General features: G+C 64.1%; 57 protein-coding genes, 1 tRNA gene, 1 pseudogene and 1 riboswitch (1 of these 60 running past the window's edge). Of the genes and pseudogenes, 50 read left to right on the top strand and 9 right to left on the bottom strand.

Annotated elements, in window-relative coordinates; genetic code table 11:
• The first annotated feature begins 216 nt into the window (after positions 1-216).
• Positions 217-303 (top strand) — tRNA-Leu (locus FCU40_RS06145).
• Positions 304-510: 207 nt separating this feature from the next.
• On the top strand, positions 511-909 hold the full coding sequence (locus FCU40_RS06150) for a helix-turn-helix domain-containing protein (protein ID WP_004624330.1): 399 nt from the start codon (positions 511-513) through the stop codon (positions 907-909).
• 9 nt (positions 910-918) lie between these two features.
• Here FCU40_RS06150 and FCU40_RS06155 read toward each other — a convergent pair whose 3' ends face one another.
• Positions 919-1686 carry a competence/damage-inducible protein A gene (locus tag FCU40_RS06155; protein WP_168073689.1) on the bottom strand — a complete coding sequence of 256 codons (768 nt, stop codon included), beginning with the start codon at positions 1684-1686 and terminating at the stop codon, positions 919-921.
• A 53-nt stretch (positions 1687-1739) separates the two neighbouring features.
• Here FCU40_RS06155 and sfsA point away from each other — a divergent pair, with 53 nt between their 5' ends.
• The 6 genes from sfsA to FCU40_RS06185 all read left to right on the top strand — a co-directional run bounded on the left by sfsA (position 1740) and on the right by FCU40_RS06185 (position 6463).
• Complete coding sequence (sfsA, locus tag FCU40_RS06160; protein WP_168073691.1) at positions 1740-2456, top strand: DNA/RNA nuclease SfsA; 717 nt, start codon at positions 1740-1742, stop codon at positions 2454-2456.
• 55 nt (positions 2457-2511) lie between these two features.
• Positions 2512-2844, top strand: a complete 333-nt coding sequence (locus FCU40_RS06165) for a hypothetical protein (protein ID WP_168073693.1) — start codon at positions 2512-2514, stop codon at positions 2842-2844.
• Between the two features lie 85 nt (positions 2845-2929).
• Positions 2930-3316, top strand: coding sequence for a hypothetical protein (locus tag FCU40_RS06170; RefSeq protein ID WP_004624322.1), 387 nt, complete (start codon positions 2930-2932; stop codon positions 3314-3316).
• Between the two features lie 118 nt (positions 3317-3434).
• Positions 3435-4265 (top strand): type I methionyl aminopeptidase, encoded by an 831-nt coding sequence (gene map / locus FCU40_RS06175; RefSeq protein WP_168073695.1) that lies wholly within the window; start codon positions 3435-3437, stop codon positions 4263-4265.
• Positions 4266-4362: 97 nt separating this feature from the next.
• Positions 4363-5016, top strand: coding sequence for a DNA repair protein RadC (radC, locus tag FCU40_RS06180; protein ID WP_168073697.1), 654 nt, complete (start codon positions 4363-4365; stop codon positions 5014-5016).
• Positions 5017-5164: 148 nt separating this feature from the next.
• On the top strand, positions 5165-6463 hold the full coding sequence (locus tag FCU40_RS06185; protein ID WP_012047152.1) for a site-specific integrase: 1299 nt from the start codon (positions 5165-5167) through the stop codon (positions 6461-6463).
• A 20-nt stretch (positions 6464-6483) separates the two neighbouring features.
• Here the strand turns inward: FCU40_RS06185 and FCU40_RS06190 are convergent, their stop codons facing one another.
• Positions 6484-7005, bottom strand: coding sequence for a manganese efflux pump MntP family protein (locus FCU40_RS06190; protein ID WP_275052040.1), 522 nt, complete (start codon positions 7003-7005; stop codon positions 6484-6486).
• A 60-nt stretch (positions 7006-7065) separates the two neighbouring features.
• Positions 7066-7215: riboswitch (yybP-ykoY riboswitch) on the bottom strand.
• A 220-nt stretch (positions 7216-7435) separates the two neighbouring features.
• On the opposite strand from FCU40_RS06190, the gene FCU40_RS06195 reads away from it, so the two are divergent.
• Genes FCU40_RS06195 through FCU40_RS06205 form a run of 3 tightly spaced genes read left to right on the top strand, consistent with a single transcriptional unit; the run spans position 7436 to position 11667 of the window.
• Positions 7436-7771 carry a helix-turn-helix transcriptional regulator gene (locus FCU40_RS06195; protein ID WP_074551646.1) on the top strand — a complete coding sequence of 112 codons (336 nt, stop codon included), beginning with the start codon at positions 7436-7438 and terminating at the stop codon, positions 7769-7771.
• Complete coding sequence (locus FCU40_RS06200) at positions 7764-9011, top strand: HipA domain-containing protein (protein ID WP_168073699.1); 1248 nt, start codon at positions 7764-7766, stop codon at positions 9009-9011. The genes FCU40_RS06195 and FCU40_RS06200 overlap by 8 nt, the downstream gene beginning before the upstream one ends.
• Before the next feature lie 31 nt (positions 9012-9042).
• Complete coding sequence (locus tag FCU40_RS06205; protein WP_168073701.1) at positions 9043-11667, top strand: AAA family ATPase; 2625 nt, start codon at positions 9043-9045, stop codon at positions 11665-11667.
• Positions 11668-11749: 82 nt separating this feature from the next.
• On the opposite strand, the gene FCU40_RS06210 is transcribed toward FCU40_RS06205, so the two are convergent.
• Complete coding sequence (locus FCU40_RS06210; protein ID WP_168073710.1) at positions 11750-12514, bottom strand: nuclear transport factor 2 family protein; 765 nt, start codon at positions 12512-12514, stop codon at positions 11750-11752.
• Between the two features lie 293 nt (positions 12515-12807).
• Here FCU40_RS06210 and FCU40_RS06215 point away from each other — a divergent pair, with 293 nt between their 5' ends.
• Positions 12808-13767 carry a zincin-like metallopeptidase domain-containing protein gene (locus tag FCU40_RS06215; RefSeq protein ID WP_168073712.1) on the top strand — a complete coding sequence of 320 codons (960 nt, stop codon included), beginning with the start codon at positions 12808-12810 and terminating at the stop codon, positions 13765-13767.
• Complete coding sequence (locus tag FCU40_RS06220; RefSeq protein ID WP_168073714.1) at positions 13764-14135, top strand: DUF2958 domain-containing protein; 372 nt, start codon at positions 13764-13766, stop codon at positions 14133-14135. Before FCU40_RS06215 ends, FCU40_RS06220 begins: the two co-directional genes overlap by 4 nt.
• Positions 14136-14258: 123 nt before the next feature.
• Here FCU40_RS06220 and FCU40_RS06225 read toward each other — a convergent pair whose 3' ends face one another.
• Entirely contained in the window at positions 14259-14687 is a 429-nt protein-coding gene (locus FCU40_RS06225; RefSeq protein ID WP_106404419.1) for a VOC family protein, read from the bottom strand.
• Complete coding sequence (locus tag FCU40_RS06230) at positions 14684-15403, bottom strand: alpha/beta hydrolase family protein (protein WP_168073716.1); 720 nt, start codon at positions 15401-15403, stop codon at positions 14684-14686. The genes FCU40_RS06225 and FCU40_RS06230 overlap by 4 nt, the downstream gene beginning before the upstream one ends.
• A 678-nt stretch (positions 15404-16081) precedes the next feature.
• Between FCU40_RS06230 and FCU40_RS06235 the strand changes: the two genes are divergently transcribed.
• From FCU40_RS06235 to FCU40_RS06285, 12 genes are all read left to right on the top strand, one after another.
• Complete coding sequence (locus FCU40_RS06235) at positions 16082-17728, top strand: Nramp family divalent metal transporter (RefSeq protein WP_004624787.1); 1647 nt, start codon at positions 16082-16084, stop codon at positions 17726-17728.
• Positions 17729-17793: 65 nt separating this feature from the next.
• Positions 17794-19071, top strand: coding sequence for a CBS domain-containing protein (locus FCU40_RS06240; RefSeq protein WP_168073718.1), 1278 nt, complete (start codon positions 17794-17796; stop codon positions 19069-19071).
• An 87-nt stretch (positions 19072-19158) separates the two neighbouring features.
• Positions 19159-21051 carry a KUP/HAK/KT family potassium transporter gene (locus FCU40_RS06245; protein ID WP_168073720.1) on the top strand — a complete coding sequence of 631 codons (1893 nt, stop codon included), beginning with the start codon at positions 19159-19161 and terminating at the stop codon, positions 21049-21051.
• A 92-nt stretch (positions 21052-21143) separates the two neighbouring features.
• Positions 21144-22214: a DMT family transporter gene (locus tag FCU40_RS06250; protein WP_168073722.1), complete on the top strand. Its 1071-nt coding sequence runs from the start codon at positions 21144-21146 to the stop codon at positions 22212-22214.
• A gap of 164 nt (positions 22215-22378) precedes the next feature.
• The gene (locus FCU40_RS06255; protein ID WP_168073724.1) at positions 22379-24514 is read left to right on the top strand and encodes a ParB/RepB/Spo0J family partition protein; all 2136 of its coding nucleotides are present in this window, start codon (positions 22379-22381) and stop codon (positions 24512-24514) included.
• Between the two features lie 101 nt (positions 24515-24615).
• Positions 24616-25041 carry a hypothetical protein gene (locus FCU40_RS06260; protein WP_168073726.1) on the top strand — a complete coding sequence of 142 codons (426 nt, stop codon included), beginning with the start codon at positions 24616-24618 and terminating at the stop codon, positions 25039-25041.
• Positions 25038-25280, top strand: a complete 243-nt coding sequence (locus tag FCU40_RS06265) for a DUF6117 family protein (protein ID WP_168073728.1) — start codon at positions 25038-25040, stop codon at positions 25278-25280. Before FCU40_RS06260 ends, FCU40_RS06265 begins: the two co-directional genes overlap by 4 nt.
• A gap of 147 nt (positions 25281-25427) precedes the next feature.
• Complete coding sequence (locus FCU40_RS06270; RefSeq protein WP_206677302.1) at positions 25428-25724, top strand: DUF4326 domain-containing protein; 297 nt, start codon at positions 25428-25430, stop codon at positions 25722-25724.
• A gap of 98 nt (positions 25725-25822) precedes the next feature.
• Positions 25823-27124 carry a class I SAM-dependent methyltransferase gene (locus tag FCU40_RS23230; RefSeq protein WP_241693552.1) on the top strand — a complete coding sequence of 434 codons (1302 nt, stop codon included), beginning with the start codon at positions 25823-25825 and terminating at the stop codon, positions 27122-27124.
• 13 nt (positions 27125-27137) lie between these two features.
• Positions 27138-30140: a strawberry notch family protein gene (locus FCU40_RS06275; RefSeq protein ID WP_241693553.1), complete on the top strand. Its 3003-nt coding sequence runs from the start codon at positions 27138-27140 to the stop codon at positions 30138-30140.
• Entirely contained in the window at positions 30137-31201 is a 1065-nt protein-coding gene (locus FCU40_RS06280; protein ID WP_342672533.1) for a toprim domain-containing protein, read from the top strand. Before FCU40_RS06275 ends, FCU40_RS06280 begins: the two co-directional genes overlap by 4 nt.
• A gap of 310 nt (positions 31202-31511) precedes the next feature.
• The gene (locus FCU40_RS06285; RefSeq protein ID WP_168073782.1) at positions 31512-32450 is read left to right on the top strand and encodes a DUF2493 domain-containing protein; all 939 of its coding nucleotides are present in this window, start codon (positions 31512-31514) and stop codon (positions 32448-32450) included.
• An 18-nt stretch (positions 32451-32468) separates the two neighbouring features.
• Here the strand turns inward: FCU40_RS06285 and FCU40_RS06290 are convergent, their stop codons facing one another.
• Positions 32469-33035 carry a flavin reductase family protein gene (locus FCU40_RS06290; RefSeq protein ID WP_168073732.1) on the bottom strand — a complete coding sequence of 189 codons (567 nt, stop codon included), beginning with the start codon at positions 33033-33035 and terminating at the stop codon, positions 32469-32471.
• A 169-nt stretch (positions 33036-33204) separates the two neighbouring features.
• On the opposite strand from FCU40_RS06290, the gene FCU40_RS06295 reads away from it, so the two are divergent.
• Positions 33205-33687, top strand: coding sequence for a hypothetical protein (locus tag FCU40_RS06295; protein ID WP_074551672.1), 483 nt, complete (start codon positions 33205-33207; stop codon positions 33685-33687).
• A gap of 546 nt (positions 33688-34233) precedes the next feature.
• Positions 34234-34554, top strand: a complete 321-nt coding sequence (locus FCU40_RS06300) for a DUF736 domain-containing protein (RefSeq protein WP_041751086.1) — start codon at positions 34234-34236, stop codon at positions 34552-34554.
• 70 nt (positions 34555-34624) lie between these two features.
• On the opposite strand, the gene FCU40_RS06305 is transcribed toward FCU40_RS06300, so the two are convergent.
• On the bottom strand, positions 34625-36922 hold the full coding sequence (locus tag FCU40_RS06305; RefSeq protein WP_168073734.1) for a heavy metal translocating P-type ATPase: 2298 nt from the start codon (positions 36920-36922) through the stop codon (positions 34625-34627).
• 207 nt (positions 36923-37129) lie between these two features.
• On the opposite strand from FCU40_RS06305, the gene FCU40_RS06310 reads away from it, so the two are divergent.
• Entirely contained in the window at positions 37130-37636 is a 507-nt protein-coding gene (locus tag FCU40_RS06310; RefSeq protein WP_083337771.1) for a helix-turn-helix domain-containing protein, read from the top strand.
• On the opposite strand, the gene FCU40_RS06315 is transcribed toward FCU40_RS06310, so the two are convergent.
• Both FCU40_RS06315 and FCU40_RS06320 read right to left on the bottom strand, forming a co-directional pair.
• Positions 37549-38193 (bottom strand): transporter, encoded by a 645-nt coding sequence (locus tag FCU40_RS06315; protein ID WP_074551767.1) that lies wholly within the window; start codon positions 38191-38193, stop codon positions 37549-37551. The two genes, FCU40_RS06310 and FCU40_RS06315, sit on opposite strands and share 88 nt — an antisense overlap.
• Positions 38194-38283: 90 nt before the next feature.
• The gene (locus tag FCU40_RS06320; RefSeq protein WP_168073736.1) at positions 38284-38625 is read right to left on the bottom strand and encodes a zf-TFIIB domain-containing protein; all 342 of its coding nucleotides are present in this window, start codon (positions 38623-38625) and stop codon (positions 38284-38286) included.
• Positions 38626-38856: 231 nt separating this feature from the next.
• Between FCU40_RS06320 and FCU40_RS06325 the strand changes: the two genes are divergently transcribed.
• From FCU40_RS06325 to trbL, 22 genes and pseudogenes are all read left to right on the top strand, one after another.
• Positions 38857-39258, top strand: coding sequence for a response regulator (locus tag FCU40_RS06325; RefSeq protein ID WP_168073738.1), 402 nt, complete (start codon positions 38857-38859; stop codon positions 39256-39258).
• Positions 39255-39644 (top strand): response regulator, encoded by a 390-nt coding sequence (locus tag FCU40_RS06330; protein ID WP_168073740.1) that lies wholly within the window; start codon positions 39255-39257, stop codon positions 39642-39644. Before FCU40_RS06325 ends, FCU40_RS06330 begins: the two co-directional genes overlap by 4 nt.
• 194 nt (positions 39645-39838) lie before the next feature.
• Positions 39839-40117: a helix-turn-helix transcriptional regulator gene (locus FCU40_RS06335; RefSeq protein ID WP_168073742.1), complete on the top strand. Its 279-nt coding sequence runs from the start codon at positions 39839-39841 to the stop codon at positions 40115-40117.
• A 48-nt stretch (positions 40118-40165) separates the two neighbouring features.
• Positions 40166-40444, top strand: coding sequence for a DUF2285 domain-containing protein (locus FCU40_RS06340; protein ID WP_012047181.1), 279 nt, complete (start codon positions 40166-40168; stop codon positions 40442-40444).
• A 336-nt stretch (positions 40445-40780) separates the two neighbouring features.
• Positions 40781-41338, top strand: coding sequence for a DUF2285 domain-containing protein (locus tag FCU40_RS06345; RefSeq protein WP_168073744.1), 558 nt, complete (start codon positions 40781-40783; stop codon positions 41336-41338).
• A 120-nt stretch (positions 41339-41458) separates the two neighbouring features.
• Complete coding sequence (locus FCU40_RS06350; protein ID WP_041751092.1) at positions 41459-41743, top strand: helix-turn-helix domain-containing protein; 285 nt, start codon at positions 41459-41461, stop codon at positions 41741-41743.
• A gap of 8 nt (positions 41744-41751) precedes the next feature.
• Positions 41752-42531, top strand: a pseudogene (locus FCU40_RS06355) (replication initiator protein A); the annotation flags it as partial.
• 272 nt (positions 42532-42803) lie between these two features.
• The gene (gene parA, locus FCU40_RS06360) at positions 42804-43442 is read left to right on the top strand and encodes a ParA family partition ATPase (protein WP_168073747.1); all 639 of its coding nucleotides are present in this window, start codon (positions 42804-42806) and stop codon (positions 43440-43442) included.
• Complete coding sequence (locus tag FCU40_RS06365) at positions 43439-43693, top strand: hypothetical protein (RefSeq protein ID WP_012047186.1); 255 nt, start codon at positions 43439-43441, stop codon at positions 43691-43693. Before parA ends, FCU40_RS06365 begins: the two co-directional genes overlap by 4 nt.
• The gene (locus tag FCU40_RS06370) at positions 43690-44196 is read left to right on the top strand and encodes a DUF2840 domain-containing protein (RefSeq protein WP_168073748.1); all 507 of its coding nucleotides are present in this window, start codon (positions 43690-43692) and stop codon (positions 44194-44196) included. Before FCU40_RS06365 ends, FCU40_RS06370 begins: the two co-directional genes overlap by 4 nt.
• 17 nt (positions 44197-44213) lie before the next feature.
• A complete protein-coding gene (locus tag FCU40_RS06375) occupies positions 44214-44705 on the top strand; it encodes a S26 family signal peptidase (protein ID WP_206677305.1) in 492 nt (163 codons plus the stop codon).
• A gap of 2 nt (positions 44706-44707) precedes the next feature.
• Positions 44708-45526: a lytic transglycosylase domain-containing protein gene (locus tag FCU40_RS06380; RefSeq protein ID WP_241693555.1), complete on the top strand. Its 819-nt coding sequence runs from the start codon at positions 44708-44710 to the stop codon at positions 45524-45526.
• 247 nt (positions 45527-45773) lie between these two features.
• A complete protein-coding gene (locus FCU40_RS06385; protein WP_168073750.1) occupies positions 45774-47525 on the top strand; it encodes a DUF3363 domain-containing protein in 1752 nt (583 codons plus the stop codon).
• Positions 47526-47631: 106 nt separating this feature from the next.
• A complete protein-coding gene (locus FCU40_RS06390) occupies positions 47632-49614 on the top strand; it encodes a conjugal transfer protein TraG (RefSeq protein WP_168073751.1) in 1983 nt (660 codons plus the stop codon).
• Between the two features lie 2 nt (positions 49615-49616).
• Positions 49617-50054: a ribbon-helix-helix domain-containing protein gene (locus FCU40_RS06395; RefSeq protein WP_168073752.1), complete on the top strand. Its 438-nt coding sequence runs from the start codon at positions 49617-49619 to the stop codon at positions 50052-50054.
• Positions 50055-50241: 187 nt separating this feature from the next.
• On the top strand, positions 50242-51159 hold the full coding sequence (trbB, locus tag FCU40_RS06400; protein WP_074551690.1) for a P-type conjugative transfer ATPase TrbB: 918 nt from the start codon (positions 50242-50244) through the stop codon (positions 51157-51159).
• The gene (locus tag FCU40_RS06405) at positions 51159-51482 is read left to right on the top strand and encodes a TrbC/VirB2 family protein (RefSeq protein WP_012047194.1); all 324 of its coding nucleotides are present in this window, start codon (positions 51159-51161) and stop codon (positions 51480-51482) included. Before trbB ends, FCU40_RS06405 begins: the two co-directional genes overlap by 1 nt.
• The gene (locus FCU40_RS06410; RefSeq protein WP_168073753.1) at positions 51482-51751 is read left to right on the top strand and encodes a VirB3 family type IV secretion system protein; all 270 of its coding nucleotides are present in this window, start codon (positions 51482-51484) and stop codon (positions 51749-51751) included. The genes FCU40_RS06405 and FCU40_RS06410 overlap by 1 nt, the downstream gene beginning before the upstream one ends.
• A 10-nt stretch (positions 51752-51761) precedes the next feature.
• Positions 51762-54194, top strand: coding sequence for a conjugal transfer protein TrbE (trbE, locus tag FCU40_RS06415; RefSeq protein ID WP_168073754.1), 2433 nt, complete (start codon positions 51762-51764; stop codon positions 54192-54194).
• Positions 54191-54937 (top strand): P-type conjugative transfer protein TrbJ, encoded by a 747-nt coding sequence (trbJ, locus tag FCU40_RS06420; protein ID WP_168073756.1) that lies wholly within the window; start codon positions 54191-54193, stop codon positions 54935-54937. The genes trbE and trbJ overlap by 4 nt, the downstream gene beginning before the upstream one ends.
• Complete coding sequence (trbK-alt, locus tag FCU40_RS06425; RefSeq protein ID WP_168073758.1) at positions 54937-55251, top strand: putative entry exclusion protein TrbK-alt; 315 nt, start codon at positions 54937-54939, stop codon at positions 55249-55251. The genes trbJ and trbK-alt overlap by 1 nt, the downstream gene beginning before the upstream one ends.
• A gap of 5 nt (positions 55252-55256) precedes the next feature.
• Positions 55257-56375, top strand: partial view of a P-type conjugative transfer protein TrbL gene (gene trbL, locus FCU40_RS06430; RefSeq protein WP_012047199.1) — the 5' portion only. 144 nt of this gene lie beyond the right edge of the window; only the first 1119 of its 1263 coding nucleotides appear in the window; it begins with the start codon at positions 55257-55259; the stop codon falls past the right edge of the window.

Genomic DNA, 56375 nt, shown 5'->3' on the forward strand with positions numbered 1-56375 from the left:
CGGGCGTCGCGTTCTGGGCCAGGGCGGGGCCCGCCGCCAGCAAGGTCAGGGCCAAGGCCGTCACGATACGCATCTTCGAAATCTCCCCGCTTTCGGTCCGGCTGGACCGTGTTCGGCGGCGACGATTCCGCGCCCGCCCGATCCCGTCAAGCTTGCTTGCGCGGCGAGACGCTCGACGACCTGACCTTCGCCGACTATAGCTGCCACAGGCTTCAGGCGGGCGTGGCGGAACTGGTAGACGCAACGGACTTAAAATCCGTCAGCCGCAAGGCTATGCCGGTTCGATTCCGGCCGCCCGCACCAGCCGTCCCGACCCGCGTTCGGGTTCTATCCGTCGCCCTCCAAGGGGACGCGCCGGACCGGTTTCCCGCCACGGGGGAATCGACCGCGCCAAATGGAATAGGCGTTTCTAGACGCCTCGACTCCGCCCAAGATAACGCCGGTCGCGCATGATGGAGGCCGCCGTCGCGCGCGACCTTCCTTCTCCGCGGTGCGTTCGAGTGAGTGAGCATGGCCGAAGACAAGAGTCCCGATCCCGTCGATATCCACGTGGGCCGGCGTCTGCGTATGCGGCGCAAGGATCTTGGCTATTCGCAGCAAGCCCTCGCCGACGCCCTGGGACTGACGTTCCAGCAGGTGCAGAAGTACGAGGGCGGCGCCAACCGTATCAGCGCGTCGAAGCTGCACGCCACGGCCATGTTCCTGAAGACGCCGATCGGCTTCTTCTTCGAGGGCCTGGACGATCCGGAGGAAGCCGACACCACCGCCGCCGAGCTGGCCAACGAGATGGCCCGCTTCTGGCAGGCGCCGGGCGGCCCGGAGCTGGCCCGCGCCTATGTGGCGATCGCCTCCTCGGGGATGCGCAAGCATCTGGTCGACCTGGCCCGCGCCATCGCCGAGGACGAGTAAGCGCAGGCTCTATTTGGCCTCGGTCGCCAGGAGCTCGATGTTGTTGGCGCCGGCCTCGGTCAGGGCGGTGATCAGCTCGGCGACGGCCGCGTCCAGCTCCTCGGCGTCGCGGCCGCGCAACACCAGATTGGCGCCATAGACATCTGGCGGGCTGAAGAACGGATAGCTGCCCAGCGACATGGCCGGGTGCGCCTTGGCCACCGCCTCCAGCGGCGCGGCGATCACGCCCTCGCCGGTGCCGGTGACCCGCACCGTCTTGCTCAGAACCACCGCGCCCGTGCGCAGGCGCGGCCCGACATCCTCCAACATGCCGCGCATGATCGCGGGCACGCCGGCCAGGACGAAGACGTTCTCCTTCTGGAAGCCGGGCGGGCCCTGGACCGGGTTCTTCACCAGGCTGCCGCCCTCGGGCACGTGGGCCATGCGGCGGCGGGCGGCGTTGGGCTCGCCCCAGCGCTCGCGCAGCATGGCCATGATCTCCGGATGCTCGGGCGCGGTGACGCCGAAGGCCTTGGCGATCGAGTCGGCGGTGATGTCGTCGTGCGTGGGACCTATGCCGCCGGTGGTGATGACGTAGTCGTACTTGGTCCGCAGAGCGTTGACCGCGTCGATGATCTCCTGCTCGACATCGGGCACGACGCGCGCCTCGCAGAGATCGACGCCGTAGGTGGCCAGATAGCGGGCGATGGCGGCCAGGTTGGTGTCCTGGGTGCGGCCAGAGAGAATCTCATCACCGATGATCATCACGGCGGCGGTCACGCGTTCGCTGGTGGTCATCGGCTGGATCCCTTATTGGCCCCGATCGTCAATGCTCTCGACTTAGGCCTCGCATGAAGCTCCCGCAACCGCTGATCCACGGCCGGCTGGTCAGCCGCTACAAGCGCTTCTTCGCCGACCTGGTGCTGGACGACGGGCGGGAGATCACCGCCCATTGTCCGAACCCCGGCGCGATGCTGGGCGTCAAGGCGCCCGGCCAGGGCGCCTGGGTGTCGTGGTCGGACGATCCTAAGCGCAAGCTGGCCTACACCCTGCAGATGGTCGAGCAGGGCGACGCGCTGGTCGGCATCAACACTCTGCTGCCCAACAGGCTGGTCGCCGAGGCCCTGGCGGAGGACGTGATCCCCGAACTCTCGGGCTACGCGACGATCAGGCCCGAGGTGAAGTACGCGGAAGCCAGCCGCGTCGACTTCCTGCTGACCCATCCCGATCGCCCGCCATGCTGGCTGGAGGTCAAGAACTGCCACTTCTCGCGAACGCCGGGCCTGGCCGAGTTTCCCGACTGCAAGGCCGAGCGTTCGACGCGCCACCTCGGCGACCTCGCGGCGCAGGTCGCGCATGGGGATCGGGCCGTCGTGCTGTTCGTGGTCCAGCGCGAGGATTGCGACGCCTTCCAGGCCTGCGCCGACCTCGACCCGGCCTTCGCGCGCGGCCTCGACGCGGCGGCGAAGGCGGGGGTGGAGGTGCTGGTCTATGCCTGCGCGATGGGCATGGAGGCCGTCCGCGTGGCGCGACGGATCGCGTGGCGGGGCTCCGTTGCCGGCAATTAATTTGCAATCCCGGCGAGCCCCCGCCAACCTCGGCGCGACTTGAACGGGGGCGGCGATGAAAGCTCTGGCGACGATCTCGGCGACGGCGATCGCCCTTTCGGCCATGCCGGCGGCGGCCTCGGATGGCGGCGGCCTGCTGACCGCCCTTCGCGTCGGGACGACCTTCGAGGTCTGCCGCGAGAAAGTGAAGGCCGCCTATGCCGGCCCGCGCAAGACCGTCAATGTCGAGCAGTTCAAGACCGACGCCCATGTCGACGCCAACGGCGACCGCGTGGTGCGCTACACGGGCTTCACACAGGAGCCCGGCCAGCCGCGCGTCTCGATCGCCGGCGCGTGCCACGTCCGTCGGGACGGGCCCAGCACGGTCGAGATCGGCAAGCCCGGCTGAGCGCGGTTCACCTAACAGCGAATTAAGCTGCAATCGCCGCCATCTCGGTTACCCCTTTCGAGCTCGCGAACCGAGGGGACCGCGCATGGGGAAGAGCGTGCTGGCCGTCGTCGTCCTGGCGCTGTGCGTCTCGGCGTGCGGGCGGACCGATCCCAACAAGCCCGAGAACGGCCTGATGACCGGCCTGCGCGCCATCTTCGCGTTCAAGGCCTGCACCGGCGAGCTGCGGGACCGCTTTGGGCTGAAGACCGTGTCCGGGGTCTCGTCCGGCGACATGGATCCCGTCGCGGTTGGCCGTCCGGGCGAATGGGACGTCAAGTTCACCGCCGACGTCACCGAGAAGGAAAGCGGCCGCGTCACCCGCTACAAGGGCGTCTGCCACGTGCGGCGCGACAAGCCCACGACCCTGGAGGCCCAGTTCCTCAAGGAGATCCGTCCCGCCACGGACACGGTGCGGCGGATCAACCCTTAGGCCCACTCTTCGCGCCCCACTCTTCGCGCCAAGGGTTGAAATCCGTGCTAGAGTGTCGAGATACGACCCTTCACAGACCTGTTCGCCGCGCGTCGCGGCGGCGGCGCCCGAGTTGAGCATGACCTTGGACAATACCCTCGAGATCGAAGCCGAGACCCGCACGGGCCAGATCAAGATCCACAAGGCCGAGGATTTCGAGGGCATGCGCAAGGCCGGCAAGCTGGCCGCGGAATGCCTGGACATGCTGATCCCGCACGTTCAGCCGGGCGTCTCGTCCGACGAGCTGGACCGCCTGGCCCGCGAGTTCATCCTGGACCACAAGGCCCTGCCCGCCTGCCTCTATTATCGCGGCTATCCGAAGACGGTGTGCATCTCGCGCAATCACGTGGTCTGCCACGGCATCCCGGGCGACTGGGCCCTGCGCGAGGGCGACATCGTCAATATCGACGTGACCGTAATCGTCGACGGCTGGCACGGCGACACCTCGCGCATGTATGGCGTCGGCGAAGTGGGCCCGCGCGCCCGTCGCCTGGTCGAGATCACCTACGAGGGCATGAAGCGCGGCCTCGACGCCGTGAAGCCGGGCGCGACCCTGGGCGACATCGGCCACGCCATCCAGTCCTATGTCGAGGCGCAGCGCTGCTCGGTCGTGCGCGACTTCTGCGGCCATGGCCTGGGCAAGGTGTTCCACGACGCCCCGAACATCCTGCACTTTGGCCGCCCCGGCCAGGGCGCGGTGCTGAAGCCGGGCATGTTCTTCACCGTCGAGCCGATGGTGAACCTGGGCAAGCCCGCCGTGAAGGTGCTGAACGACGGCTGGACCGCCGTGACCCGCGACAAGTCGCTGTCGGCCCAGTGCGAGCACTCGATCGGCGTCACCGAGGACGGCTACGAGATCTTCACCGGCTCGCCGGCCGGCCTGTTCCAGCCGCCGATCCTGGGCGGCTGACCGGGGCTGGATGCGGCCGCAACGCCAAAGGGCATCCAAAACGTCTGGACAACTCTAAAGCGATAACGCCTACTGCTCGTCCAGAGTCGAGGGCGTGATGGTCAGCGTTTCATCCTTGATGATCTCCGATGTCTCGGCGGACGAGGCGCTCGCGCCCATCAAGCCCGCGCGCAAGTCGGCCCATGCCCATCATCTGGGCCACCGCGAGCGGCTGCGGGCGCGCGCCAAGGCCGGCGGTCTGGTCGCCCTGCCCGACTACGAGCTTCTGGAGCTCTTTCTGTTCCGCACCATCCCGCGCGGCGATGTCAAACCGCTGGCCAAGAGGCTGCTGACCCGGTTCGGCTCGTTCGGCGGGGTGCTGGGCGCGTCGATCGAGGAGCTGTGCACGGTCTCCGGCATCGGCGAAGCCGCCGCCATGGACATCAAGCTGCTGCACGAGGCCACGCTGCGCGCCGGCCGCGACAAGATCGTCAAGCGCCCGGTGATCAGCTCATGGAGCGCCCTGCTCGGCTATGTTCGCGTGGCCCTGGCCAACGAGTCGCGCGAGCAGTTCCGCGTCTTGTTTCTCGACAAGAAGAACCAGCTGATCGCCGACGAGGTGATGAACCGCGGCACGGTCGACCACGCCCCGGTCTATCCGCGCGAGGTGATGCGGCGGGCGCTGGAGCTGTCGTCCAGCAATATCATCCTGGTGCACAACCATCCCACTCCACCTATTTCCATCACGCTCGATCACGCTCCTAACCGTTGAATCACTTGAACTTTTAGGCTTGTCGTAGCGCAGGACGTTGTGGCATATTGGGGTCGGTTTTGAGGGGGATCGATCGCCCTTGTGACCCCAGTCGCCGACCCCTGCTAGCCGTCTGGCGACCCCACTTGAAAGCCAATGGGAGAGCCCAGTGCCAAGCCTTACCGATGGAGAAATTCGCCGCGCGCTGAAGCAGGTGGAGCAGACCGGCAAACAGCTAAGCCTGGTCGATGGCGAAGGACATGGCACCGGTCGCCTTGTCCTGGTCATGAAGCCCATGCCCACGCGCGTCACCGCCGATTGGATGGCGCAGCAGTGGCGCGATCAGAAGCGCTTCAAGAAGAAACTGGGCTCATACCCATCCATGTCGCTCAGCAAAGCGCGCGAAGTTTTCACACGCGATTTTGCCGACATGATCCAGAAGGGCCGCAGCATCAAGATTGCCGGCGACACACGTCCAGGCACCGTGGCCGATCTCTTCGAAGCCTATGTCGCTCACCTGAAGGCATCCGAAAAGTCATCTTGGAAAGAGGCTGAAAAAGGCCTCAACAAGATCGCCGACACCCTCGGCCGCAATCGGCCCGCTCGCGACATCGAGCCCGACGAAATCACCGATCTCATCCGACCGATCTATGACCGCGGTAAGCGCTCCATGGCAGATCACGTCCGCAGTTACATCCGATCCGCATATAGCTGGGGTCTGAAATCGGAACACGACTACCGCAACGCGTCGCAGCGGCGTTTCCGGCTGGTCTACAATCCCGCCGCCGGCATCCCCACAGAGCCCAAGAAAGTCGGCACTCGCTGGCTTGATGAAGAAGAATTCCTGCGCCTGTACCGTTGGCTTGAATGTCCGGACGCGCCCGTGCATCCGCCTTACACGCGGGCCGTTCGCATTCTCATGCTCACGGGGCAGCGCGTGGAGGAAATCGCCCGCCTGCATGTCGATCAGTGGGACGCGAAGGAGCGGATCATCGACTGGTCAAAGACCAAGAATGGCAAGCCACACGCCATTCCGGTCCCGGAAGTGGCGGCGGAGTTAATCGAATCGATCAAGCCCAACGCACACGGCTGGTTTTTCCCCTCCGCGACCGACCCAACCAAACCCGTCAGCCACGGCACGCTGTACTCTTTCATGTGGCGTCAGCGCGAGCGCGAGGTGATCCCTGTCGTGACCAACCGCGATCTGCGCAGAACCTGGAAGACGCTCGCAGGTCAGGCCGGCCTCTCCAAGGAAATTCGCGACCGCATACAGAACCACACGCTCCAGGATGTCAGTTCGAAGAGCTACGATCGTTGGAGTTACATGCCCGAGAAGCGGGCAGCCATGAAGAAGTGGAATGCATTCGTCCGAGCGATGCTAACCAAGAAGCGACCCAAGCCGGCAAGAGAGACATCTAGACCGAATATCCGTTCGGGCGTTGAAGGCGCCACCCAACATGCAGCCTGAGAGGCGTCCGCAAAATCGCTCTAAGCCGTCAAGTGCTCTATAAGGATTGACAATCCCAGACCGAAAAGCGCGATCCCAGCGACAGCCTCCGCAATGCGGCCGAAGTGCTCGCCGATCAGCCGACCGATAAGCATGCCCCCCGACGACATGAGGAACGTCGCAAGGCCAATCGCGGTCGCAACCACAACAATGTTGACGTTCAGAAAGGCCAAAGAGACGCCGACGGCCATTGCATCGAGGCTCGTGCCGATTGCGGTTGCCATCAAGACTGTAAACGATCGGCCCACTGGCTTGGCGTCGGCTTTCTTCCATACGGCCGCATAGAGCATATGAAGACCAACCGCAGCGAGCAGGCCAAAGGCGAGCCAGTGATCAACAGCCTGGACGAAGCTGCTCGCGGCAACGCCGGCAGCCCAACCGATAACAGGCGTGATCGCCTCGACTACACCAAAGACCGCGCCGCTGCGTAGCGCTTCTGAATATCGCGGGCGGCCAAGGGCTGCGCCTCTACCCACGGAAACCGCAAAGGCATCGACGGACATGCTGAAAGCAAGCAGGACGACTGCAAAAGGGGACATAGCAGGATAACCAAACGGACATTGAACCGGGTGGCCCTCACCTGTCCGACAAAGGCGAGTTTCACCACGGTCTGGCCGGGCCGGTGAAACCGGCTGATCACACCACGCGCATCGCGCGAGCCTGTTGGCGTGATCCCGCTGTCTGAGCGGTGGCTACTCCCCGATGCGGAAGAGATAGGAAACGACATCGGCAAAGTCCAAATCTAAAAGTCGATACCCATCAGATACTTGCGCTTATAATACTCATTTGCAGGTGGAGCCTTGGTCTTCAGGCTTCGGACGGCCCGCAGCCAAGCGGTCTGGTAGGATGACTGCCGCATCCTGCGGCTGGGCGCTAGGAAAATTGTAATCTTCCTGCTACATATATGCTCAATATGTAGTGTGAAGGTGTCAAATGCCCACTCCCCATAACCCTCCAGCAGCCGTGCGGCGCGCCCTGCGCAAGCTCGGCGCGGACATCCATGACGCTCGCCGTCGCCGCAAGCTGCCCATGGCGGTCGTGGCCGAGCGGGCTTTCACGTCGCGCTCGACCCTGCAGAAGGTCGAGGCAGGCGACACCAACGTCAGCGTCGGCATTTATGCCGGCGTGCTTCAAGCCCTCGGCCTGCTCGACGGTCTGACCCGGGTCGCCGACATCAGCAACGACAGTGTCGGCCAGGCGCTCGCCAGCGCCGAGTTGCCCAAGCACATCCACTTGAAGCGGTCGGCGGGATCGTCCCGCGATGGCTGACTTCGAGGTTCATATCGACCTTAACGGCCGCACCCGCCTGATCGGATTGGCGAGAAGCAATCGTGTGCGAGGCGCCGAGACCATCCTCTTTGAATATGAAGGTGCTTGGCTGCAAGACCCGGAGCGCTTCTCGTTGGAGCCCGCTCTGGCGCTGACCCGCGGCGCCTTCGCGCCGCCAGCCGGCCTTGCCACCTTCGGCTCGATAGGCGATTCCGCACCCGACACATGGGGACGCCGCCTCATGCAGCGCGCTGAGCGCCGCCTTGCTGATCGCGAAGGCCGTGCCGTCCGCACTCTTGTCGAAAGCGATTATTTGCTCGGTGTCGCCGACGAAACCCGGCTCGGCGCACTTCGCTTCCGCTGGGTCGGCGAAGACGCGTTCCAGGCGCCAATCCGCGCCGGCGTTCCAGCTTTGATCGAACTTGGCCGACTTCTCCAGATCACCGAGCGCATCCTGCGCGACGAGGAGACGGAGGAAGATCTCCAGCTCATCTTCGCTCCCGGCTCCTCCCTCGGCGGCGCACGCCCCAAAGCATCAGTAATCGATCAGCACGGTCACCTCTCCATCGCCAAATTCCCGAAGGAGACGGACGACTACAGCATGGAGACCTGGGAGGAGATTGCTCTGCGGCTGGCTGGCCGCGCCGGCATCACAACTCCTCAACACGAGCTGATCAGCGTAGCCGGTAAGGCCGTCATGCTTTCGCGACGCTTTGATCGCGATGGCGCCATCCGAATTCCGTTCCTGTCGGCAATGGCGATGATGGGCGCGAAGGATGGCGAGCGCGGCAGCTACCCGGAGATTGTCGACGCTCTTGCCGAACATGGCGCCCAGGGCAAGACGGATGCCCATGCCCTTTATCGGCGCGTGGTCTTCAACGTCCTGATCTCCAATGTCGACGATCACCTTCGCAATCACGGCTTCCTGTGGCTGGGCAAGGCAGGCTGGTCGCTCTCACCGGCCTACGATCTCAATCCCGTCCCGACCGATCTCAAGGCGCGGGTGCTGACGACGAACATCGATCTCGACGAAGGCACGTGCTCGCTCGAACTGCTGGAGGCCGCCTCCGAGTATTTCGCGCTCACACTGCCGCAGGCGCGCGCGATCATCAAAGAGGTTGCGACCGTGACCGCGACATGGCGGGACACCGCCAAGGCGGTGGGCGCCCGCGCCACCGAGATCAACCGTATGGCCAGCGCCTTCGAGCACGACGACCTCAAGCGGGCGTTGATCCTATGACGCCAGGACGGGTGGCAAGTGGGGGACACAAATGAATAAGCAAGAAGATGATCTTTCGAATGAAGCAACGGCGCTCGCAGACATCCTGAAATGGTCTGCGGATCTGCCAGCCTGGCAGCGCGACACGCTGCGCCGCCTCTGTAACCAACCTAAACTGGAAGCCACGGATGTCGCGGAGTTGGCCGCGATCTGCAAGGGCCTCGATCAGGGCACCCCACTCGACGCCAGCCACATCCGCGATCCCGCCGCGAGCCATGCCGTGGTGACGCTCGGCGCCCTTTACGGTCTGTCCAACGTCAACGCCCTCGCTCCCGGCGAACGGCTGTCCTTCGGCAAAGCGGGCCTCACCATCATCTACGGCGACAACGGCGCCGGCAAATCCGGCTATGCCCGCGTCCTGAAGCAGCTCTGCCGGGCGCGCTCGCCGAAGGGCGACGCGATCCTGCCAAACATCTACGCCGCCACGAGCGGCGCGCCAGCCGCCAGCGTCGAGTTCTTCATCGGCGCCCAAAAACGCAACGCCGCTTGGACGCAGGGCAGCTCGCCAGACGCCATGCTGTCCGCCGTCAGCGTCTTCGACTCACGCACGGCCAATATCCATGTCGAGAACACCAACGACCTCGCGTATACGCCGCTGCCGCTACGCATCCTCGCGGGCCTCGCGCAAGTCTGCCAGGACGTGAAGAGCAAGCTGGCCGCCGAAATCAAGGCCCTCCAGGAGCAAACGCCCACCATCCTGACGACGCCGGACTGCAAGCAGAACACTCCGGTCGGCAAGCTGATCGCCGGTCTCTCGGGCAAGACGAAGCCGGAAACCGTCGAGAAACTCGCCGGCCTCACCGCCGAGGACGAGACGCGCCTTCAAACGCTCACCGCCGATTTGTCGAGCGATCCGGCTCGCACAATCCGCCAGCTTCAGGGCCAAGAGACGCGCATCACCGGCATCATAACGCAGCTTCAGCGCCTGGCCGCATCCGCCACGGATGACAATCGCACGGCCCTTCGCGATGCCCACACGAACCTTGCGAATGCGCGCATGGCCGCCGCCGCAGCGTCCGCCAACCTGTTCTCCAAGGAACCGTTGGCGGACATCGGCTCGGATGTCTGGAAGATCCTGTGGGAAGCCGCCCGCGACTATTCGCGAGCGGCGGCCTATCCCAAACAGCCTTTCCCGGTGACCGGTAGCAAAGCGCACTGCGTCCTATGTCAACAGCCGCTCAGCGAGGAGGCCTCGAGACGGCTCAGCAGCTTCGAGGCCTTTGTGCAGGACGAAAGCAAACGTCGCGAGCAGGAGGCGGCGGACTCCTATGACGACGCCCTGCAGGGCGTCTCGGCCGCGGCAGTCTCGATAAAAGATCTCGCTGCAATCGTCTCATTGATACGAGACGATATCGGCCGCGAGGATCTCGCAAGCGCTTTGCGCCGCGACATGCTCCACCTCGCATGGCGGTTGCGAGCAGTCCTGCGCACCCACGTTCTCGCGACACCGACGGCCCTTCCTCCTGCTGCCGCCCTCTCTCTTGATCCGCTACGCGCAGTGCTGGCCGGCATCGCCGGGCGCATTCAGGCCCTGCAATCCGACGCCAGTTCACCGGAGCGCGCCATGCTCATCACTGAATGTGACGGCCTCAGCGACCGCAAATGGCTCGGCGTTGTGAAGACCGATGTGCTCGCCCAAATCGTTCGCCTCAAAGCCATCGAAGCGATCGAGAAGGCCAGCAAGGACACGGCGACGAACAAGATCACCACCCAGAGCGCCCGTATTGCCCAGGCGCTCGTTACCAACCGCCTGCGCGGACGGTTCGCAATCGAAGTCGACAAGCTCGGCGTCGCCGGCCTCGCGATCGAGCTTCAGCAAGCCAAGACCACCGCCGGCGTTCCCTTCTTCCAGGTCAGGCTGATCAACAAGCCGAACGAACCAGTGGGAAAGGTCCTCAGCGAAGGCGAGCATCGCTGCGTCGCGCTCGCCGCCTTTCTCGCCGAGCTATCGACCATCGATGCGCAATCGGCGATCGTGTTCGACGATCCGGTGTCGTCACTCGATCACTTGCATCGAGACAAGGTCGCCGCCCGTCTAGCAGAAGCTGGCCAGACTCGCCAGGTGATCGTCTTCACCCACGACATGGCGTTTCTGCTCTTGCTCGACGAAGCCTGCCGGACGACAAAGGATCGAGAAGCGACGCCTGTGGCGTATCGCCTGATCAGCCGCGGCACCGAAAATGCTGGTTACTGCCATCAGGATCCCCCGGCCAACGTCATGCCGCTCGACAAGGTCATTGACGGCATGAGAGCGCACCTCGCAAACGTCAAGATCCACCATGAACGCGGCGACCAGGCGAAATGGCTGCGCGAGGTCACGTCGTTCCAGGATCAACTTCGAACCACGTGGGAGCGCGCCGTCGAGGAGGCCGTCGGGCCGGTGATCCGCCGCTTGTCACGCAAGGTCGACACCACGGGACTGATCAAACTCACCGTACTAACGGATGGCGACTGCACCGCGATGCGGTTAGCGTTTGGGCGTTGTTCCGCCCTTCTTCACAGCCAGCCGGGAGAGCTCAATCCGCGGCTACCCGAACCGACGGCCATCGAAGCTGAGATTGATGCACTGGAGAAGTGGATTGCAGATATCCGGGCCCGGCAGGAGAAAGCCGCATAATTATGCTTCTCGCCAAGCCGTCGATATCGATCGGTGTGCAAGGGAATGTCGGGCGCCGCCGGGCGCGTGGAGAAGTGATCGCCTACACCGAACCGCCCAGCGCCTTCAGCATTATTGCGGTGTCCCAGGCGAAGTTTCGCCACTCAACGGGTTGGTCTGCCGCGATCCGGATCACCTGACACATCGGCATGTCAATCAGCGCTCCGGTCGATCTTGCGGTGGCCCGCATTGTTACGGTGCAGACGACGATATCGTCGCCGCATGTGTGGAAGACGGGGTCTGTCGGTTTGATATCGACCCAAGTCTCGACGAACGAGTCGATCCAGCGCCCGAACTCTTCGCGGCCTCTCCATTGGCCTCCATAGGGCAGGGAATCCGGCTGGTGTAGAACGATGTCGGGATGCAACGTTTCGAGCAGTGCAGCTCTATCGGCTGGCACTCCCGAAGCAGAGTAACGGGCTTCCGCCTCATAGAAACGCATCAGAGCGCGAAGTGCCGGTGTTTGTGCATCCATAATTCTAGCATAGACATTCGCCAGATATCTCGGCCACCCGTTTCCTGCGGTTAAACTCATTCGGCGTCCGATTTCCGCGCGCTTGTGCGCGGCCAAATTCTCGGGATGCAGGAAGTCCGGGGCCGCTATTCGGCGGCCACGGCATAGGTCGCCTCGCCTCGCCGCCCTCCGCTTCGGACGGTTGGGCGCGGCGCCTTGGCGCGGTGATTGTTGAAGATGCTCAAATCGATCTTCCACCCATTCGGTGGGAATCTGGCTGCGCGATCCCGATGGATGCGTGGTGGCCATCGCCAGTATCAGGGGTGGCAAAAACGAAGTGCCGAGCTCCGCCACGAGCCCTCCTGTAGTGATCGCGCCGTTCGCCAAATCTGATCCACGCGGATCTCACGCGGGTTGATTCTAGCTCAACGGCTCTGTGCTCAGCCGGAAAGTCTCAATTGCGGCAATACGGAAAGACGGGTTGAGGGGGAATGCCTTCCCCCCGGCCGGCGCCTTGGTCGCCGGCACACCCCCTTCTGCGGGGAGATCCCCGCAACGCCCCCTTTAGAGTAAGAGTGCGGACAGGTTTGCCGTGACGGGTTGAGGGCTGGAGGAGAGGCCTCCGGCGCCCGTCGCGGAGACCCGCGATGTCCAGAAAGACGGCAAGCGCTCGCGCCGGCTCAGACCGGGCGAACCTCTATGACGAGATCACCGACAAAATCGTCGCCGAGCTAGAAGCCGGCCGCGTCCCATGGGTGCAGCCTTGGGGGACGGCGGCGGTGAAGGCGCCGCTCGCCATGCCGAGGAACGCCGCCACCGGCCGGCAATACTCAGGCATCAATGTGCTGATCCTTTGGGGTGCCGTGATCGAACACGGTTATGCCGCACAGACCTGGCTCACCTTCCGCCAGGCGCTCGCACTAGGCGGCAATGTCCGCAAGGGCGAGCACGGCACGACCGTCGTCTACGCTGACCGCTTCGTGCCCGACGATGAAAAACGCCGCGTACGTGAAACCGGCGAGGAAGCCCAGGCGATCCCGTTCCTGAAGCGGTTCACGGTGTTCAACGCCGCCCAGTGCGAGAACCTCGCCGATGACGTTGCCGTTGCTGCGCCGCCTCCGCCGCCCGGATTGATCGAGCCCAGAGTCGAGGCGCTCATCCGCGCAACCGGCATCGACTTCCGTATCGGCGGCAACCGCGCCTTCTACGCGCCGGGGCCCGATTTCGTCATGGTCCCGCCGCCGCAGGCCTATTTCGAACCCATCAACTGGCATCGCACGGCCCTGCACGAACTGGGGCATGCCACAGGTCACGCCTCGCGAGTCGGCCGCGACCTGTCCGGCTCGTATGGCACGAAGAAATACGCGTTCGAAGAACTGGTCGCCGAGATGAACGCTGCCTTCTGTTGCGCATCGCTCGGCATCGTACCGACCGTGCGGCACGCCGATTACATCGGTTCGTGGCTCGAAGTGCTGCGCGAAGACAATCGCGCCATTGTCCGTGCCGCGTCCCAGGCAAGCAAGGCGGCGGATTGGCTGCTCGGTCTGGTGCCGGCCGACAGCACCGAACTACAGGCGGAGCCTTCGACTAACAGGAGGGCGACATGATCCTCCTCACGCCCGAGCTGCGCGAGCAACTCCTCGCCAACGGCCGTGATCGCGACGTCGATCACGTTCCTGTCGTCAAGTTTTTCAACCCGCTCGGCGAAGGCGTCTGGCTCGCGACCGAGCTTGACGCGGACGGCGACACCCTGTTCGGCCTCGCCGATCTCGGTGAGCCCGAGCTGGGCTCATTCAGCCTCGCCGAAATGATCGCCGTCAGGCTTCCGCTCGGTCTCGGCATCGAACGCGACATTCTCTTCGAGGGACTGTTTCCGATCACGGTCTGGGCCGAAACGGCGCGGCGAACCGGCAGCATCCGGGAAGCCGAGCGCGTACTTCACGCCGTCCATCGGTCCAAGCAAGAGGACGGCTGATGCTCGTCCGTCACGGGCAACGGCTAACGCTGTACGAGCACGCGCGCGGCCCGCCTCGCAAAAAGCGACTCGAGCGCGAATGCTCTGGGACCCTTGAAGCGCTTTCGATGGCGAAATGCCATCCTACGTCATAGCCTCTTTCAAGGACTGCCCAAGACTTATCAAATTCCCCTCGCTGTCGTGAAACCAGCAGCCAAGTTCCGCTGATCCCTTGCTGGGATAGTTGCCGGCGACGTGCGCTATGCCATCGATGGTCTTTAGCCGGCCGCTTTCATACTCGAGAAAGTTGACGCCGCGACGCTTGAGCTCATCGACGACGGAGCGGACGTCATCAACGGTGATCGCGAGCTGTGTAAAGTCTCCGGCCGATCGGCCGCTTGAGAGGAATATCGAAAACTCACTCGCACCGATACAATAGCGCAGGCCACCGGGGCGTTCCTCCGTTGGCCTCACGCCGAGCTTTTCCAGATACCATCGTCGCGCGCGGTCGAGATCCTGTGCCGGGAGGCGCGTTGCTGCGCTGAGGTATTTCTCTTCCACGGCCAACATCATTCCTCCGCCCGATGTACAGGAAGCCCCTCGATTTGCTCCAGCAGCATCGCAATCTTGGCGGGCTCCGTGAGCATCGCGTCATGTCCCGCCGGCCGTGCGTCAATCATCTCAATCCCAAGAGCCATGGCGTGCTCCGCCTGTTCGGGAATGAGATCTGAAGTCCGAATGTACGCCCTTGGCAAACGGTTGAGAGCCCTCGCAGAGAAGTGGAGGGATTGCGCAAACGTGCGCCACGGTTGCCCCACCAAACGACTGGCCAAGATCACTGCCATCTCGCTATCGAACGATCCAAGTTTCTCGATAGGGATCATCGGAGCGATGCGGTCCTCGACGACCAGCGCTTCGATATCATGTATCGGCGCGAGATCGGCGAAGGATCGCCCATTCGCGCCCACAAAGGCGTCGAGATACACGATCCGCTCTATCCTATCCGGCATACGGTCTGCCACCCCTGTAATCACAAGCCCTCCATAGCTGTGGCCCACCAGCGTTACATCGCGAATGTCCTCTCGAATTATGAGATTGTGCACATCCTCGATATGGGCATCGAGATCGACGTGAGCGCAAGGCTCGTCGATTGCCATGCCGGATAGTGTCGGCGCCCAAGTTCTGTGACCTCGATCGTCAGCAAGTTGTCGAACCGTCGCCCAACACCAACCGCCGTGCCAAGCACCGTGGACAAACACAAACCGCCGAGATCTGCTCGCGTGAGACATCCTCACCACAATAGGTCGACAAGACGCAGCTTCAAATTGGCTTGCCGCGTCTCACCGACGCCTCCATCGCGGCCCACGGCTGCCGCCCGTCAAGAACGCGAGCCTATCCCCGGCCGCGCGGCCCCCTTCGCAAGCAGCGCCGCGATCGATCATTTCTATACCCGGGTATAGTTGCAATATACCCCTATGGGTATGTATGAAACCCGCGGCGCGCATTGAAGACCAGCAATAATTCACGCTCCGGAATCCAGCCCTGCAAGGGCTGGATTTTTCATTGGCACAGCAAGGGATCGCTATGAACCCGCGACCTAGCGGTCAGGCCGACGATTGCGACAGCAGACGCTCGACGTCTGCACTCGTCTATCGCCGGCTCGGCCACGCTCAGGGCGACGACACGATTGTCGAGAGCCGCGCGAACCACTTCGCGCTGCTTTGATGCGTGCCGCCTCCTGAGCCAGGCATCAGGAGGCAGGAATGACCTACCAATTTTTCAGCGCACGCCTGCGCAGCGCCAGCTCATCGGAGATCCGCCCGCGTCTCGCACTGGCGCGCCGGCGTCTCGGGTGCGGGTGGCGCCAACAACCAAGCTGAGCGCTGCGCTCCATGCGGCGGGCGCCACGGTCGCTCGCCGTCGATACCTAACCCCATACATCAACGCCCATTGGGAAGGCGCTCCTCGTGCTGGCAGACCCGGAAAATCAACGCGACAATCACGCGCGCGCCGCAGTGCTCGATGAAGCGCATATCGGCGACATCAAGGGCGCATTCGGCTCGATCCAACGCGGCGACGAACTGCCGCGCGCGAGCCTCAAAGCCCGCCTCACGACCCTACTGGCTATCATTGGGCCGGGTCTGATCGTCATGGTCGGCGACAACGATGCCGGCGCCTTCGGCACCTACACGCAGGCTGGCCAAGTCTATGGCACGCGCCTGTTGTGGGTACTGCTGGTGCTCGTACCTGTGCTCTACGTCAATCAGGAGATGGTGCTGCGGCTCGGCGTGGTGACCGGCGTCGGTCACGCGCGGCTCATTCTCGAACGCTTCGGCAAGTTCTGGGGCGCCTTCAGCGTCATCGACCTCTTCATCCTGAACGCCCTCACCATCGTCACCGAGTTCATCGGCATCAGTCTGGGCATGGATTATCTGGGCATCCCGAAGATGTTCGGCGTGCCGATCTCCGCGGTACTGATTGTCGCCGCAGCCAGCACAGGGTCGTTCAAGCGTTTTGAGCAAGTCTGCATGGCGCTGGTGGCGGGATCGCTCCTGCTCGTGCCGATCTTTGTGATGGCTCACCCAAGCGGCGGACAGATGCTGCACGATTTCGTCGTTCCCGGCCTGCCGAAGGGCTCGGACCTGTCGGCCGTGGTGCTGCTGATCATCGCCATCATCGGCACCACCATCGCGCCTTGGCAGCTCTTCTTCCAGCAGTCCTACCTGATCGACAAGCGCATCACGCCGCGCTTCATGAACTATGAGCGCACCGACCTGTGGATCGGCATCGCCATCGTGATCATAGGCGCTGCGGCGATCATCGCCTTCACCGCCGCGACCTTTGCCGGCCACCCGGAATTCGGCAATTTCACCGACGCCGAAGGGGTCGCCCAGGGGCTGCAGAAGTATGTTGGCCACGTCGCCGGCGTGCTCTTCGCACTGGCCCTGATTGACGCCTCGATCATCGGCGCCGCGGCTGTAGGGCTTGCGACCTCTTATGCCCTGGGCGACGTGCTGGGGCTGAAGCACTCACTGCATCGTAAGATCTCCGATGCGAAGGGCTTCTACGCCGTCTTTGCCGGTATCCTGTTCGTATCGGCGATTGTCGTTCTGGTCCCCGGTAGTCCGCTAGGCCTGCTGACCGTCGGCGTGCAAGTGTTGGCCGGCGTTCTGTTGCCCTCGGCGACAGTGTTCCTGCTGCTCCTCTGCAACGACACCGAGGTGGTGGGTCCGTGGGTGAATGGACTCTTCGCCAACCTCTTCACATCCGCAGTCATCGCCGTCTTGGTCGTGCTGTCCCTGGTGCTGACCGCCAGCGTGCTGTTCCCCGACATCAGCGCCCAAACCATCATCCTGATCCTGGAGATCGGCGCAGCGGTTTCCGCGGTCAGCGCCGCAGCTTTCTTTACCTACCGGCGCCTGCATCCCGCGGCGCCCAAGGTCGCCGTCGACACCAGCCTCCGCGCTACCTGGCGGATGGCCCCGCTGGCGCTCCTTAAGGCGCCGCAGCTCTCCGCCGAGGTGCGGATCGGTCTGACTGTCCTCCGCACCTATCTGTTGATCGCGATGATCCTGGTGATCGTTCGTGTCGTGGAGGTTGCCCTTGGCCACTGACCCTGCCGTCACCAGCCTTCTGGCCAAGGCATTCCACCAGGCTCATCCTGTTGAAGAGGTTTGCCATGACTCCTAACGCCACCGATGCCCCTCATGCGCCCGTCCACGAGACGGTCTCCCTGGTCTCCATGTTCAAGCATGGCGTCGTGGACGCCAACGGCGCCCCGGCCGGCCGCCTGGAAGACGTTGTCGCCGTCTTGCGGGACAATGACTATCCACTGCTGAAGGGCCTCCTGGTCGGCAGCGGCCCGGTCTTCGTGCCGATGGCGGACGTCATCGAGATCAAGCCCGATGGCGCTGTACGGATCGCGGCGGGAGAACGACGCCCCTTCTCACAAGAGGCTGGGGAAACGCTGCTGAAGGCCGAGATGCTCGGCCGGCGTCTGGTCGATCTGCCGCGCGGCGTGTTGGTCAAGGCGCACGACGTGCGCTTCGACGCAACCCCGTCGGGTTGGCGCGTGGTCAGCGTGGACGTGCACAAGCATAGCTGGCTGCACTTCGGCTCGCATGAGCACCACCCGGCCCGGGACTGGCACGACTTCCTGCCGCTCACCCGCGACGCAGCGCAGGCCAGGTCTACATCATCGCTCGGCCGCATCGAGGCGCTGAAGCCGGCTCAGATCGCCGATATTATTGAACGCGCTCCGAGCCAAGAGCAGGATGTCTTGCTGGCTTTGGTGCATAACGATCCCAGCTTGGAAGCCAATGTCTTCGAGGAGTTGGACGATGACAAGCAGGCACAACTGCTGAAATCGCGCAACGACGACGAGGTGGCCGACGTACTGTCGCGCATGCGCGCCGACGATGCGGCCGACGCGATCATGGAGTTGCCGCAGGAACGCCGGCAGAACGTGCTCGATCGTCTCCCGACGGCGACGAAGATGAAGGTCAGCATGCTGCTCGGCTTTAATTCGGCGACGGCGGGCGGCCTGATGGGCGCCGATTTCCTCGCCGTGCCGGAGGATCGCACGATCGGCGATGCGCTTGAGCAACTGCGAACACTGACAACCGTGCAGCCCGAGGCCTTGGTGACGATTCACAGCCTGAATGCGGACGGCGTCTTGGCCGGAACGCTAAGCGTGGTGCGCGCCCTGCAACTTAGTCCCTCGACATTACTTCGCGACGCAGTCGACGCGCGCGCAATCGTCGCATCGCCTGATGACGACATCATTGCGGTGACCACGCGGATGGCCGACTTCAACTTGTTGAGCTTGCCGGTTGTTGATGCCGAGGGGAAATTGCTGGGGTTGGTGACCGTAGACGACGCGCTGGAAGCCGCCATCCCGCAGGACTGGGCCCGGCGCGAGGGGGCAAGTGGCTCGCCGCAACGTCGACTGGGATGATGTCCGCCACCCACGGATTCCAGTCCAACGAGACGACCATCCTCGTCTTCCTCCATGCTGCGGGCCACCGCCCTACATGAATGACTCATGACCCCCACTGTCGCCCAGGACGCATCCACACGCACCCGCGAACCCCAGCATTGGGCGGCCCTCGGCGCGCTAGGCATCGTCTATGGCGATCTCGGCACCAGCCCGCTCTACACTCTCCAGACCGTCGTCCAGGCAACCGGCGGACATTTCACGACCGCCAGCGCGCTAGGCATCCTGTCGCTGCTCGTCTGGACCCTGATCATCACCATTTCGATCAAATATTGTCTGTTCGTCATGCGCGCCGACAACCATGGGGAAGGCGGAATCCTTGCCCTGATGTCGCTGGTCGGCGCCAACAGATTCAAAGGGACCGCCAAAATCCTGGCCGTCATGGGCCTGCTCGGCGCGGCCTTGCTCTATGGCGACGGCGTCATCACGCCGGCCATCTCGGTGCTCAGCGCGCTCGAAGGCGTCAATGTCGTGACGAGTTCGCTCAAGCCCTTCGTCATGCCGGCGGCCGTCGCCATCCTGATTGTCTTCTTCGCAGCCCAGCGGTTCGGCACGGCTAGAATTGGCGCCGCCTTCGGCCCGATCATGCTGCTCTGGTTTCTCGTTATCGCGGTCCTCGGGCTCACCGGGATCGTTCGCAATCCCAGCGTCCTCACCGCCCTCGATCCGCGTCACGCAATCGGCTTCCTGGCCCATAGCGGAGGAAACGGGATGCTGGTGCTCGGCGGCGTCTTCCTCTGCATCACCGGGGGCGAGGCGCTTTACGCCGACATGGGACACTTCGGGCCCGGCCCCATACGCCTGTCCTGGTACGCGATCGTGCTGCCGTCGCTGCTGCTCAGCTACGCCGGACAGACCGCCTTGCTCATCCAGAAGGGTACGATCGAAGGCAATCCGTTCTTTCAGCTTTGCCCCACATGGGGAGTCTATCCGCTTGTGTTCTTGGCGATGATTGCCACCATCATCGCCAGCCAGTCGATCATCACGGGTTCGTTCTCGATGACACGGCAGGCGATGCAACTCGGCTGGCTGCCCGGCTTTCATATTCGCCAGACGTCCGACAAGGTTTACGGCCAGATCTACGTGCCCGTCGTAAACTGGATGATGATGGTGGCGACCATCGGAATCACCATCGCCTTCGGCAGTTCCGACAGGCTTGCCGGCGCCTACGGCACGGCGGTGTCGACAACGATGCTGCTGACCACCTGCCTGCTCTTCACGGCTATGCGGAAAACATGGCGTTGGCCGCTCGCGGTTTCGATCCTAATCGCCGGACTCTTCCTGATCGTCGATGTCGGATTCTTTGGCGCCAATCTGCTGAAGATAGCCGAAGGCGGCTGGCTGCCCCTGACCTTCGGCGCGCTCGTCTTCTTCCTGATGCTGACCTGGCGGTCGGGGATCGATGCGGTTCGCGAGAGCCTGGCGCATGCGTCGGAAGCACCCGAGAAATTTGTCGCTGACTTGGCCGCCGGCAAGGTGCCCCGTGTCCCCGGCACGGCGATCTTCTTGACCCGGACCTATCAGAAAATCCCGCCGCTGCTGATCGACCACGTCAAACACATGGGCGCCCTCCATCAGTCGGTAATCGCCTTGACGATTCTGTTCGAGGAATCGCCGCGCATCGATGATGAGGAGCGCTGTGGCGTCGAAAAGATTGCCGACGGGATCTGGCGCGTGACGATGCGCTTTGGCTTCGTCGAAATACCAGACCTCACCGCCGCTCTGAAGCGGGTTAAGGGTCTCGATCCGTCGATCGATCTCGATCACGCCATTTATTTCGCGACACGCGATATTATCGTTGCAGGGGCCGGAAGCTCGCTGTTTGCGCATTGGCGTCTTCCAGTGTTCGCCTTTCTTTATCGCAATGCCGTAAAGGTGGTTGATCGCTTCAGCTTGCCGCCCGACCGCGTCGTGGAAATCGCGCGGCAGATCGAGTTGTAAGTCATCTCCGTCAAGTGCGCAGACAAGACAGTCCCGCCGTGGATGCAGCGAAGAAGGCGGTGGACACACCTCTATTCTGCTAAGCTTGCGCCATGACACAGTCGCGCTCTCCCCTCTGGCCAGGCGTGCCACTGGCGCTCATATCGGCAGTGCTCTTCGGTGCCTCGGCGCCATTCGCGAAGCTCTTGCTCGGCTCGATGCCGCCGCAGCTCCTCGCCGGATTGCTCTATCTCGGGGCCGGCATCGGTCTGGTGGCCATCATCGCCAGCAGAGCAGCCTTCGGCGCACCGGTTCCGGAGGCGCCCCTACGGCGCCATGACCTCCCCTGGCTCGCGGCCGTCGTCCTATGCGGCGGGGTAGCCGGACCGCTCCTCTTGATGTTGGGGTTGGCGCGTACGTCCGCCGCCTCCGGGTCCCTACTACTAAACTTGGAAGGACTCGCGACCATGGCGATCGCGTGGGTCGTGTTCCGGGAAAACGTGGATCGGCGGCTAATGCTGGGCGCCTTCGCCATCCTTGCGGGAGCGGCGATCCTCACGTGGAATGGAACAGGTGTACGCATCGACGCGGGCGGTGCCTTTATCGCCGTCGCGTGCCTAGCGTGGGGCATCGACAATAATCTGACGCGCAAACTGTCTTCGGCCGATCCGGTGATCACGGCGGCCATCAAGGGTATCGCGGCCGGCAGTACGAACGTCGCCTTGGCGATGGTGCTTGGCGCGCATCTGCCGACGCCGACCACGATCGCGGCCGCGGCCGCCGTCGGCTTCCTCGGCGTCGGTGTAAGCCTTGTTCTTTTCATGCTTGCGCTTCGCAACCTCGGAGCCGCACGCACCGGCGCCTACTTCTCGCTGGCGCCTTTCATTGGGGCAATCATCGCCGTGGTGCTGCTAGGCGAGCCTTTGACGATCCAATTGATCGCCGCCGGAATGCTGATGATGGTGGGGCTCTGGCTTCATCTCGCGGAGCGGCATGAGCATGAGCATCTACACGATGCCCTAGCGCACGAGCATGTGCACGTGCACGACGAACACCACCAACATGAGCATGACGGTCTGGTAACAGAACCGCATTCGCATTGGCATCGGCACGCGCCCTTGCGGCACGGTCACGCCCACTACCCCGACCTGCATCATCGGCATACGCACGTCGAGGCAAAATGACTGTTCCCGACGACAGTCATCGGCGGTGAGACTTGGGTCTGGCCGGGAAGGCTGCGGCGATGTCCGGGCCGAAAACCCATAAGAGGAAGAGGGCTGCGCCGGTCTTCGCGGCGGGTTGAAAGCCGAGAGAGAGTCTTTCGGCGCCCGTCGCGGAGTAAGTCCCGATGGCCAGTGCCGTTCAGAAGATCACCCTGTCGTCCTCGCGCGACATCCCCCTCAACAAGCTCATCCTCTCCCAGTCGAATGTCCGGCGCGTGAAGGCCGGCGTCTCGATCGAGGATCTCGCGGCGGATATCGCCCGTCGCGGCTGCCTGCTCCAGAGCCTCAATGTCCGCCCGGTTCTTGATGCGGAGGGCGTCGAGACAGGTATGTTCGAAGTGCCTGCCGGTGGCCGGCGCTTCCAGGCGTTGCAGCTCCTCGTCAAGCAGAAGCGCCTTACCAAGACCGCGCCCGTGCCCTGCGTGGTCCGCGATCCCTCCACCAAGATCCTCGCCGAGGACGACTCGCTAGCTGAGAACGTCCAGCGCGTGCCGCTACACCCGCTCGATCAATTCCGCGCCTTCCAGACCCTGCGCGACAAGGGCCTATGCGACGAAGACATCGCGGCCGCCTATTTCGTCGGCGTCAATGTCGTCAAGCAGCGCCTGCGCATCGCCGCGGTGTCGGAGAAGCTTCTCGACATCTATGCCGAGGACGGCATGTCGCTCGAGCAGCTCATGGCGTTCACCGTGACAACGGACCATGCGCGCCAGCTCCAGGTCTGGGACGCGCTCCAGCGGTCCTACAGCCAGGAGCCTTATCAGATCCGGCGCATGCTGACGGAGAAAACCGTCCGCGCGTCGGATCGCCGCGTGCTGTTCGTCGGCATCGGCGCCTACGAGAACGCGGGCGGTGTCGTCATGCGCGATCTCTTCCAGCAGGACGACGGTGGCTGGCTTGAAAATATCGGGCTTCTCGAAACCCTTGTCGCCGAAAAACTGAAGACCGACGCCGAACGTATCGCCACCGAGGGCTGGAAATGGATCGAGGTCGCAGTGGACTTCCCCTACGGTCACGACCACGGCCTGCGCGAGCTCGACGGCATACCGGCCGATCTCACCGACGACGAACGTGCCACGCGTGAAGCGCTGCGCACCGAGTTCGATCAGCTTCAGGCGCAATACGAAGATGCCGACGAACTGCCCGACGAGGTCGACCAGCGCCTCAGCGAGATCGAAACCGCGCTTGAGGCGTTCGAGTCGCGACCGCACATCTTCGATCCGGCCGACATCTCCCGGGCTGGGGTGTTTGTCAGCATCGCTCACGACGGCCAGCTCCAGGTCGATCGTGGCTATGTTCGCCCCGAGGATGAAGCTCCAGTCGTCGAGCCCGGTCAGGAACACCGCGACGATCTCGAGCAGGTTGGGATCGACAACGACACGTCGCCGGTTCAGCGTGTCGTCATCACCATCGGCGGCCAGGCCGAGCCGGAAGACGATGAGGACGACGTCGTTAAGCCGTTGCCGGATCGGCTGCTCAGCGAACTGACCGCGTACCGCACGCTGGCGCTGCGGGATGCCGTGGCGAACAATCCGCATGTCGCGATGACGGCGCTCCTGCACAAACTCTGCCTCGACGCCTTCCAGCACACAGCGACAGGCAACTGTCTCGAAGCGTCGGTGCGGCACGTGTTCTTCTCGATCCAGTCTGCCGACCTCAAGGAGAGCCCGTCCGCCAAGGCGGTTACCGAACGGCACGATGCCTGGAAGGCCGACATGCCGAAGGATGAAGCCGCGCTCTGGGATTGGCTCGCCGCACTGGACGACGCCAGCCGGGCCGCACTGCTGGCGCACTGCGTCTCCTTCGGCGTCAACGCGCTCTACGAGAAAGGCGATCGCTATGGCGGTCCCGGTCTCTCCGTTCACGGCGTCCAACATCGTCTCGCCCAGGCTGACCGCCTCGCACGGGCCGTCGGGCTCGACATGGTCGACGCCGGTTGGCGGCCAACGGTCGAGAATTATCTCGGCCGCGTCACCAAGCCTCGTATCCTCGAAGCGGTGCGCGAGGCGAACGGCGAGCAGTCGGCGCAGCTCATCGACCATCTGAAGAAGGCGGACATGGCGAAGGAGGCCGAACGGCTGCTCAACGGCACCGGCTGGCTGCCCGAGCCGCTCCGGTCTTCCGAAGCGACGACTGCCGACATCGGCGATGCCGACGCCAACGGCGGCGAAGAGGAAGGACTGCCCGCCTTTCTCGCCGACGGTGAAGACAACGCCAGCGAAGACGAGACCGACGCGCCAGTCGTGATCGCCGCCGAGTAACGCCCAGGAGCGGGGCGGCATGAGTCGCCCCGCTTACTTCTCTCCATCGAATTCCCTCCGCCCGGCCATCGCGCTGGGCGATTTCGTTTCAGGAGGCCATCATGGCTGATTTCTTCACGCACTTCTCATGCGTGTTCGATGTCGGCACGCCCGACAACGCGGCGCGCGCGCTCGAACTCTATAATGCGCTGATGGAAGAGAACGCCCGGGAAGACCCGCCCTCGGATGCTTTTCTGCTCTCTATCCAGCCCGAACACGGCGGCGCCGTGCTGTGGATCCGTGATGATGTCACGGGCGATCCACAAACAGTCATCACCTTCGTCCTTCGTTGTGCGGAGATCTTCGATCTCAAGGGTCGCTGGGGTTTTCAATGGGCCAACACATGCTCCCGGCCCCGCATCGACGCCTTCAGCGGCGGGGCCCATTGTCTCGATCTCGCCACCCGCGAAACGATCGCATGGACTGACACGCGCGGCTGGCTCGCGCGGACTTTGTCGCCGGGCCGCGGAAAGCGCGGTGCGCGATGAGCATTCCCGATCACGCGCGCGCCAACTTTCAGACGCTGCTCCACGCTGCGGCAGACGGCAACCTCGCCCTCATGGAATGTGCCGATGCAGCGACCGGCGAGACCCGTTACGTCATCTGCGCCGTCGGACGCGATGGCGCGGATTTCCTGTTCAAGCCCTTTGGCCACCTGGCCGATGGCAATCCCTACGACGCCTATGTGCCGCCGTCTGAGAACCTATCGGACGAATCAGCCTCCTGACACCCCGCGTCGTGACCTGTCTGGACGCGGCGGCCCGTCGGTCAACGGGCAAGCCGTTTCCGCATCGCACGCGATGCGTGACCGCAAGGCCTTCACCGCATCCCGGTCGCCAGCCCCGTCGCAACGGAGATCAGGAGGCGGTCGACAATGTGCAGGGTTCTCAACAAGCATCACGCAGGCGTGCCGGCGAGCGCCGTCTATGTCGGGCGCGGCTCGAAATGGGGCAATCCTTTCCGAATTGGCCCCGACGGCGACCGCGCCGCCGTCATCGCGAAGTACGAGCGCTGGCTCGCAGACCAGCATCATCTCCTACGCGCGCTCGACGAGCTTCGCGGCTGCGATCTCGTCTGCTTCTGCGCGCCGCGACCATGCCACGGCGATCTCTTGCTGCGGCTCGCGAAGCGCGGATCGCGTGGTGGCGCGGCGTCAAGGCCGGCGGGATGACGAGAGGGAGAGTGTGGCCGGGACGGGTTTGAGCCGGTGCGGACCAGAGAGAGCGCCGGCCGGCTCGCCCGTGTCCAGCTCTCCCGAGGTCCCTTCCCATGTCGCATCCTTCCGCAGCGGCCGAGCCGACGGCCGCGCCAATCCCGTGCACTCCCACGGTAGCTCCTGCGCCACGCCTCGCCGAGGCCGCGCAGCTTCTTCTTCCCCACCTTGAGCAAGGCCGGCGCGTCGACGCCGCCATTTTGCGTGCGGCGATGGAGCAAGCCCTCGGCCGCTCCGACGCGTCCGGCGCCTGGGACTGGAAGACGGCCTATGACGCCTGCGAGGCAGCATCCGTCCTGTTTCTGCGCAAATACGGCAAGCTGATTTTCCGTAAAGCCGGTTCTGCATCGGCAGCGCTGCCGCAGTTCGTGAAGCTCGTGAGCCTTCTTCCCACCCATACGCGGCGGTCAGAGGAGAGCCAGTCGCTCCAGCAATTCTCGACGCCGATCCCGCTCGGCCTCGCCGCGCTCTGTGCCGCCGCCATCACACCTGGCGACCGCGTGCTTGAACCATCAGCAGGCACCGGCCTTCTCGCCATTCTGGCGGAAATCGCCGGCGGCGCGCTCGCACTCAACGAGTTGGCCGAGGCCCGCGCCGCGTTGCTCTCCTCCCTCTTTCCGGCCGTCCCCGTGACGCGGTTCGATGCTGCGCAGATCGACGATCATCTTGGCTCCACGATCGATCCGACCGTCGTCCTGATGAACCCGCCATTCTCGGCGATGGCGAATGTCAGTGGCCGGATGGCAGATGCCGCCTACCGCCATGTGGCCTCGGCGTTGGCACGTCTCGCCGACGGCGGGCGGCTTGTCGCGATCACCGGCGCGAACTTCGGCCCGGAAACGCCGGCGTGGCGCGACGCCTTCGTCCATCTGCAGGAGCGCGGCACTGTCGTCTTCACCGCGGCGGTCGACGGCGCAGTCTACGCGAAGCATGGCACGACAATCGACACGCGGCTGATGGTCATCGACAAGATGCCCGCGTCCGATCCGGCTCAGTTTCCGGCGTCCGCCGGCATCGCGCCGGACGTCGCCACGCTGCTCGGCTGGATCACCAAGCATGTTCCCCCGCGGCGCCCGGTCGCCAGATCACTCGCCGCGCCGACCGCCGTCGGCGTCGCCACGCCTCGCAGCGTTCGCGGCTATCTCGCCCGCGCCGCCTCGCGGCAACCGGCCGCCGCGCTTGCGGAACCTGCAGGCGTTGAGCTTTCCTACGAGATCCTCGAATGGGCGCCGCCCGAGGGCGCCCGCCTCACCGATGCGCTTTATGAAGAATACGGATTGCAGTCGATCCGTATTCCCGGCTCGCAGGCGCATCCGACCAAACTCGTGCAATCGGCCGCGATCGAAGCCCTCCTATAGGCCGCGTCTTCCAGTGAACCTCGTCACGGGCGGCCTGCTATCCGACGCGCAGCTCGAGAGCGTCATTTACGCCGGCGAAGCGCACGGCGATTTCCTCGCCGGCGCATGGACCGTGGACGAAACCTTCGATCTCGTCACCGCCGCACGCGACGACGCCGAGACGGCCGTACGCTTCCGTCGCGGCTGGTTCCTCGGCGATGGCACCGGCACCGGCAAGGGCCGCCAAGTCGCCGGCATCCTGCTCGACAACTGGCTGAAGGGTCGTCGGCATGCGCTGTGGATCAGCAAGTCCGACAAGCTGATCGAGGATGCGCAGCGCGACTGGTCGGCGCTCGGCATGGAACGTCTGCTCGTCACGCCGCTCTCTCGATTCCGCCAGGGCACGCCGATCCGCCTCGCAGAAGGCATCCTATTTACGACCTACGCGACGCTACGCACCGATGAGCGCGGCGAGAAGCTTTCGCGTGTCCGGCAGATCGTCGAATGGTTGGGGCCCGATTTCGACGGAGTGATCATTTTCGACGAGTCTCATGCCATGCAGAATGCCGCGGGCGGCAAGGGCGAACGCGGCGACCAGGCACCCTCGCAGCAGGGGCGCGCCGGCCTACGGCTGCAGCACGCGCTGCCGAATGCGCGGGTTGTCTACGTCTCCGCGACAGGCGCCACCACCGTTCACAATCTTGCTTATGCCCAGCGCCTTGGCCTCTGGGGCGGCGAGGACTTTCCGTTCGCGACACGCGCGGAGTTTGTCGAGGCGATCGAAGACGGTGGTGTCGCCGCGATGGAGGTCCTGGCGCGCGATCTTCGCGCACTCGGCCTCTATGCCGCCCGTTCGCTCTCCTATGAGGGCGTCGAATACGAGTTGATCGAACACGAGCTCACGCCGGAGCAAATCCGCATCTACGATGCCTATGCCGGCGCTTTCTCGATCATCCACAACAACCTCGATGCCGCGATGCAGGCCGCCAACATCACTGGTGACAGCGGCACGCTGAACGCGCAGGCGAAATCCGCCGCGCGCTCGGCGTTCGAGTCGGCCAAGCAGCGCTTCTTCGGCCACCTGCTCACCTCGATGAAGACGCCCTCGCTGGTTCGCTCGATAGAGCGCGATCTCGAGGCCGGCCACGCATCCGTGGTCCAGATCGTCTCGACCGGCGAAGCGCTGATGGAGCGCCGGCTCGCGGAGATCCCGACTGAGGATTGGGGCGACGTCCAGGTCGACATCACACCGCGCGAGTATGTGTTGGACTATCTTGCCCACTCCTTTCCGGTGCAGCTCTACGAGCCCTTCACCGACTCAGAAGGCAATCTCTCATCGCGGCCGGTCTTTCGCGACGGCCAGCCGGTCGAAAGCCGCGAAGCGGTTACCCGCCGCGACCGGCTGATCGAGAAGCTCGCCTCGTTGCCGCCTGTGCCCGGCGCGCTCGATCAGATCGTGCAGCGCTTTGGCACGGACATGGTCGCCGAAGTGACAGGACGCTCGCGCCGCGTCATCCGCAAGGGCGATCGGCTGATGGTCGAGAACCGCGCGGCTTCGGCGAACCTTGCAGAAACCGCCGCCTTCATGGACGACGCCAAGCGCATTCTGGTGTTCTCCGAGGCCGGCGGCACGGGGCGCTCCTACCACGCCGAACTGTCGGCGCGGAACCGCCGGCTGAGGGTTCACTACCTCCTCGAACCCGGATGGAAGGCCGACGCCGCCATCCAAGGCCTGGGTCGCACGAACCGCACCAACCAGGCGCAGCCACCGCTCTTCCGCCCGATCGCGACCAATGTGAAGGCCGAAAAGCGTTTCCTGAGCACGATCGCCCGCCGTCTCGATACGCTCGGAGCGATCACGCGCGGACAGCGTCAGACCGGCGGCCAGAACCTGTTCCGGCCTGAAGACAATCTCGAAAGTCATTACGGCCGCGATGCGCTCCGTCAGCTCTACATGCTGCTGGCGCGTGGCAAGGTCGAAGGCTGCTCGCTTCAGACCTTCGAGGATTCCACGGGTCTGAAGCTGATGGATGCGAACGGCATCAAGGACGAACTGCCGCCGATTACCACCTTCCTCAATCGTCTGTTGGCGCTGACCATCGACCTGCAGAACGTCCTCTTCACCGCGTTCGAACAGTTGCTCACCGCCCGCATCGAAGGGGCGATCGCATCCGGCAGCTATGACGCGGGCCTCGAGACGCTGCGCGCCGAGAGCTTCGTCATCACGGATCGAAGCGTCATTTACAGCCATCCCGCGACCGGCGCCGAGACGCGGTTGCTCACCATCACCGAGCGCAGACGCAACCTTCCGGTGACGCTGGCGGAAGCCTTCGATCGTCTCTCCGATCCGCGCGCGGTGCTCTTGATCAACGAGCGATCGGGACGCGCCGCCGTTCAGGTCCCGGCGCCGAGCCTCATGCTCGACGACGGCGAGATCGAACGGCGGGTACGGCTGATCCGGCCGATGGAGCATCACAGCCTTCCGCTGAAGACAATGGCGGAAAGCCATTGGATGGAGGCCAACCGTGAGCGCTTCGCGGAGGCTTGGCACGTCGAACTCGGCGAAGTTCCCGATTTCACCGACAGCACCATCCATGTGGTGGCAGGCTTGCTCCTCCCGATCTGGAAGCGGCTGCCGAACGAGTCGACCCGGGTTTACCGGCTCCAGACCGATACGGGTGAGCGCATCATTGGCCGCAAGGTTTCGGCCGCCTGGGCGGCGAACGCGCTGGCGGCCGACGCGCCGACCCTGACGCCTGACATGGCGTTCGGCGCGCTGATGGAGGGGCGAACCGTCCTCGACCTCGCCGAGGGCCTCCAGCTTCGGCGTGTTCGCGTCATGGGCTCCAACCGCATCGAACTATCGGGATTCGACGACACGATGCGCGACCGGCTGAAAACCTATGGCCTCTTTCACGAGATCATTTCCTGGAAGCTGCGCATGTTCGTGCCGACCGATGCGAGCGGCGTCGAAACACTCAACCGCGTGCTCGATCGCTATCCCGTCGAGCACGTCGGCGAACGGGAGGCCGCGTGATGCCGCGCGACGCTTCCGACCTGGCACGCCGGCTCGCGCGCGACGCGGAGGCGGTGTGCCGTCACTATCTCTCCAATGGCCGCCGCGAAGGTCGTTATTGGCAGGTAGGCGATGCCCGCAACACACCCGGTCGATCCATGTTCGTTCGGTTGAAGGAGTCAACGAAAGGACCGGCCGGCAAATGGACCGATGCCGCGACAGGCGAACATGGCGATCTCCTCGACATCATCCGCGAGAGCTGCGGCCTCGTCGACTTCTACGATGTTGCCGATGAAGCGCGCCGCTTCTTAAGCCTGCCGCGCAGCGAACCGGAGCCTTCGCCAAACTCGGCAAGACCGCCTGCGCAGACTGGCTCGCCGGAGGCCGCACGACGGCTCTTTGCGATGTCGCAGCCGGTGATGTGCACACTCGCAGAGACGTATCTCCGTAATCGCGACATCACGCCTTTGCACGAAGCCGGCGCATTGCGATTCCACCCGCATTGCTACTATCGCCCGGATGATTACTCGCCGACCGAAATCTGGCCAGCGATGATCGCGCGTGTCACCGACCTTGATGGGCGCATCACCGGCGCGCACCGCACCTGGCTCAATCCCGAGGGCTTCGATCTCGTCCGTCTCGGCAAGGCGCCGATCGACACGCCGCGGCGCGCAATGGGCGACCTTCTCGGCAACGCGGTGCGCTTCGGCGTGGCCGACGATGTGCTCGCGGCCGGCGAAGGCATTGAGACCATGCTGTCGCTGCGCTGCGTGTTGCCGACCTTGCCGATGGCCGCTGCGCTCTCGGCCAATCACCTCGCCGCCTTGTTGCTTCCGCCGACGCTGCGCCGGCTCTATATCGCTCGCGACAACGATGCGGCCGGCGACGGGGCCGCGATCGCGTTGACCGAGCGGGCCCGCTCGGCCGGGGTCGAGGCGATCACCTGGACCCCGAGGCGGGGCGACTTCAACGAGGATCTGCGCGGCATCGGCGTCGACGTGCTGGCAGCAGCCTTGCGGATCGAACTTATCCCGCAGGACGTCGCGCGCTTCATGCACGTTGACGCCGCCGAGACGGGATGAAGGGCGACGGTTCGCGTGTCGCCATGGTTGGTCTGGTAAGGCCCCGCGAGCCGGAAAGAGTCCGCACCCTGGCCTTCTAGAGGGCGATCGGACCAGAAGCGCCTCGGTCCAGCAACCTCGAGGGCCGACTATTTTCCGTCGGCGGCGAAGCCGCCTTTACAGCGCGAGACAAAATAGCCGGCCCCTTCGGTCCTCCGCTGCGCTTCGGCCGCGGCGCGAGGGCGCCGCGGTGCAAGCCCGTTCCGCTCCCGGTCCAGTGATCGCCACGAAGGCCGCGATGGGCGCGGCCGATCCGGCAAAGGACCTCACCATGACGACCGACCATGACGACATCGACTTCGAACCGCCGCACAGCTCATCCCCGACCGATCACGTCCTCAACGAGCTTCAGCTCTACGGCTACCGTCCCTTCCAGGGCGAACCCGACCCGAGGCCGCTTCCCGAAGGCAATGTCGTGGCCGGCGCCGTCGTCGACATCTTCGACGCCCTGATCTCGACTCTGGGTGAGACGCGCCTTGAGCCGGACCTTGAGGATCTGCTCTGGTCAACGGTCAATCTCTTCCACCGCGCCGTCGATCGCATCGAGCGCGAACTCGACGATAACGAACAGGCGCAGCGGCGCAGCCAGCGCGAGCAGAACGGCTCGGAAGTGAAATCGGTCGAGCTAGAACGCCTGACGGCCGAGGGCATCACGCTGACCGAGCGCCGCAACAGCATGGAGCTCTTTCGCGACCAGGCCGCCGAACATTTCGAGGCCCATACCGGCTCACCGTGGCGTCCCCGGTCAGGATCGCTGATCAATCATCGCGCGCTCACCGCAGCGATGATCGACAGCCGCGACTTTCTGGCTGCGAAGCGTCGGGCCGAGACCGAGGTCATGCTGCCGCCTGGTCCGAAGATCGCGCTCACCGGCGGGCTCGACTTCAACGACCATCGCATGATCTGGGATCGACTCGACAAGGTCCACGCCAAGCATCCCGACATGGTGTTGCTGCATGGCGGGTCGCCGAAAGGCGCGGAGCTCATCGCCGCCAAATGGGCGAGCAATCGCAACGTGCCGCAGATCGCCTTCAAGCCGGACTGGACGAAGCACGCGAAGGCCGCTCCGTTCAAGCGCAACGACGCGATGCTGGCGGTCCTGCCGATCGGCGTCCTGCACTTCCCGGGCACCGGCATCCAGGACAACCTCGCCGACAAGGCACGCAAGCTCGGCATTCCGGTCTGGAAGCACGACGAAGGCGGCGCGTAAGCGCCGCCACTTACAGCATCATGTATCGAGCAGCTCCGGCCGAAACAGCCGGCGCCGGCTGATGATCTTGCCGGCAACCATGAATACCCCATCGCCGGTGTAATGCAGCGTCTCCGGATGCCTTGGCGACTTGGCGACATGCGCCTTCACCACTTCGAAAACGAAGAAATTATATTTGTCGACCAGCGCATCATCGACAAGACGGCATTCAAAATTTGCGTGACACTCGACAATCAGCGGCGCCTTCACGCGCGTTGCCGATTGCGCCGTGAGCCCGAACCTCTCGAATTTATCGACCTCAGCGCCCGTCGTGTTGCCAACGCCGACCACGGTGTCGATCAACGTCGTGGTCGGGAGATTGATCACGCACTCACGGCTCTTGCAGACTAGGTCAAAGCTGTAGTTTGCGCCGGCGATGACGCAACCGATGAGTGACGGTGTAAACTCCATCATCGTGTGCCACCCCATCGTCATGATGTTTCGCCTGTCATCCAGCGCTGACGACACCATCACGATTGGCCCAGGCTCAAGGTAGCGCCGAACCTGAGAGACCGGAAAATCAAGCTTTTCTGAGCGTCTCACCATCGTTCCTCCTGCGGTCGGGTCAGGCCCCTGGCACGGTCGCGGACACCGCCGATGTCTGGTGGGACGGGTTTCCTCTCCCATTCGAGGCCAATTTTCGTTATAGTTCGGATCGCGCCGTGGTGGTGGTGGAAGGCGCGACCGTCACACGCTTTGTCACGGAGACGCCGCCATGCTCGTCATCGGACTCATTCTCAGCATTTTTGGGATCGGCCTGTTCTGCTGGCTGATCTTCGCCCTTGCGGTTTATGCGCTGCCCTTCTTCGTCGGCCTCACCGCCGGCATGGCCGCCTTCCACAGCGGCGCGGGCGTCCTCGGCGCCCTCCTTATCGGCATCGTCGTGGGCGCGTTGACGCTGGGCGTCGGCCAGGTCGCTTTTGCGCTCGTCAAGCCGATCCCCCTGCGCGCGGCCATTGCAGCGGCCTTCGCCATCCCGGCCGCGATCGCCGGCTACCACGCCGTGCTGGGGCTCTCGCAGATCGGCATGCCATCGCTGTTCTGGCGGGAGACCTTCGCTTGGGTTGGCGCCATCATCATCGGCTGCACAGCTTGGGCGCGCATGACGGTGTTGGCCGAACCCCTTCCGCTGCGACCGGGCGGGGCAAATGCGGATGAGCCGCAGCCGGTTCTTACGGCCGCAACACGGGAAGGCTGAGAGGCCGGCCTCTTCGTCATCGAACAGGTTCGCGAAGCACGGTCCAGCGCCATCGGGTCTCGGTTGAGAAACGAGGACGGCCCCGGCCTATCGAAGCGCAGAGCCCGCAGCACCGATCTCCCGGCACTCACATAAAGACGGATGAAGGCGTTCATTCGCGGCGAGTCCCCGGCAATCGATCCCGCCTTTTTCTACGCCATGGCTTCTTTCTCTACGCCTGAACTCGCCGACATCTTGTGCAAGAGAACCGATATCCGCCACGTCTCCTCCTGAGGATGCTGTTCAGAGCACGGACGCACCTGGCCTCGTGATGGCCTGATCTGGCCGAAGACCGGCTGCGCCTCGATCGCCTGAGCCGCAACGCCGTCGGCTCGACTTTCTTCCCCTGGGCTAAAGCCCATTCCTCGCGAGGCAAGAAAGTCTCACCGCCGTCATCCTCCGCTGCGCTCCGGCCCGCGAGCGGGTGCGTCGTCGATCGTCCCCGGCCTGTCGATCGCCATCGAGGCCGCGGTGGTCGCGGGCTCGAAACCAGCAAGGAGAAGTGACATGGCTAACATCGGTTCTTTCAAGAAGGTCGGCAGCGACTTCCAGGGCGAGATCGTCACCCTGAGCTTGCAGACGAAAGGCGTCCGGATCGTCGCCGAGACCAACCGCTCCAACGAGAACGCCCCCAGCCACCGCGTCTATGTGGGCCGGGCCGAGATCGGGGCAGCGTGGTCGAAGCGCTCCGAAGAAGGCCGCGACTACCTCTCGCTCAAGCTCGACGACCCTTCCTTCAACGCTCCGATCTACGCGAACCTGTTCGATGACGAAGAGGCCGACGGCTACACCCTCATCTGGTCGCGGCCCCGCAAGAACGGCGACTGAGGCCTTCGCAGCAACCCCGCCCGGCCGCGCCGGGCGGGGTTCGCACGCGCAAGCATTAGACGGCGGCCTCTTACAAAACTCTGGAACCCTGAACTTGCCCGACCTTGAGCAGGCGCAACGCGTTCATGGTCACAAGCACCGTCGCCCCCGTATCGGCGAGGATTGCAGGCCAAAGCCCCGTGATGCCGACGACGGTCGTTACAAGGAATACCGCCTTTAGTCCGAGCGCGATCGCGATGTTCTGTCGAATGTTGGCCATGGTTCGCTTCGATAGGGCGATCATCGCGAAGACGTCCCCCACCCGTCCGTGAAGGACGGCAGCATCGGCCGTTTCGAGAGCCACGTCCGCGCTGCCGCCCATGGCGATGCCGACATCCGCCGCGGCGAGAGCCGGCGCATCATTGATGCCATCGCCGACCTTGATCACTGAGAAGCCTTGGCGTTTCAACTCGCCGACGACACGCTGCTTGTCTTGCGGCAGCAATTCGGCGTGCACCTCGATACCGAGCTGCTTGCCGATCGCGTCCGCGGTTCGCCGATTATCTCCTGTCAGCATCACGGTCTTGATTCCCGCATCAGCCAGCGCTTTCAGACCGGCCTTGGCGTCGACACGCGGTTCGTCCCGCATCGCGATGGCGCCGGCAACCTGTCCATCGGCGAGCAACACCGATACGGTCTTTCCGTCGTCGTTGAAGGCAGCGATCCGCGCGATCTGATCGGGCGTAAGCGCCGTGCGATCGCCCGCTGCGTGCGGTGAGCCGAAGAACACCTCGCTGCCGTCGACCGTCCCGGTGATCCCCTTTCCACCGATCGCCTTGGCGTCGGTGATCTGGGGCACGGCAGCATTATCACTCGCCGCGCGCTCCAGAATCGCCCTAGCGAGCGGATGGTTTGAGCCGGTTTCAAGCGCCGCGGCGAGCCTCAGCACCTCTGCCTCCGGCCGGCCGAAGCCGACAATGTCGGTCACTTGCGGCTTGCCTTCTGTCAACGTGCCAGTCTTGTCGAAGGCGGCGGCGGTAATCGTTCCGATCTTTTCCAGAACGGCGCCGCCCTTCAACAACAAGCCGCGCCGGGCACCGGCCGACAACGACGCTGCGATCGCCGCCGGGGTCGAGATCACCAGCGCGCACGGACATCCGATCAGCAGGATGGCAAGGCCCTTGTAGATCCATTCGCTCCAGGCGCCGCCAAACAGCAGCGGCGGTATGACGGCGACCAAAGCGGCGACCACGACGACGCCTGGCGTATAGTAGCGCGAAAACCGGTCGATGAAGCGCTCGGTTGGAGCCTTGCTCTCCTGCGCTTCCTCGACCAGCTTCACAACGCGGGCGATGGTGTTGTCGGCAGCGGCGGCCGTCACGCGGATGCGCAGCGCCGCCTCGCCATTAACGGTGCCAGCGAAGACGATAGCGTCTACGCCCTTACGGACGGGCGTGCTTTCGCCGGTGACGGGCGCCTCATCGATCGCGCTTTCACCCGATACGATCAAGCCGTCCGCAGGAATGCGGTCGCCGGGCCGCACGAGGATCAAGGAATCGACTATGAGGTCCTCGGCCGGGACCTCACGCGTCTTGCCTCCCTCTTCGAGCAAAGCGGTCTTCGGCAACAACGCGGTCAGCGATTGAATGCTGGCGCGCGCTCGGCCCGCCGCGACCCCTTCGAGCAGTTCGCCGATCAGAAAGAGAAAGACGACAGTTGCCGCTTCTTCGCTTGCGCTTATGGCGACGGCGCCGACGGCGGCAATCGTCATCAGCATCTCGATCGAGAAAGGGGTGCCGGCGATAGCCGCCATGATGGCGCGCCGGGCGATCGGCACGAGCCCAACCAGCATCGCCGCCGTGAATATCCAGGGTTCAAATCCTGGAACCAACTTGCCTATCGCGTAGGCCGCGACCAGCGCGATGCCGCTGGCAATCGTGAGCCGTCCTTTCCCGCTCCGCCACCATGGGCCGTTTGTCGGACCATGGTCGTGACCGTGCAGTTCGGCGCTAGACGCCTTGCCGTCGTTCTGCCCGTTGTGATGACGATGGTCAGGACCCTCGCTCTTTCGGGCATCGTCATGCGCGTGAGCGTCCGGGCCGCTGCGACCTTGGCAACCACAGGCCTCGACCGCCTTCGGTCCGCCGTCGCCGATCGAATGTTCTGTCAGCAGTCTGAGCTTGTATCCCAGTCCGGTCAGCGTCTTCGTGATCGCCGGACCAACTGCCTCATCGTCACCGTGGCGCACGGTCATCGTGCCGGCGGTGGCCGACACGGAGACATCTTCGACACCCGGCACGCGACGCACCGCCGTGTCGATCTTTGCCGCACATGAAGCGCAGTCCATGCCATCGACCCGATAGCGGCTCTGTTGCGAATGCTTCGTCATGACCAAATCCTCGATTCAGCCATAGCGCTACGTCCTCTAGTCGCTAGAGGAGCAAGGGCAAAGATCCGCTGCGGGATAGAAAATGCGCACGGCGCGCTGTCGATCTCGCGGCTGGGCAGAGCCCGCCGAGAAAGAGCTCACCACTGGCAGCCCTTGATTTTTCGTGCGCAATCGCCAATTCCTCTAGTGACTAGAGGAGTGACCGTCGTGCGCCACATCTCCATCGGCGAGGCAGCCAGACACAGCGGCGTGAAAGTACCGACGATCCGCTATTACGAGCAGATCGACTTGCTGCCGGCCCCACCCCGAACCGAAGGCAATCGTCGCACGTACGATACGCGCGATCTTCACCGGCTGATGTTCATTCGCCACGCTCGCGAATTGGGGTTCGAGATCCCAGCGATACGGACCTTGCTGACCTTGCAGGATCAGCCCAATCAGTCTTGCGCGACGGCGGATGCAATCGCGAAAGCCCGCCTTGTCGAGGTCGAGCAGCGCATTGCGAGCCTAGGCGCGCTCAAGGCCGAGCTTGAGGTGATGATCGAAGGTTGCAGTCACGGACGCTTGGCGGAGTGTCGTGTCATCGAGGTGCTAGCTGACCATGGCCAGTGCATGCACCCGCACAATCAGCCGATCGCCTCCTCAACAAGCAAAAGCGCCAAGAAGCCGAAGAAGAACATCGCTGTCACCCACGGCCGATCGGGCGTTTCATGAGCTTCGATCAGCAATTCCTCGGTCACAAGGTAGAGAAGAGCGACCAGTCCGAATGCAAAGAAACCGGTCAGAATCGGGCCGGGCAGCAACGCGACCGGAGCCCCGAGTAAAGCGCCGACAGGCAGCAGGATGATCAGCCCGGCCGTTATTCCGACGATTCTGGCTTTGGAGCGAACACTCTCTCCGAGCTCCGTCGCCACAGTAAGGCCGAGAAACAGAATCTCGATCGTCAAGGCAATCGTCAACAGAATGCCAACTTTTGGGCTCGCCGCGAATCCGATCCCAAGCACCAGACCGTCGATCAGAATATCGACGGCAATTGCCGTCAACAGGCCCGCTGGCCCTTTCGCCCACTCTTCCAACTGTTTTACCAGCAGCATTGTGACGACGCCGATCGCGCCACCGATCGCCGTCGCCCAGGGCGAGCCTCGATGCATGACATCGGGCAGGATCTCGCCAGCCGCCGCCGCGAATACAACGCCGGCAGCAAAATGTTGGATCGCGCTGACCAAAGTTGCTTTCGGCCGCGCGTTCACCGCAATCACGGCGCCGATCATTGCGGCCGCAGCCGGGATCAAGGTGAATTGCCAAGCTGAGGCCACCCCAAGCACCTTATTGTTTGTTCGTTGCTCTTGTTGTTGTTGGCGTCAGTCGAATAGCCGACCGAGGAAGCCGCGTCCGTGACCACCGCGGCTGCCGTGGCCATCACGTGACCCGTGGCCACCATGACCGCCGTGCTGATCATATCCGCCCCACGGCCCCGGCGCGCTCGGTGCCTCTGAGGACGAAGGCGGTGCGGAAGACCTCTGCTGGGAAACCTGAGAGGTCTCGGCCGTGCTCCGCTCAATGATCTTGTCAAGCTCACCACGGTCCAACCATACCCCGCGGCATTTCGGGCAGTAGTCGATCTCGATGTTCTGCCGTTCGCTGATCACGAGATCGACACGGCAGACGGGGCACAACATGCCATTGCCTTCGGTTCGCTCCATCGCAAAGAACTCCTTCCTTCACCAAGCTGGAAGGAGACCCTAAATCCTCTAGTGACTAGAGGAGCAAGAGGTTCTCAGCAGGAAACCTCGCACCGCACCGGCGCCCCCTAATCCCGGTCTCACCCAATTCCGCCGACGACCACCACAGTCGCCGAAAAAAGCAACTATTATCGTCTTCGCAAGGAACGCCACAGCAAGCCCTCCGTTTTCGCTCAATAGGAGGGCATCAAAGTGTTGCCTGAGCCGGCGTTGGATCGCGAGAAACCTCATGCGCTCGTTGTCGAGGATGAAGTCCTTGTGCGCGCACTCATCGCCGACGAGTTGCGCACAGCAGGCTGCGCCGTCATCGAGGCCAACTCCGCTGACCAGGCGCTCGATTATCTCGTGGCCGGCGGCAAGGTCGATCTTATGTTCTCCGATATCCAGATGCCTGGCTCCCTCAACGGCCTGCAGCTCGCCGAGCGAGTCCGCGCAGATTTTCCGACCGTCCCAGTGATCCTCACGTCCGGAAACGATCACTTGAACAGCGAGACGATGCCCGGGCGCTTCATCGCGAAGCCATATGACATCGCACAGACAGTGGCATTGGTTTTTGTAACTTTGGGCGTCGCGCCGCCGGGAACGTCCGCGTGAGCGACACACGCATCCTTATTGTCGACAGCGACGTCCTGGTCCGCACACCGCTCGCCGAATATCTCCGCGAGTGCGGTTATCAAGTGCTGGAAGCCACCAATTCTGTAGAAGCCAAAGAGGTATTGAACAACACGGCTCGTCCCATTGACGTCGTGCTTATCGATGTCGGCGCTGAAGACCAAAGCGGATTCGCTCTCGCGCATTGGATACGCGATCGCGCCCCAGGTCCACGCGTAATCCTCGCCGGAACGATTACGGGCTCTGTCGAGAAAGCTGCGGATCTTTGTCAGGACGGACCGGCCATATCAAAACCTTATGATCACCGCCTCGTGCTGGACCGTATCCAGCGTCTTCTGGCTGCCAAAAACCGCGGCGACCAGACCTGACAGCCCTGCTAGGCGATGCGTCGGATCGCCCCCGAGCATCTCACAACCGTCCCGGCCTGACCCGAATCACCCTGCACCCCGCCCACCCGCTACTGAGGCCAAATATGGCCTCGGCGCACCGTTGCGACGACCCAGAACGACTATTATAGTCGTTTTTCTGGTGCGCGCAGATCGTCTGTCGGAGGTGATCATGAATGATCACCGGCCGACAAGTGCGGGCGGCGCGAGCCTTGCTGAATTGGACGCAAGAGATGCTCGCCGAAAAAGCCCTGGTGGCGTTGACCGCCCTCAAACGTCTGGAGTCCGAACGCGGGCTCCCGACGCACGAGAGCACGCGGGACCAAGTTCGCCGCGCGCTGGAGGCGGCGGGGATTCTTTTTGTCGAATCCGACCGTGGCCGCGGAATCATGCTGCTTCACGAAGCAAAGCCTGCAACGGCTCCAGGACGAAGGTCGGCAAACTTGAAACGTTGAAACCAGCATGTGTTAACGTTTAAGAAACCGTGTCGTCGAGGAGCTTTGATGCAGTCGCCACCCCGGGATCCAGCAGTGGATGATATCGCGCCGACAGCCGCAATCCTGACCGGCTATGACGAGCGCCACCTCGTGACATATCTCCGTCTGCTTGATGCCGACTCCGATGGCGCCGACTGGCAAGAGGTCGCAAAGCTCGTGTTGCGCATCGACCCGGCGACGGAACCCGATCGCGCACGCCGCGCCTGGGAGACGCATCTCGCCCGCGCACGATGGATGACGGAGAAGGGTTACCGCCATCTTCTCTATGGTGGAGCGCCGCACTAGAAAATAGTTCCGTGCAGACCGCGCAACACGCGCTGCTGTTGCTGTTGGTTTCAGAACACCACCTGAACGTGCATTCTCCTATCCACATCCGCGCATGAGCGGACGCTGGAGGAGACATCACAATGAGTGCTGCCGATTGGCGATCGGCGGACGCGTACCAGGAACTGCGGTTGCTCGACGCGCCGGCCTTCGCATTTGAATTCTTGCGCCGGAACTCCGAATTTCAGGAAGACCATAGGCGGCTTGCACACCGGAGCCGTGGCCGCGCTATCAATCCCTTGGATGCCGAGACGGCTGCGTTCGCCGAACGCTGGGGGGTGCGATTTCGCCCCCGAATTGCCCGACCTCCCCGCAACGGCCGCTCAATGGACAGCCAAAGCGCTCCCTCGCGTCGTCACCATCACAGATGCGCCCGACGAACTCGTCAATCCTGAACTCGGCTTGCCGCCGAGACTTCTCAGCGCACTTGCGAGAGCGGCCGCCGCACGGGCTCTAACGCTCGCCGGCACGCCGGTCCGTGTTGAATTCCTCCACACGGATGGTCCATACGCTGTGCTCCTACCGCTCGACCGGCTTTTCGAAATCCGCGTCGCGACCGCGTTACGCCTTTGGCATGGCCTCGGCGGGCGTCGAACGCCACCGGATGCCGGCGCCCTTACTCAAGAGCGCCGCAAGCGCTTCATCCTTGCGCTGCGCGCGCTCGATGCACGCCTGCTCGGAACGACATATCCGGACATCGCGGCTGGACTCTTCGAAACCGCCCCTATCACCAAACGTGACTGGATTTCGCACGAACTGCGGGATCAGACCGGCCGTCTCGTGCGGCTCGGTTTCAAGATGATGAAGGGCGGCTACCGGCAGCTTGTTCTCTATCCTTACCGGCGCCGCATCTGAGACCGGTGCGATCTCACTGCCTGCCGACATCGCACTATTTTGGCCGAGACCCCTCCGCCACCGTGATCGCTAGTAGCCGCCGTCCTCCGACGGCCGCCCCAACGATCACCGAGGTATCCCATGTCCACCACTCTCGCAGGCGTGCCGCAACGCTACCTGCGTACGCCCGAAGCGGCACGCTTCGTTGGTCTTTCCATCCGCACGCTTGAAAAGCACCGCATCTACGGCACTGGCCCGCGCTATTCGAAACTTGGCGGACGTGTCGTCTACCGCGTCGAAGACCTGCAGGAGTGGGTCGACGCAGCCGCCAAGGCGTCGACGTCCGACCCTGGCAAAGCCGTCGTCCTGCCCGCGCGCCGCCATTCGCCTGCCGAGCTCGAGCAGGCGCGTCATCCGCGCCGCTGATCACCGCCATGTCGGCGCGCCACCGCTCACGCTCCGAACGCGAGCAGCTCGAACTGTTTCGGGCGCTGCCAGGCGATCTTGCGCCGCGCGACGCCCAGGACCTCATGGCCTATCCTTTCTTCTCGCTCGCCAAGACCCATCGCATCACGCCGATCGACTACCGGAGCGGCGAGATTGCCATCCGCGTCGAGGCCGTGCCGGAGCACGGCATGGCGACCATCTGGGACGCCGATATCCTGATCTGGGCCGCCTCCCAGATCGTCCAGGCACGCGACAGCGGCCTGCGCACCTCACGCCTGATGGCGGCAACACCCTATGAGATTCTGTCGTTCATCGGTCGCGGTGACAGCGCACGCGACTATCACAGGCTGAAAGCGGCCCTCGACCGCCTTCAATCGACGACCGTCGCCACGACGCTGCGCCAGACCAACGAACGCCGCGCGCACCGCTTCTCGTGGATCAACGAATGGACGGAGCGCGCGGATGCGCATGGGCGCGCCGACGGCATCGATCTCATCGTACCGGACTGGTTCTACAAAGCTGTTCTCGACGAAGCCTTGGTGCTCACGATTGACCGCGACTACTTCAGGCTGACCGGCGGCCTGGAGCGCTGGCTTTATCGCATCGTGCGCAAGCATGCCGGTCGCCAGCGTGCAGGTTGGCGGTTCGCCTTTCGTCATCTCTACGACAAGTCCGCAAGCCTTTCGCCGTTCAAACGCTTTGCCTTCGAATTGCGCGACATCGCGCGCCGCCAGCCGCTTCCGGGCTATCGGCTCGATGTCGAGCGCGACAGCGGCGGACATGAACTGCTCGTTTTCCTTCCGGCTCGTTTGTCCACAGCAGCCTGTGGACAGCCTGTGGAAGCGGTCGTGCCATCAGGAACCACCGTTCCCGTGCCATCGGGAACCGCGCGCCCGTGCCATCAGGAACCGGAAGGCGCATTTTCAAACAGAAAATCCGCTGCTTACGACGCCCCTAACTTAGAATCTAACAAACAAGAATCTAACGATTCTGTTGTTTCCCATCGGCCCGCAGGGTGGAAAACCGATGGTGACGCGCCGTGATCGTCGCGCTGCTCAATCAAAAGGGCGGCGTCGGCAAGACGACACTCGCCTTGCACCTCGCAGGACACTGGGCCCGTCACGGAAAGCGCGTGACCCTCATCGACGCCGATCCCCAAGGATCGGCTCTCGACTGGTCCGAGCAGCGCGCCCGGCGCCACCACGCACGTTTGTTCGGCGTGGTCGGTCTCGCCCGCGATACGCTCCACCGTGAAGCTCCCGAGCTTGCCCGCGATGCGGACCATATTGTCATAGACGGCCCGCCTCGCATCGCCGCCTTGCTGCGCTCGGCGTTGCTCGCGGCCGACGCCGTTCTTGTACCGGCCCAGCCATCGCCGCTCGATGGCTGGGCGTCCGCCGAGATGCTGGCCTTGATCGCCGAAGCTCGCATCTTCCGTCCTGCCCTTGTCGCACGCTTCGTGCTCAACCGCTGTGCCGCGCGCACCGTCATCACCCGCGACACGGCGCAGAGTCTCGCTGACCACGATCCGCCGGCGCTCGCCACGCGCATCAGCCAGCGTGTGGTTTTCGCGGACGCCGCGCGCACCGGTCAGCTCGCCTTCGAGCAAAGCGCGACGAGCGCCGCTGCCCGCGAGATCGCCTCCCTCGCTGTCGAGACCGAAAGGCTCGCACCATGACGGCGCGGCGTTCGAACGGCGGCTTCGCATCCCGACCACGCGATGCGGACGCCTGGATCAAGGCGCCCGATCGCAGCGCCGGTGCGACGCCGGAGAGCGATCCCTACACGGCGCGCCTCACCGTGGACATCACGCCCGCGCTCCGCGGCCGCATCAAAATCGCGGCCTTCCAACGCGGCCAGACGGTCGCCGACATGCTGCGGGCGCTCCTCACGCGCGAATTCCCCAACACCGATGGAGAACAAACATGATGACCAATCCCGCCTTTGCACACGCGCGAGCCGGTTCGCCTGACACGCTGACGGCTGTCGAACTGACGTGGCTCGAGAAACGCATCGAGCACTGGATCAGATTCGGTCACGACACGGGCGAAACGATCATCGATCGTCGCCGACGTGTCCTCACCTTTGCGCCGCACACGATCTTGGGCTTCGTTCGCTGGGCTTCCAACGATTACGGCACGATCGTTTCACGCATCGACATCTTGCGCGCGATCGCGCCAGGCGAGGCCTATCAGACGCTGCCTTTCGTCCGTCCCGGCGGCGAGATCCTCCTGCGGATCAGCGGCTGGCCCAAAGTCGAGCGCGTCCTCGCCACGATCGACGCGGTCGAGACGCTCGGCATTGATCCTGCAGCCGTCGCGCCGGACTACTGGAGGCACGTGCACAATCGTCTCGGGGCAGGATACGAGCCTCGCCCCTACAGCCGCGACCAGCATCGCGCGTGGCTCTTGCGCGACCGGGTGCTCAAGTGACGCGGTTCGGCTACGTCATGACGACGTATCTGGTGCTGCTCGTTTCCGCCTGCAGCGCGATCTTCCCTGTCTCTCCCAAATTCATTTGGAACGCCAGCGACAGCGTGCCGATAGGCCTCTACGCCATCCACTCTGTCGGCGCGCTCCACGTCACCCAACTTGTCGTCGTGCGTCCACCGGACGCCCTGGCCCAATTCCTCTCCGACCGCCGTTATTTGCCCAAGGGCGTGCCCATGCTGAAGCGTGTGCTCGCGCTTCCAGGCCAGACGGTATGCCGCCGCCAGCGCACCATCACCGTCGACGGCATAGCGATGGGCGATGCGCTCGATCGCGACACGCACGATCGACCGCTGCCCGTCTGGCAAGGCTGCCAGCTCATTCCCGACGGCCAGGTCTTCCTCATGAACTGGCAATCCGCAGACTCGCTCGACGGCCGTTATTTCGGGCTGCTTTCCCGCACGACGATCGCCGGCCGCGCCGACCCGATATGGACGCGGGAGGAGGACTGACCGTGCTTCACCTCCAGCCGTCCCGCGGCCGAGCTTCGTCGGCGCACGGTCGATCCCCCTTCTCCTTTCCGGCCTGCCGATCCGGACAGCCATCGCATCTTCGCATCGCGCTGATCAGCGCATGTCTGTCTGCCACGGTGATCGCGGCTGGCGGGCCGGTGCGCGCCCAATCGACGCCCATCCGTCATATCGCGCGCGTTGCAGATGCCACACGCTTTGCAGCGTTCGTGGCCGAGGCCTCGCAGCGCTTCGGTATTCCGACAACTTGGATACGGGCCGTGATGCGCGCCGAGAGCTTTGGCGACGTGCACGCGATATCGCCGAAAGGGGCGATGGGCTTGATGCAGATCATGCCGCAAACCTGGGTGACACTGCGACAACGCTACCATCTCGGCGCTGATCCCTACGACGTCCATGACAACATCATCGCCGGTGCCGGCTATCTGCGCGAACTGCACGACCGCTATGGAATTCCCGGCTTCCTCGCGGCCTACAACGCCGGTCCAGCGCGCTGGGAAGATCATCTCGCCACCGGCCGCCCGTTGCCGGCGGAAACGCGCGCTTACCTGACCAGGCTCGCGCCCATTGTCGGTGGCAGCGCGACCGACGACACGACATTGCTCGCGTCCGTCGTCCGATCATGGACCGAGGCATCGTTGTTTCCAAAACAGCCGTCCACCGCATCGGACGACACAACGAAGACCGGCGGGCCGCAGTCGTCCAACGCGCCGAGCGTCCGTTCGCCGCAGGATTGGACAGGACTCGCACCGCAAGCTGACGGGCTCTTCGTCGTGCTGTCGTCTGATCGACGAACCCCATGAGCGGTGTCAGTTTGGCAGGTGCATTGAACTGCGTACTCCGACAGTTGCTAGGGTCGGAAGGTCGGCAGAGGAACCACAACCAGGGACGGCAAGGGAAAAGGCCGGCCTTCGGCGCGGCTTATGTGGTTAGTTGTATTGGACAATTTACCGATATCACCGACTACCCCTGCTGGCGCTCACCTCGATTTGTCCAAGCAAATCAATGTCTGCACCGCCGTCGCACGCCTGAACACCCGGATTCGGCCCGATGACGACGCGCGACGACGACCTGCGCATCCGGCCCGGCCGCATCCAGCATGGCAACCGCGGCGGCAAACGTCCGCAGACATTCGTCGGCGAGGTGATGCGGGCCGCGAAGAAGGCCGGGCATGTCGGGAACAGCTTCCGCTCCGGCCAGGGGCGGAGCCGCTCCCGCTTCGGTCGTGGCCGGCGCGCCGCGGTCTCGATCCGGCTGCGCTCGAATGCCCGGCGCGTCGTCACCAAGGCGCGCGTCGTCCGCCACCAGGGTCCCCGATTCCGCTCGGCGCCTTTGCCGAAGCACATCGCCTATCTCAAACGCGAAGGCGTCACCAAAGACGGTCAGCCGGCGCGGATGTTCGATGCGGCCGGAGACGAAGCCGACGAGCGTGCGTTCGCCGAGCGCTGCAAGGACGATCGCCACCATTTCCGCTTCATCGTCTCTCCAGAGGATGCGGCCGAGATCGGCGACCTCAAGACGTTCACGCGCGAGCTGGTCGCCGACATGGAAAGGGACCTCGGCACCCAGCTCGACTGGGTCGCCGTCGATCACTGGAACACCGACAATCCCCATGTCCACCTCCTGATCCGCGGCCGCGCCGATGACGGCCAGGATCTGGTGATCAGCCGCGACTATATCAGCCGAGGAATCCGCGACCGGGCCGCCGAGCGGATCACGCTCGAACTTGGTCCGCGCACTGAACCGCAAATCCACAGCGCGCTTCAACGCGAGGTGGAGGCCGAGCGCTGGACAAGTCTCGATCGGGCGCTGCGCGACATTTCGGACGAATGCGGCGGCGTCGCAGATCTTCGGCCTGGTCCGAACGCCGAGGATCCGGAGCTGCGTCGACTGTTGCTCGGACGGGCGGCCAAGCTCGAACGTCTCGGCTTGGCCGATCCGGTTGGCCCGGCCTGCTGGACCCTCAAGCCCGGCCTCGACGGAACGCTGCGCCAGCTCGGTATCCGCGGCGACATCATCAAGACGATGCACCAAGCCATGAGCCGAAGCGGATCAGAACCGGACGTCAGCCGCTTCGCGCTGCATGGCGACGAGCCTTCCCATCCGGTGCTGGGCCGACTCGTCCAGCGTGGTCTCGATGATGAGCTCAAGGGCACGGCCTACGTCATCGTCGCCGGCGTCGATGGCCATACCCACCATTTGAGGTTTGCAGACCTCGAATTCACCGGCGATGCCACGCCCGGCGCGATCGTCGAGGTGCGCGCTTATGACGATCCCGATGGACGACGACGGCTATCGCTCGCGACCAGGTCGGATCTGTCCATTTCTGATCAGGTCGGGGCATCGGGAGCGACCTGGCTCGATCGTCAGCTTCTTGCGAAAGACCCACCGCTCAGCGGCAGCGGCTTCGGCGCCGAAGTCCGCGACGCGATGGATGCCCGCGCTGATTACCTGGTCGAGGAAGGCCTGGCCAGACGACAGGGCCAGCGCGTGATCTTCGCCCGCGATCTCCTTTCGACACTCCAGCGGCGCGAGCTTGAGGAGGCCACGGCCAGATTATCAGCCGACACGGGTCTGGCGTACCACCCGGCCGCTGAAGGCGAGCGTGTCGCTGGCGTTTATCGCGAACGGGTGACACTCGCGTCGGGGCGCTTCGCCATGATCGATGATGGGTTGGGATTCCAACTCGTGCCGTGGCGTCCGGCTTTGGAAAAGAACCTCGGCCGCGAAGTCCGCGGCGTCATGGCGCCGGGCGGACGAGTCGACTGGGACCCGGGACGGAAACGGGGACTGGGCCTGTGAAGGCGCGCCTGCGGTGCATCCGATTTCTGACCCAGCGTGTCCGGCCCTTTGATCCCATACGGTTCGTGCTTGCAGGAAGCGATCGCGGAAGCGCTGGTGTGGCGCCATGAACCCGACCAAAATACTCTGGCTGCAAGTCTTCGTTGTGTGCTCGACCACACTCGGCTTCGTCTGGGCCGCGACGCAATGGACGGCGTGGCAGCTTGCCTTCCAGCCGCAGCTCGGCAGCCCCTGGTTCTCGCTCTTCGGATGGCCGGTCTATTTCCCGGCGGCCTTCTTCTGGTGGTGGTTCTCTTTCGACGCTTACGCACACGACATTTTCGTCACCGGCGGCTTCATCGCTGGCGCAGGCGGGGTCGCTGCCTTCGTCGTCGCTGTCGCCATGTCGGTCTGGCGTGCGCGCGAGGTAAAGCGCGCCACGACCTACGGTTCGGCTCGCTGGGCCGAGGAACGCGAGATCCGCGCAGCCGGCCTTCTTCACCCAGACGGCGTGTTGCTCGGCCGCTGGCACGGAGCCTACCTCCGTCATCATGGACCCGAGCATGTGCTGTGTTTCGCACCGACCCGAAGCGGCAAGGGCGTCGGTCTTGTTGTTCCGACGCTGCTGACCTGGCCGGGAAGCTGCATCGTCCATGACATCAAGGGGGAGAACTGGACGCTCACCGCCGGCTGGCGTGCGCGGTTCGGCCGCGTGGTCCTGTTCGATCCGACCAATCCGCAAAGCAGCGCTTACAATCCTTTGCTCGAGGTCCGGCGCGGCGAGTATGAAGTCAGAGACGTCCAGAACATCGCCGACGTGCTGGTTGATCCCGAAGGGGCGCTCGAACGCAGGAACCATTGGGAGAAGACCAGCCACTCGCTTCTGGTCGGCACGATCCTGCATGTCCTTTACGCCGAACCCGACAAGACGCTCGCCGGCGTCGCCAATTTCCTCTCCGATCCGAAGCGACCAATCGAGAAGACGCTTCGGGCGATGATGACCACGCCGCATCTCGGCGAGAAGGGAGTCCATCCCGTCGTCGCCAGCGCCGCGCGAGAGCTGTTGAACAAGAGCGAGAACGAACGCAGCGGCGTACTGTCGACCGCGATGTCCTTCCTGGGCCTCTATCGAGATCCGGTGGTCGCGGCGGTCACACAACGCTGCGACTGGCGCATCCGCCACCTGGTCGAGGCTGAGCATCCTGTGACGCTCTATCTCGTCGTGCCACCCTCGGACATCAGCCGCACGAAACCGCTCGTGCGCCTCATCCTCAACCAGATCGGAAGACGGCTAACCGAAGAGCTAGAGAACAAGCGGCGGCGACATCGCCTGCTGCTGATGCTCGATGAGTTTCCCGCGCTCGGCAGGCTCGACTTCTTCGAGTCGGCATTGGCGTTCATGGCGGGCTATGGATTGAAATCCTTCCTGATCGCGCAGTCGCTGAACCAGATCGAGAAGGCGTACGGTCAGAACAATTCCATCCTGGACAATTGCCACGTGCGCGTCTCGTTCGCCAGCAACGACGAACGCACAGCGAAACGCGTGTCGGATGCACTTGGCACGGCCACCGAAATCCGAGCGATGAAAAACTATGCCGGCAGCCGACTCAGTCCGTGGCTTGGACATCTGATGATCTCCCGGCAAGAAACCGCGCGGCCGCTGTTAACTCCCGGCGAGATCATGCAACTCCCGCCCGACGACGAGATCGTCATGATATCGGGGAGTGCGCCCGTCCGGGCGAAGAAAGCTCGGTATTACGAAGACCCCGAGCTCGCCGGGCGGATTCTTCCGCCGCCCAGATCATCGGGCGGAAACGCTGTTCTTCAACCGCCAGCCCCCAACACGTCCCAGGTGAATACCTGGAGCGGCGCGATCGCGTCAGCGCCAACCGCCGCAGAGACGGACGATCCGGACAATGCGGGAATCCGACGCGAACCCGAACTTCCGGACCACGAGGAGATTGTTCCCGAGCCACGAAAGCCGGTGCAGGAATTCGAGCCCGTCGAGGACGAGCCAGACGACGACGCCCAGCGCCAGCGGATCATGCAGCGCAATTTCGGCAGCGCGCGACAAATCTCGCTCGACGCGGACGATGACATGCAGATGTAGCCGTGCGCACGAAGCACACCTTTCGGCTTCCACCCGACCTGGCTACAAGGCTCGCCGATTACGCCGCCCGCAAGCGCGTGCCGCAGGCGTTGATCGTCGAGGCAGCGCTCGCCTCTTATCTTTCGCCCGATGCCGCGGACCGACTCGAAGCGGCGCTCGCGCGACGCCTGGACCGTATGGTCCGCGACATGGAGCGCATCGAGCGCCACGTCACGATCTCGAATGAAGCGCTCGCGGTGTTCGTCCGGTTTTGGCTGACCAGCACGCCGCCGCTGCCTGACACGGCGCTTGCCGCCGCGCAAACAAAAGGACGAGAGCGCTACGAAGGTTACATCGAAGCGCTCGGCCGTCGTCTCGCGCGCGGTCACAAACTAGCTGACGAGGTGATTCGCGACGTGCCAGCGCAAAAGGAGGGTTCAGCAGACACGCAGTCAGAATAGCGATCGTCCTTCTCGCTTGTCATTCTATCCCAGAGCCCTCCCGCCTCCTTGTTGTTGTTGCGGAGTCCCAGTTCCGGCTCTTTCTACTCAACCCCGCTGACATCTGCGCCTCCACAGGAGGCTAATTTGCGGGGCTCTTGTGACGACGATCTCCCTCCGATCTGAAGTATTCGCCCGAGGCGCGCGCATGCTGCGCACGGCGCTTGGTCCGGCGATCTCCGGCTATCTCGAAGATCCCAGCATCGTCGAGGTGATGCTCAACCCTGACGGTCGCCTCTGGATCGATCGGCTGTCAGGCGGTCTTGAAGACACCGGCTGTCGCGTCACGCCCGCGGACGCCGAGCGCATCGTGCGCCTGGTCGCGCACCATGTCGGGGTCGAAGTGCATGCCGGCAGCCCGCGCGTCTCGGCGGAATTGCCGGAAAGCGGGGAGCGGTTCGAGGGCCTGGTGCCGCCCGTGGTGGCTGCGCCGTGCTTTGCCATCCGGCGGCCGGCCGTCGCCGTTTACACGCTCGGCGACTACGTCGAGGCCGGCATCATGTCGGCCGACCAGGCCGAGCTGCTCCGCGCGGCCGTGCGCGACCGAAAGAACGTGCTGGTCGCCGGCGGGACGAGCACCGGCAAGACGACGCTGGTCAACGCGATCCTCGCAGAAGTCGCCAAGACCGGCGACCGCATCGTGCTCATCGAGGATACGCGCGAGTTGCAATGCGCCGCGCCGAACCTCGTGGCGCTGCGCACCAAGGACGGGGCTGCGTCGCTGTCTGATCTGGTCCGCTCGTCGCTGCGCCTGCGGCCCGACCGCATCCCGATCGGCGAGGTTCGCGGGGCAGAGGCGCTCGATCTTCTGAAAGCCTGGGGCACGGGACACCCCGGGGGCGTGGGCACGCTGCACGCAGGCTCCGCCATCGGCGCACTGCGCCGGCTCGAACAGCTCATCCAGGAAGCCGTGGTCACCGTTCCGCGCGCGCTCATCGCCGAGACGATCGACCTCATCGCGGTCCTCGCCGGCCGCGGCTCCGCGCGCCGGCTCGCCGAGCTCGCCGCGGTGAAGGGCCTCTCGCCCGCCGGCGACTACGTCCTCACCCCCGCAGGAGAACCGTGATGTTAATCAAGGATGCCCGCCGTGCGTTCGCCACGGCAACCGCCTTCGTCTTCGTCGCCCTCGCGACCGCGCCGGCCTATGCGGCCGGATCGAACATGCCGTGGGAGCAGCCGCTCAACCAGATCCTGGAGAGCATCCAAGGGCCCGTGGCCAAGGTCGTGTCGGTGATCATCATTATCGTCACCGGTCTGACGCTCGCCTTCGGCGAGACCAGCGGCGGCTTCCGTCGCCTCATTCAGATCGTCTTCGGCCTCAGCATCGCCTTCGCAGCGTCGAGCTTCTTCCTGACCTTCTTCCAGTTCGGCGGCGGGGTGACGGTGTGATGGAGCAAGATGGCGTCATCGCCGGCTTCTATGCGCCCGTTCACCGAGCGTTGACCGAGCCGATCCTCTTGGGCGGCGCGCCGCGCGCCGTGGCGATCGTGAACGGCACGCTTGCTGCCGCGATCGGGCTCGGTCTTCGGCTCTGGATCGTCGGCGGCCTCATCTGGCTTGTCGGTCACATCGCCGCCGTTTGGGCGGCGAAGCGTGACGCCGCCTTCGTCGACGTCGTGCGTCGGCATCTGCGTTATCCGCAGCACATGGTCTCGTGAGGTTCGCCCAATGATGAACCTTGCCGAGTATCGTCGCCATAACCAGAGCCTCGCCGACTTCCTGCCGTGGGCGGCGCTCGTCGCCAAGGGCGTTGTTCTCAACAAGGATGGCTCCTTCCAGCGCACCGCACGCTTTCGCGGTCCAGACTTAGATTCTTCCACGCCTGCCGAGCTGGTGGCCATCACGTCGCGTCTCAATAACGCGTTGCGTCGCCTTGGTTCCGGCTGGGCCGTGTTCATTGAGGCCCAGCGTGTGCCGGCGCACAGGTATCCGTCAACTCAATTTCCGGATCCCGTTTCGGCGCTGGTCGATGCCGAGCGTCGAGCCCAATTCGAAGAAGAAGGCGCGCATTTCGAGAGCGGCTACTTCCTGACACTGCTCTGGCTGCCGCCCGCCGATGACGCGGCCCGCGCGGAAGCTTGGCTCTATGAGAACCGCGCCCAGGGCGCCGCCGACTGGCGTGCCACGCTCGAAGGCTTCGTCGACCGCACCGATCGCGTGCTCGCGCTGCTCGAAGGCTTCATGCCGGAATCGGATTGGCTCGATGACGCCGAGACCCTGACCTACCTGCATTCCTGCATCTCGACGCGGCGCCAGCGCGTGCGCGTGCCGGAAACGCCGATGTACCTCGACGCCATCCTGGTGGACGAGGACCTGACGGGTGGCCTCGAACCACGGCTCGGCCGCGCACATCTGCGCACGCTCACCATCATGGGCTTTCCATCACAGACCTGGCCGGGCCTGCTCGACGACCTCAATCGCCTGGCGTTTTCCTATCGCTGGGCGACACGCGCCATCTGCCTCGACAAGACCGACGCGGCCAAGCTCCTCGGCAAGATCCGCCGTCAGTGGTTCGCCAAGCGCAAGAGCATCATGGCGATCCTCAAGGAGGTGATGACCAACGAGGCGTCGGTGCTGATGGACTCCGACGCCGCCAACAAGGCGCTCGATGCCGACGCCGCTCTGCAAGAACTTGGCACCGACCTCGTCGGCGAGGCCTACGTCACCGCCACTGTTACCGTCTGGGACGATGATCCGCGGATCGCGGACGAGCGCCTTCGCCTGGTCGAGAAGGCCATTCAGGGCCGCGACTTCACCTGCATGCGCGAAGGCGTCAACGCGATCGAAGCCTGGCTTGGGTCTCTCCCAGGGCATGTCTACGCCAATGTCCGGCAGCCGCCGATCTCCACGCTCAACCTCGCGCACATAATGCCGTTTTCGGCGGTTTGGGCCGGGCCGGAACGGGACGAGCACTTCCAGGCGCCGCCGCTTCTCTTCGCCAAGACCGAGGGATCGACCCCGTTCCGCCTCAGCCTACATGTCGGGGATGTCGGCCACACCTTGATCGTCGGCCCGACGGGCGCCGGCAAGAGTGTGCTGCTCGCGTTGATGGCCTTGCAGTTCCGGCGCTATGCCGGTGCACAGGTCTTCGCCTTCGACTTCGGCGGCAGCATCCGGGCGGCGGCGCTCGCGATGGGCGGCGATTGGCACGATCTCGGCGGAGCGCTCTCCGACAGCGCCGCCGAGCCCGTCGCGCTCCAACCGCTCGCGCGGGTCGATGATCCCGGAGAGCGCGCGTGGGCCGCCGAATGGGTCGCGGCGCTCCTCGGTCGCGAGTCCGTCACCGTCACTCCGGAACTGAAGGAACACCTATGGTCAGCGCTGACTTCGCTTGCGTCCGCGCCTATCCAGGAGCGCACCATCACCGGGCTCTCGGTGCTCCTGCAATCAAATGCCCTGAAACAGGCGATCCAGCCCTACACCGTGGCAGGCCCCTGGGGACGACTGCTCGACGCGGAAACGGAGCGGCTCGGCGAAGCCGAAGTCCAGGCTTTCGAAACCGAAGGGTTGATCGGCGCGGGCGCGGCTCCAGCCGTCCTATCCTATCTCTTCCATCGCATCGAAGATCGCTTCGACGGCCGACCCACCTTGCTCATCGTCGACGAGGGTTGGCTCGCCCTCGACGATCCCGGCTTCGCCGGGCAATTGAGAGAGTGGCTGAAGACGCTTCGGAAAAAAAATGCCAGCGTCATCTTTGCCACGCAGTCGCTTGCCGACATCGACGGCAGTGCGATCGCACCAGCCATCATCGAGAGCTGCCCGACCCGCATCCTGCTTCCCAACGAGCGCGCGCTCGAGCCGCAGATCGCGGCGATCTACCAGCGCTTCGGTCTCAACGATCGCCAAATTGAGATTCTGAGCCGCGCGACGCCGAAGCGCGAATATTACTGCCAGTCGCGGCGCGGCAATCGCCTATTCGAACTCGGGCTGTCCGAAGTCGCGCTCGCCTTCACCGCCGCCTCGGCGAAATCCGATCAGACCGCCATCGAAGAGCTGCTCGCGGAACACGGCCGCGGCGGCTTCACCGCCGCCTGGCTGCGTCGAAAGGATCTCGACTGGGCAGCGGACATGCTCACCCACAACCAGGAGACCACGTCATGATCCGTCACCGCTTGCGCGCCTTGCTCATCGCAGGCGCCGCCGCTTTCACCATTACGGCCTTCGCCAGCGGACCGGCGCGTGCGCAATGGATCGTGTTCGATCCGACCAATTATGCGCAGAACATCCTGACCGCCGCGCGTGAGCTTCAGCAGGTCAACAATGAAATCCAGATGCTGGAGAACCAGGCGACGTCGCTGATCAATCAGGCGCGCAATCTCGCAAGCCTGCCGTACTCGTCGCTCACGCAGCTTCAGCAGCAGATCACCCAGACCCAGCAGCTCCTCGCGCAGGCGCAGCGCATCGCCTACAGCGTCTCAAGCATCGACCAGTCGTTCACGCAGACCTATCCGCAGGCCTATCCCAGCGGGACGTCGTCGCAGCAGCTTCTCACGGATGCGAAGAGTCGCTGGCAGAACGCACTCGCCGGGTTCCAAGATACGATGCGCGTGCAAGCCGGCGTTGTGAGCAATCTCAACACCACGCGGACGCAGATCAACGCTTTGGTGTCCTCCAGCCAGTCGGCGACCGGCGCGCTGCAGGCCGCACAGTCGGGCAATCAGCTCGTGGCGCTTCAGACCACGCAGCTTGCGGACCTGACCGCGCTGATGGCGTCGATCGCACGCGCGCAGAGCCTCGATGCCGCGCGGACCCTTGAGACGCAGGCGCAGGCACAAGCGCAGACACAGGCATTCCTCAACTACGGCGCTGGTTACCAAGCCGGCTCCGCGCAGATGTTCCATTGATGCGAACCCGGCTTCTCAATCTGCCTGCTGTCGGCCGGGCTGTCGGCTTTTTGCTTGTCGCCATCGCGATCGTCGCGGCGGCACTGCACTTCCACACATCGCCTCCACGCCTCGAGCCGCGTGCGATGGAGAAACACACGCCCGACTCGCTCGCCGAAGAGCTCAAGCGGTGTCAGCTCATCGCCGACCAGGCCAAGGACGATCCGGCCTGCGAGGCGGCCTGGGCTGAAAACCGCCGCCGCTTCTTCACCTATACGCCGGCCTCCGGACCGAAGAACCCGACTCCGGCTCCAGCCAAGAACACCGACAGGTAAGCATCATGGGCGGCACGGGAGTCATCGACAATTTCCTGGGCACCTTCACCCAGTATATCGATTCCGGCTTCGGCCTCGTTCAAGGTGACGTGCGCTGGCTCGCCAGCGTCCTCATCGCCATCGACATCACGCTGGCGGGGCTCTTCTGGGCGATGGCGCCCGACGAGGACGTGCTCGCGCGCCTGATCCGCAAGACGCTCTATATCGGCCTCTTCGCCTTCATCATCGGCAACTACAACAATCTCGCGCAGATCATCTACAACAGCTTCGCCGGCCTCGGGATCAAGGCCGGTGGCGGCACGATGAGCGCTGCGCAGCTCCTGCAGCCCGGCAAGATCGCCGAGGTCGGGATCGATGCCGGCAAGCCGATCCTCACCGCCATCTCCGGTATGATGGGCTTCACCAGCGTCTTCGCCAATCTGGTGCAGATCGTCATTCTTCTGGTCGCGTGGCTGATCGTCGTCATCAGCTTCTTCGTCATGGCGATCCAGCTCTTTGTGAGTTTGATCGAGTTCAAGCTGACGACGTTGGCCGGTTTCGTACTCGTGCCGTTCGGGCTCTTTGGCCGCACGGCCTTCCTCGCCGAACGGGTGCTGGGCAACGTGGTGTCCAGCGGGATCAAGATTCTCGTGCTCGCCGTCATCATCGGCATCGGCTCCACGATCTTCAATCAATTCACCAGCGGCTTCAACAATCCGCCGACCATTTCCGACGCGCTGACGCTGATCCTCGCAGCGCTCTCGCTCCTTGGCCTCACGATCTTCGGTCCAGGCATCGCCAATGGCCTGATCGCGGGCGGACCGCAGCTCGGCGCCGGCGCGGCTGTCGCGACAGGATTGGGAGCGGCCGGGATCGGAGCGGCCGGCATTGCGGCGACCGCCGGGGGTGTCGCCGCGGCCGGCGGCGCGATCGCCGGGACGGCGCGCGCGGGAGCCGCGGTCGCGGGCGGCGCCAGCGCCGCATATCGCGCGGGTGGGGCAGCGGGTGTCGCCCAAGCTGCCGGCTCAGTCGCCATGAGCCCACTGCGCCGCGCCGCCAGCAGCCTTCAAGAAAGCTTCGCCTCTGGCGAGCGTGCCGTCATGAGCGGCGGCGCGCGCTCGTCGTCATCCGCCGGCGCGTCCGCC

Source organism: Caulobacter sp. SSI4214 (assembly GCF_012184455.1).
GTDB classification, from domain to species: domain Bacteria; phylum Pseudomonadota; class Alphaproteobacteria; order Caulobacterales; family Caulobacteraceae; genus Caulobacter; species Caulobacter vibrioides_E.

Coding starts and splice junctions, on each gene's coding strand:
- FCU40_RS23230 (WP_241693552.1), top strand. CDS start 25,823: ATGTCGCATCCTTCCGCAGCGGCCGAGCCGACGGCCGCGCCAATCCCG.
- FCU40_RS06230 (WP_168073716.1), bottom strand. CDS start 15,403: ATGTCTCACGCGAGCAGATCTCGGCGGTTTGTGTTTGTCCACGGTGCT.
- FCU40_RS06225 (WP_106404419.1), bottom strand. CDS start 14,687: ATGATGTTGGCCGTGGAAGAGAAATACCTCAGCGCAGCAACGCGCCTC.
- FCU40_RS06315 (WP_074551767.1), bottom strand. CDS start 38,193: ATGATCGGCGCCGTGATTGCGGTGAACGCGCGGCCGAAAGCAACTTTG.
- FCU40_RS06220 (WP_168073714.1), top strand. CDS start 13,764: ATGATCCTCCTCACGCCCGAGCTGCGCGAGCAACTCCTCGCCAACGGC.
- FCU40_RS06170 (WP_004624322.1), top strand. CDS start 2,930: ATGGGGAAGAGCGTGCTGGCCGTCGTCGTCCTGGCGCTGTGCGTCTCG.
- FCU40_RS06260 (WP_168073726.1), top strand. CDS start 24,616: ATGGCTGATTTCTTCACGCACTTCTCATGCGTGTTCGATGTCGGCACG.
- FCU40_RS06370 (WP_168073748.1), top strand. CDS start 43,690: ATGATGACCAATCCCGCCTTTGCACACGCGCGAGCCGGTTCGCCTGAC.
- FCU40_RS06340 (WP_012047181.1), top strand. CDS start 40,166: ATGCAGTCGCCACCCCGGGATCCAGCAGTGGATGATATCGCGCCGACA.
- FCU40_RS06335 (WP_168073742.1), top strand. CDS start 39,839: ATGATCACCGGCCGACAAGTGCGGGCGGCGCGAGCCTTGCTGAATTGG.
- FCU40_RS06190 (WP_275052040.1), bottom strand. CDS start 7,005: ATGTCCGTCGATGCCTTTGCGGTTTCCGTGGGTAGAGGCGCAGCCCTT.
- FCU40_RS06405 (WP_012047194.1), top strand. CDS start 51,159: ATGTTAATCAAGGATGCCCGCCGTGCGTTCGCCACGGCAACCGCCTTC.
- FCU40_RS06205 (WP_168073701.1), top strand. CDS start 9,043: ATGAATAAGCAAGAAGATGATCTTTCGAATGAAGCAACGGCGCTCGCA.
- sfsA (WP_168073691.1), top strand. CDS start 1,740: ATGAAGCTCCCGCAACCGCTGATCCACGGCCGGCTGGTCAGCCGCTAC.
- FCU40_RS06410 (WP_168073753.1), top strand. CDS start 51,482: ATGGAGCAAGATGGCGTCATCGCCGGCTTCTATGCGCCCGTTCACCGA.
- FCU40_RS06155 (WP_168073689.1), bottom strand. CDS start 1,686: ATGACCACCAGCGAACGCGTGACCGCCGCCGTGATGATCATCGGTGAT.
- trbE (WP_168073754.1), top strand. CDS start 51,762: ATGATGAACCTTGCCGAGTATCGTCGCCATAACCAGAGCCTCGCCGAC.
- FCU40_RS06290 (WP_168073732.1), bottom strand. CDS start 33,035: ATGGTGAGACGCTCAGAAAAGCTTGATTTTCCGGTCTCTCAGGTTCGG.
- FCU40_RS06385 (WP_168073750.1), top strand. CDS start 45,774: ATGACGACGCGCGACGACGACCTGCGCATCCGGCCCGGCCGCATCCAG.
- FCU40_RS06255 (WP_168073724.1), top strand. CDS start 22,379: ATGGCCAGTGCCGTTCAGAAGATCACCCTGTCGTCCTCGCGCGACATC.
- FCU40_RS06295 (WP_074551672.1), top strand. CDS start 33,205: ATGCTCGTCATCGGACTCATTCTCAGCATTTTTGGGATCGGCCTGTTC.
- trbK-alt (WP_168073758.1), top strand. CDS start 54,937: ATGCGAACCCGGCTTCTCAATCTGCCTGCTGTCGGCCGGGCTGTCGGC.
- FCU40_RS06270 (WP_206677302.1), top strand. CDS start 25,428: ATGTGCAGGGTTCTCAACAAGCATCACGCAGGCGTGCCGGCGAGCGCC.
- FCU40_RS06250 (WP_168073722.1), top strand. CDS start 21,144: ATGACACAGTCGCGCTCTCCCCTCTGGCCAGGCGTGCCACTGGCGCTC.
- FCU40_RS06305 (WP_168073734.1), bottom strand. CDS start 36,922: ATGACGAAGCATTCGCAACAGAGCCGCTATCGGGTCGATGGCATGGAC.
- map (WP_168073695.1), top strand. CDS start 3,435: ATGACCTTGGACAATACCCTCGAGATCGAAGCCGAGACCCGCACGGGC.
- FCU40_RS06265 (WP_168073728.1), top strand. CDS start 25,038: ATGAGCATTCCCGATCACGCGCGCGCCAACTTTCAGACGCTGCTCCAC.
- FCU40_RS06195 (WP_074551646.1), top strand. CDS start 7,436: ATGCCCACTCCCCATAACCCTCCAGCAGCCGTGCGGCGCGCCCTGCGC.
- FCU40_RS06215 (WP_168073712.1), top strand. CDS start 12,808: ATGTCCAGAAAGACGGCAAGCGCTCGCGCCGGCTCAGACCGGGCGAAC.
- FCU40_RS06320 (WP_168073736.1), bottom strand. CDS start 38,625: ATGGAGCGAACCGAAGGCAATGGCATGTTGTGCCCCGTCTGCCGTGTC.
- FCU40_RS06390 (WP_168073751.1), top strand. CDS start 47,632: ATGAACCCGACCAAAATACTCTGGCTGCAAGTCTTCGTTGTGTGCTCG.
- FCU40_RS06165 (WP_168073693.1), top strand. CDS start 2,512: ATGAAAGCTCTGGCGACGATCTCGGCGACGGCGATCGCCCTTTCGGCC.
- FCU40_RS06350 (WP_041751092.1), top strand. CDS start 41,459: ATGTCCACCACTCTCGCAGGCGTGCCGCAACGCTACCTGCGTACGCCC.
- FCU40_RS06375 (WP_206677305.1), top strand. CDS start 44,214: ATGACGACGTATCTGGTGCTGCTCGTTTCCGCCTGCAGCGCGATCTTC.
- FCU40_RS06300 (WP_041751086.1), top strand. CDS start 34,234: ATGGCTAACATCGGTTCTTTCAAGAAGGTCGGCAGCGACTTCCAGGGC.
- radC (WP_168073697.1), top strand. CDS start 4,363: ATGGTCAGCGTTTCATCCTTGATGATCTCCGATGTCTCGGCGGACGAG.
- trbB (WP_074551690.1), top strand. CDS start 50,242: ATGCTGCGCACGGCGCTTGGTCCGGCGATCTCCGGCTATCTCGAAGAT.
- FCU40_RS06240 (WP_168073718.1), top strand. CDS start 17,794: ATGACTCCTAACGCCACCGATGCCCCTCATGCGCCCGTCCACGAGACG.
- FCU40_RS06245 (WP_168073720.1), top strand. CDS start 19,159: ATGACCCCCACTGTCGCCCAGGACGCATCCACACGCACCCGCGAACCC.
- FCU40_RS06200 (WP_168073699.1), top strand. CDS start 7,764: ATGGCTGACTTCGAGGTTCATATCGACCTTAACGGCCGCACCCGCCTG.
- FCU40_RS06150 (WP_004624330.1), top strand. CDS start 511: ATGGCCGAAGACAAGAGTCCCGATCCCGTCGATATCCACGTGGGCCGG.
- trbJ (WP_168073756.1), top strand. CDS start 54,191: ATGATCCGTCACCGCTTGCGCGCCTTGCTCATCGCAGGCGCCGCCGCT.
- FCU40_RS06365 (WP_012047186.1), top strand. CDS start 43,439: ATGACGGCGCGGCGTTCGAACGGCGGCTTCGCATCCCGACCACGCGAT.
- FCU40_RS06285 (WP_168073782.1), top strand. CDS start 31,512: ATGACGACCGACCATGACGACATCGACTTCGAACCGCCGCACAGCTCA.